Source organism: Pectobacterium polaris (genome assembly GCF_002307355.1).
GTDB classification, from domain to species: Bacteria; Pseudomonadota; Gammaproteobacteria; order Enterobacterales; family Enterobacteriaceae; genus Pectobacterium; species Pectobacterium polare.
The window spans coordinates 2,074,137-2,131,807 of the sequence record NZ_CP017481.1 but is presented as its reverse complement, the minus strand read 5'-3'; the positions used below and the strand labels follow the sequence as shown (position 1 = coordinate 2,131,807).

At 53.3% G+C, this 57,671-nt stretch carries 50 protein-coding genes and 1 riboswitch (1 of these 51 only partly in view); of the genes, 29 read left to right on the top strand and 21 right to left on the bottom strand.

Features of this window, described 5'->3' with window-relative positions:
- Positions 1-1,738: the 3' portion of an Svx/AvrXca family virulence/avirulence protein gene (locus BJJ97_RS09645; RefSeq protein WP_095993801.1), read on the top strand. It extends 128 nt beyond the left edge of the window; 1,738 of the gene's 1,866 nt are visible here — the last part of the coding sequence; its start codon lies off the left edge, out of view; its stop codon occupies positions 1,736-1,738.
- 117 nt (positions 1,739-1,855) lie between these two features.
- On the opposite strand, the gene azuC is transcribed toward BJJ97_RS09645, so the two are convergent.
- Positions 1,856-1,912: a stress response protein AzuC gene (gene azuC / locus BJJ97_RS22470; protein WP_125176151.1), complete on the bottom strand. Its 57-nt coding sequence runs from the start codon at positions 1,910-1,912 to the stop codon at positions 1,856-1,858.
- A gap of 422 nt (positions 1,913-2,334) precedes the next feature.
- Here azuC and BJJ97_RS09640 point away from each other — a divergent pair, with 422 nt between their 5' ends.
- The 7 genes from BJJ97_RS09640 to BJJ97_RS09610 all read left to right on the top strand — a co-directional run bounded on the left by BJJ97_RS09640 (position 2,335) and on the right by BJJ97_RS09610 (position 10,802).
- Complete coding sequence (locus BJJ97_RS09640) at positions 2,335-3,528, top strand: multidrug efflux MFS transporter (RefSeq protein WP_095701738.1); 1,194 nt, start codon at positions 2,335-2,337, stop codon at positions 3,526-3,528.
- 290 nt (positions 3,529-3,818) lie between these two features.
- Complete coding sequence (locus BJJ97_RS09635) at positions 3,819-4,223, top strand: ExbD/TolR family protein (protein ID WP_095993800.1); 405 nt, start codon at positions 3,819-3,821, stop codon at positions 4,221-4,223.
- A gap of 1 nt (position 4,224) precedes the next feature.
- Entirely contained in the window at positions 4,225-4,971 is a 747-nt protein-coding gene (locus BJJ97_RS09630) for an energy transducer TonB family protein (RefSeq protein WP_095993799.1), read from the top strand.
- 90 nt (positions 4,972-5,061) lie between these two features.
- Complete coding sequence (locus tag BJJ97_RS09625; RefSeq protein ID WP_095993798.1) at positions 5,062-7,302, top strand: TonB-dependent receptor family protein; 2,241 nt, start codon at positions 5,062-5,064, stop codon at positions 7,300-7,302.
- 85 nt (positions 7,303-7,387) lie between these two features.
- Positions 7,388-8,074 (top strand): MotA/TolQ/ExbB proton channel family protein, encoded by a 687-nt coding sequence (locus BJJ97_RS09620; protein WP_095993797.1) that lies wholly within the window; start codon positions 7,388-7,390, stop codon positions 8,072-8,074.
- Entirely contained in the window at positions 8,067-9,407 is a 1,341-nt protein-coding gene (locus tag BJJ97_RS09615) for a phospholipase D-like domain-containing protein (protein WP_095993796.1), read from the top strand. The genes BJJ97_RS09620 and BJJ97_RS09615 overlap by 8 nt, the downstream gene beginning before the upstream one ends.
- A 33-nt stretch (positions 9,408-9,440) precedes the next feature.
- A complete protein-coding gene (locus tag BJJ97_RS09610) occupies positions 9,441-10,802 on the top strand; it encodes an esterase-like activity of phytase family protein (protein ID WP_095993795.1) in 1,362 nt (453 codons plus the stop codon).
- Between the two features lie 66 nt (positions 10,803-10,868).
- Here BJJ97_RS09610 and BJJ97_RS09605 read toward each other — a convergent pair whose 3' ends face one another.
- From BJJ97_RS09605 to BJJ97_RS09580, 6 genes are all read right to left on the bottom strand, one after another.
- The gene (locus BJJ97_RS09605; protein WP_014914316.1) at positions 10,869-11,555 is read right to left on the bottom strand and encodes a GntR family transcriptional regulator; all 687 of its coding nucleotides are present in this window, start codon (positions 11,553-11,555) and stop codon (positions 10,869-10,871) included.
- A 197-nt stretch (positions 11,556-11,752) separates the two neighbouring features.
- Entirely contained in the window at positions 11,753-13,219 is a 1,467-nt protein-coding gene (locus tag BJJ97_RS09600) for a mannitol dehydrogenase family protein (protein WP_095993794.1), read from the bottom strand.
- Between the two features lie 273 nt (positions 13,220-13,492).
- Positions 13,493-14,863, bottom strand: a complete 1,371-nt coding sequence (locus BJJ97_RS09595) for an MFS transporter (RefSeq protein WP_039484935.1) — start codon at positions 14,861-14,863, stop codon at positions 13,493-13,495.
- A 211-nt stretch (positions 14,864-15,074) separates the two neighbouring features.
- Entirely contained in the window at positions 15,075-16,097 is a 1,023-nt protein-coding gene (locus BJJ97_RS09590; protein ID WP_095993793.1) for a Zn-dependent oxidoreductase, read from the bottom strand.
- Positions 16,098-16,126: 29 nt separating this feature from the next.
- Complete coding sequence (manD, locus tag BJJ97_RS09585; RefSeq protein WP_095993792.1) at positions 16,127-17,341, bottom strand: D-mannonate dehydratase ManD; 1,215 nt, start codon at positions 17,339-17,341, stop codon at positions 16,127-16,129.
- A 291-nt stretch (positions 17,342-17,632) separates the two neighbouring features.
- Positions 17,633-18,532, bottom strand: coding sequence for a LysR family transcriptional regulator (locus BJJ97_RS09580; protein ID WP_095701734.1), 900 nt, complete (start codon positions 18,530-18,532; stop codon positions 17,633-17,635).
- A gap of 402 nt (positions 18,533-18,934) precedes the next feature.
- On the opposite strand from BJJ97_RS09580, the gene BJJ97_RS09575 reads away from it, so the two are divergent.
- The 6 genes from BJJ97_RS09575 to BJJ97_RS09550 all read left to right on the top strand — a co-directional run bounded on the left by BJJ97_RS09575 (position 18,935) and on the right by BJJ97_RS09550 (position 25,490).
- On the top strand, positions 18,935-19,900 hold the full coding sequence (locus BJJ97_RS09575; protein WP_095993791.1) for an alpha/beta hydrolase: 966 nt from the start codon (positions 18,935-18,937) through the stop codon (positions 19,898-19,900).
- A gap of 530 nt (positions 19,901-20,430) precedes the next feature.
- Positions 20,431-21,129, top strand: a complete 699-nt coding sequence (locus BJJ97_RS09570; RefSeq protein WP_095993790.1) for a 4Fe-4S dicluster domain-containing protein — start codon at positions 20,431-20,433, stop codon at positions 21,127-21,129.
- Entirely contained in the window at positions 21,122-22,084 is a 963-nt protein-coding gene (gene nrfD / locus BJJ97_RS09565; RefSeq protein WP_095993789.1) for a cytochrome c nitrite reductase subunit NrfD, read from the top strand. Before BJJ97_RS09570 ends, nrfD begins: the two co-directional genes overlap by 8 nt.
- On the top strand, positions 22,085-23,461 hold the full coding sequence (locus BJJ97_RS09560) for an MFS transporter (RefSeq protein ID WP_095993788.1): 1,377 nt from the start codon (positions 22,085-22,087) through the stop codon (positions 23,459-23,461). It abuts the gene before it with no gap.
- 84 nt (positions 23,462-23,545) lie between these two features.
- The gene (locus tag BJJ97_RS09555; protein ID WP_095993787.1) at positions 23,546-23,893 is read left to right on the top strand and encodes an FMN-binding protein; all 348 of its coding nucleotides are present in this window, start codon (positions 23,546-23,548) and stop codon (positions 23,891-23,893) included.
- Between the two features lie 67 nt (positions 23,894-23,960).
- Positions 23,961-25,490, top strand: coding sequence for an FAD-dependent oxidoreductase (locus BJJ97_RS09550; RefSeq protein ID WP_095993786.1), 1,530 nt, complete (start codon positions 23,961-23,963; stop codon positions 25,488-25,490).
- Between the two features lie 79 nt (positions 25,491-25,569).
- On the opposite strand, the gene alkB is transcribed toward BJJ97_RS09550, so the two are convergent.
- Positions 25,570-26,226, bottom strand: a complete 657-nt coding sequence (gene alkB, locus BJJ97_RS09545; protein ID WP_095993785.1) for a DNA oxidative demethylase AlkB — start codon at positions 26,224-26,226, stop codon at positions 25,570-25,572.
- Positions 26,223-27,356 (bottom strand): bifunctional DNA-binding transcriptional regulator/O6-methylguanine-DNA methyltransferase Ada, encoded by a 1,134-nt coding sequence (gene ada / locus BJJ97_RS09540; RefSeq protein WP_405083407.1) that lies wholly within the window; start codon positions 27,354-27,356, stop codon positions 26,223-26,225. Before ada ends, alkB begins: the two co-directional genes overlap by 4 nt.
- Before the next feature lie 279 nt (positions 27,357-27,635).
- On the opposite strand from ada, the gene BJJ97_RS09535 reads away from it, so the two are divergent.
- Positions 27,636-28,415: an L-threonylcarbamoyladenylate synthase gene (locus BJJ97_RS09535; RefSeq protein WP_095993783.1), complete on the top strand. Its 780-nt coding sequence runs from the start codon at positions 27,636-27,638 to the stop codon at positions 28,413-28,415.
- Between the two features lie 183 nt (positions 28,416-28,598).
- Positions 28,599-29,261, top strand: coding sequence for a DNA-3-methyladenine glycosylase family protein (locus BJJ97_RS09530; protein WP_095993782.1), 663 nt, complete (start codon positions 28,599-28,601; stop codon positions 29,259-29,261).
- A 23-nt stretch (positions 29,262-29,284) separates the two neighbouring features.
- Here the strand turns inward: BJJ97_RS09530 and BJJ97_RS09525 are convergent, their stop codons facing one another.
- Positions 29,285-29,755 carry a multidrug/biocide efflux PACE transporter gene (locus BJJ97_RS09525; protein WP_039485099.1) on the bottom strand — a complete coding sequence of 157 codons (471 nt, stop codon included), beginning with the start codon at positions 29,753-29,755 and terminating at the stop codon, positions 29,285-29,287.
- A 229-nt stretch (positions 29,756-29,984) separates the two neighbouring features.
- Here BJJ97_RS09525 and BJJ97_RS09520 point away from each other — a divergent pair, with 229 nt between their 5' ends.
- A complete protein-coding gene (locus BJJ97_RS09520; RefSeq protein ID WP_095993781.1) occupies positions 29,985-30,863 on the top strand; it encodes a LysR family transcriptional regulator in 879 nt (292 codons plus the stop codon).
- Positions 30,864-31,352: 489 nt separating this feature from the next.
- Positions 31,353-32,996: a class I fumarate hydratase FumA gene (gene fumA, locus BJJ97_RS09515; protein WP_095993780.1), complete on the top strand. Its 1,644-nt coding sequence runs from the start codon at positions 31,353-31,355 to the stop codon at positions 32,994-32,996.
- A 257-nt stretch (positions 32,997-33,253) separates the two neighbouring features.
- On the opposite strand, the gene norR is transcribed toward fumA, so the two are convergent.
- Positions 33,254-34,792 carry a nitric oxide reductase transcriptional regulator NorR gene (norR, locus tag BJJ97_RS09510; RefSeq protein ID WP_095993779.1) on the bottom strand — a complete coding sequence of 513 codons (1,539 nt, stop codon included), beginning with the start codon at positions 34,790-34,792 and terminating at the stop codon, positions 33,254-33,256.
- Between the two features lie 165 nt (positions 34,793-34,957).
- On the opposite strand from norR, the gene norV reads away from it, so the two are divergent.
- The 3 genes from norV to tehB all read left to right on the top strand — a co-directional run bounded on the left by norV (position 34,958) and on the right by tehB (position 38,613).
- A complete protein-coding gene (gene norV, locus BJJ97_RS09505; protein WP_095993778.1) occupies positions 34,958-36,487 on the top strand; it encodes an anaerobic nitric oxide reductase flavorubredoxin in 1,530 nt (509 codons plus the stop codon).
- Positions 36,488-36,494: 7 nt separating this feature from the next.
- Entirely contained in the window at positions 36,495-37,646 is a 1,152-nt protein-coding gene (gene norW / locus BJJ97_RS09500) for an NADH:flavorubredoxin reductase NorW (RefSeq protein ID WP_227003583.1), read from the top strand.
- A 106-nt stretch (positions 37,647-37,752) separates the two neighbouring features.
- Positions 37,753-38,613, top strand: a complete 861-nt coding sequence (tehB, locus tag BJJ97_RS09495) for an SAM-dependent methyltransferase TehB (RefSeq protein ID WP_095993776.1) — start codon at positions 37,753-37,755, stop codon at positions 38,611-38,613.
- 103 nt (positions 38,614-38,716) lie between these two features.
- On the opposite strand, the gene ribB is transcribed toward tehB, so the two are convergent.
- Entirely contained in the window at positions 38,717-39,370 is a 654-nt protein-coding gene (ribB, locus tag BJJ97_RS09490; protein ID WP_039484980.1) for a 3,4-dihydroxy-2-butanone-4-phosphate synthase, read from the bottom strand.
- A 127-nt stretch (positions 39,371-39,497) separates the two neighbouring features.
- Positions 39,498-39,674: riboswitch (FMN riboswitch) on the bottom strand.
- 180 nt (positions 39,675-39,854) lie between these two features.
- Between ribB and ubiK the strand changes: the two genes are divergently transcribed.
- A complete protein-coding gene (ubiK, locus tag BJJ97_RS09485; protein WP_095993775.1) occupies positions 39,855-40,148 on the top strand; it encodes a ubiquinone biosynthesis accessory factor UbiK in 294 nt (97 codons plus the stop codon).
- A 133-nt stretch (positions 40,149-40,281) separates the two neighbouring features.
- On the opposite strand, the gene yjeH is transcribed toward ubiK, so the two are convergent.
- Both yjeH and zipA read right to left on the bottom strand, forming a co-directional pair.
- Positions 40,282-41,535, bottom strand: coding sequence for an L-methionine/branched-chain amino acid transporter (gene yjeH, locus BJJ97_RS09480; RefSeq protein ID WP_095993774.1), 1,254 nt, complete (start codon positions 41,533-41,535; stop codon positions 40,282-40,284).
- Positions 41,536-41,663: 128 nt separating this feature from the next.
- On the bottom strand, positions 41,664-42,689 hold the full coding sequence (zipA, locus tag BJJ97_RS09475) for a cell division protein ZipA (protein WP_193438357.1): 1,026 nt from the start codon (positions 42,687-42,689) through the stop codon (positions 41,664-41,666).
- Positions 42,690-42,913: 224 nt separating this feature from the next.
- Between zipA and cysZ the strand changes: the two genes are divergently transcribed.
- Together cysZ and cysK are read left to right on the top strand one after the other, a co-directional pair.
- Complete coding sequence (gene cysZ / locus BJJ97_RS09470) at positions 42,914-43,741, top strand: sulfate transporter CysZ (protein WP_193438356.1); 828 nt, start codon at positions 42,914-42,916, stop codon at positions 43,739-43,741.
- Between the two features lie 162 nt (positions 43,742-43,903).
- The gene (gene cysK, locus BJJ97_RS09465; protein ID WP_095701714.1) at positions 43,904-44,872 is read left to right on the top strand and encodes a cysteine synthase A; all 969 of its coding nucleotides are present in this window, start codon (positions 43,904-43,906) and stop codon (positions 44,870-44,872) included.
- A gap of 49 nt (positions 44,873-44,921) precedes the next feature.
- Here cysK and BJJ97_RS22080 read toward each other — a convergent pair whose 3' ends face one another.
- The gene (locus BJJ97_RS22080; protein ID WP_095993772.1) at positions 44,922-45,212 is read right to left on the bottom strand and encodes a hypothetical protein; all 291 of its coding nucleotides are present in this window, start codon (positions 45,210-45,212) and stop codon (positions 44,922-44,924) included.
- 115 nt (positions 45,213-45,327) lie between these two features.
- Between BJJ97_RS22080 and ptsH the strand changes: the two genes are divergently transcribed.
- The 3 genes from ptsH (at position 45,328) to crr (ending at position 48,016) form a co-directional block, all read left to right on the top strand.
- Positions 45,328-45,585, top strand: a complete 258-nt coding sequence (gene ptsH, locus BJJ97_RS09455) for a phosphocarrier protein Hpr (protein WP_005971891.1) — start codon at positions 45,328-45,330, stop codon at positions 45,583-45,585.
- A 45-nt stretch (positions 45,586-45,630) separates the two neighbouring features.
- Positions 45,631-47,358, top strand: coding sequence for a phosphoenolpyruvate-protein phosphotransferase PtsI (ptsI, locus tag BJJ97_RS09450; RefSeq protein WP_039513182.1), 1,728 nt, complete (start codon positions 45,631-45,633; stop codon positions 47,356-47,358).
- Positions 47,359-47,506: 148 nt separating this feature from the next.
- Positions 47,507-48,016: a PTS glucose transporter subunit IIA gene (crr, locus tag BJJ97_RS09445; protein WP_010301392.1), complete on the top strand. Its 510-nt coding sequence runs from the start codon at positions 47,507-47,509 to the stop codon at positions 48,014-48,016.
- A gap of 65 nt (positions 48,017-48,081) precedes the next feature.
- On the opposite strand, the gene BJJ97_RS09440 is transcribed toward crr, so the two are convergent.
- The gene (locus tag BJJ97_RS09440) at positions 48,082-49,449 is read right to left on the bottom strand and encodes an ATP-binding protein (RefSeq protein ID WP_095993771.1); all 1,368 of its coding nucleotides are present in this window, start codon (positions 49,447-49,449) and stop codon (positions 48,082-48,084) included.
- Positions 49,449-50,129 carry a response regulator transcription factor gene (locus tag BJJ97_RS09435; RefSeq protein WP_095993770.1) on the bottom strand — a complete coding sequence of 227 codons (681 nt, stop codon included), beginning with the start codon at positions 50,127-50,129 and terminating at the stop codon, positions 49,449-49,451. Before BJJ97_RS09435 ends, BJJ97_RS09440 begins: the two co-directional genes overlap by 1 nt.
- Positions 50,130-50,379: 250 nt before the next feature.
- Between BJJ97_RS09435 and BJJ97_RS09430 the strand changes: the two genes are divergently transcribed.
- Positions 50,380-51,579, top strand: a complete 1,200-nt coding sequence (locus tag BJJ97_RS09430) for an efflux RND transporter periplasmic adaptor subunit (RefSeq protein ID WP_095993769.1) — start codon at positions 50,380-50,382, stop codon at positions 51,577-51,579.
- 3 nt (positions 51,580-51,582) lie between these two features.
- Positions 51,583-53,535, top strand: a complete 1,953-nt coding sequence (locus BJJ97_RS09425; RefSeq protein ID WP_095993768.1) for a MacB family efflux pump subunit — start codon at positions 51,583-51,585, stop codon at positions 53,533-53,535.
- A gap of 24 nt (positions 53,536-53,559) precedes the next feature.
- Here BJJ97_RS09425 and cysM read toward each other — a convergent pair whose 3' ends face one another.
- The 4 genes from cysM to BJJ97_RS09405 all read right to left on the bottom strand — a co-directional run bounded on the left by cysM (position 53,560) and on the right by BJJ97_RS09405 (position 57,260).
- Positions 53,560-54,441, bottom strand: coding sequence for a cysteine synthase CysM (cysM, locus tag BJJ97_RS09420; RefSeq protein WP_095993767.1), 882 nt, complete (start codon positions 54,439-54,441; stop codon positions 53,560-53,562).
- A 70-nt stretch (positions 54,442-54,511) separates the two neighbouring features.
- Positions 54,512-55,378: a sulfate/thiosulfate ABC transporter permease CysW gene (cysW, locus tag BJJ97_RS09415; protein WP_095993766.1), complete on the bottom strand. Its 867-nt coding sequence runs from the start codon at positions 55,376-55,378 to the stop codon at positions 54,512-54,514.
- Positions 55,378-56,232, bottom strand: coding sequence for a sulfate/thiosulfate ABC transporter permease CysT (gene cysT, locus BJJ97_RS09410; protein WP_095993765.1), 855 nt, complete (start codon positions 56,230-56,232; stop codon positions 55,378-55,380). The genes cysW and cysT overlap by 1 nt, the downstream gene beginning before the upstream one ends.
- Entirely contained in the window at positions 56,232-57,260 is a 1,029-nt protein-coding gene (locus BJJ97_RS09405; protein WP_095701706.1) for a sulfate ABC transporter substrate-binding protein, read from the bottom strand. The genes cysT and BJJ97_RS09405 overlap by 1 nt, the downstream gene beginning before the upstream one ends.
- Positions 57,261-57,671: the final 411 nt, after the last annotated feature.

Below are 57,671 nucleotides of genomic sequence, written 5' to 3'. Positions count from 1 at the left end.
CACCGATATGCCTTCCGTGAAATACCAGACTGAGCACTTTGCCTTCCGCTGGAATAATAACGACGTTAACCGTAATGATGCGGTTGCCGCAGGGCAGAAACTGGAACAAATTTGGGATAAATTTATTAAACAAATTGAGTTCCCCGAGCCTTATTGCAAACAGACCGTGAAATATAAAGCCAATATTCACATCGATCCTACCTTTGGGCTCAGCGGGGGTATTGCAGGCGGTGGCAGCATGGGAATGTGGATCGGTCCTGCATCACTCAAGGATAACTGGGGACTGGCGCACGAATTTACCCATGCGCTGCAAGGGCAAACCGGCGGCTTCCAGAGTTCGGGCGATAACTACGTTGGCTGGATTTGGGAATCCCACGCGAACTGGATGACGCACCAGATGGATGAATTCCGCGGTACGTCGGCACACTGCTCGGAAATGCAGGTCAACTATTCGCATATTTATCTGGGTTCAACGCGTAACCGTTACTGCAACTGGCAGTTTATGGAATATGTGAAGAACCGCTTTGGCTATAGCGCCATCAACGATATGTGGGCAAAAGCGCCGAAATGGGGCGAAAGTGGCCAGTCTACCGCTGATCCGCTGTCCATTCTGCGTACCAACATGGGCTGGAGCCAGTCTGAATTCAACGACGTCTTTGGCGACTGGGCGATGCACAACGTTAACTGGGATTACGTCGATCCAGACGGTTTCGATCGTGGTCGTTTTTATCGTTCAACCTACGGCGGCTATGGCGCGGTACAGCCTAACCAGAATAACGCCGACCGTCTGCTGAGAACCACAGCGCTTGAGCCGGTTGTCGGTGCCAGCGCCAGCCTCCGTCGCTTCTCCGTACCGTTCGATCAGGCTCCGCAGCAGTTGGGCTACAACATTGTCCGGCTGATCCCGGAAAGTGGCGCGACGAAAATCACCGTCAAATTCCGCGGCATGGTGCAGAGTAAATCGGCCATTACCCGCTTCCCTGGGCTGAAAAACGATCCAGCAACCATGCCACAGCCTAATTCCGACTGGCGCTGGGGTATTGTCGCTGTCGGTTCGGACGGCGTTTCTCGCTACAGTGAATTGCAACGCGGCGCGTCTGCCACGGTGAAAAACTTCACGATTCGTCAGGACGATCGCGGCATTTACATGGTGGTCATGGGTACACCGTCGCAAATGCAGAAGATCAAGTGGGATCAGGCTTACTATTCCCTTTATCGCTATCCGTGGATGGCTGATTTCACCGGCGTCTGGCCGGAAGGCAGCCAACCTGGCGCACCGAACCCAACCGCTAACGGTTCTCGCCACGCCAACGGCGGCGGCTGGGTATCCAATTCAGCCAATGTTGCTCCTACCGCGTACGTCGGGCCTTACGCTCGTGTCATCGGCGGGACGGTGAGGGATAACGCCAGAATTGAAGATCGTGCAACGATTCTGAGCGGGACGGTGGAAGGACGTGCCGTTGTCGGCGGACTGACGGTGATGCAGGGCAATACCATCGTACGCGATAACGCACGGCTGCATACGGTCTTCATGGGACCGGGTGCGTTTGAGCGCGGCATTGTGCTGTCAGGCAATGCACAGATGCGTGGAGATGCGGAAATTCGCGGCACTTCCGCGTCACAGGGCGTGTTCTATGGCTTTATTGATGAAAATGAAGTCAGAAGCAGCGCAGCGGGTGCTTACCTGACCGAAGCCGTGCCAGAAGTGACGGCCGTTCCGGTCTACAGCACGAAGTAATATCACCACAAAAAGGAACCGACTCAGAGCCACGTTACGTTGACTCTCAAAATAAGTCGGGCCCATAAAAAACAGGCCGCCATATTGGCGGCCTGCTTCATTGCATAGCACAGATTCTTAGAACAGTGCGCCGGGCGGCACGTCTTTATAGGTATTCAGGTAAGCCGCCAGCATTTTTTTAAAGAAGTTACGCACTTTTTTCACCTTGGTTTGACTTAATTCGTTATTTTAATCACGCGATGGAATGACTTTTTAGCGATGACTTGTCTTAATGGCAGTGCCCCGCTTTATGGTGATGAATTGTACACTCTTGTTGAGCAAAAGCCCATTTTTTGTGACGTAAGTCACACAATAAAATTCACCGGCCCTCTCCCCTAATCCACCCTATACCCACGCTGATTTTCTTTTGTTGCGAATCATTACCATCAGTGACCAATACACTGCGAGCTATGCTATGCTCATGATGAAAGACGAAATTTTAGTCACTGCCCGTTATTAATTGAGCGCCATTCACTGTCGGTTAGCACACTTTTTCACGCGCAGTCACCACGGTTTCGCCATTGGTTATTCGCTGATGAAGGCCCGTTCCTACCCCCATGGAAACCTGGAAACTTAACCTCTTCTCTGCCTGGCTGGGATGTTTTTTCACCGGGCTGGCCATGAGCCAGATATTACCCTTCTTGCCGCTGTACATTGAGCAGCTTGGCGTTCACTCGCACGAGTCGCTGAGCCTGTGGTCCGGTTTGATCTTCAGTTCGTCTTTTCTCATCTCAGCCGCCGTTGCGCCGCTGTGGGGAAGCCTCGCCGACCGCAAAGGGCGAAAGCTCATGCTGCTGCGCGCCGCACTCGGTATGGCAATCGTGATGTCATTGCAAGGGTTGGCAACCAACGTATGGCAGTTGTTCATCCTGCGTTCGCTTATGGGGCTGACCTCTGGGTACATTCCCAACGCGATGGCGCTGATCGCCTCACAGGTTCCGCGTGAAAAAAGCGGCTGGGCGCTGGGGATGCTATCGACCGGACAAATCGCGGGCGTTATTCTCGGCCCCTTATTCGGCGGCTTTATGGCCGACTATATCGGGCTACGCATCGTCTTTTTCATCACTGGTGGCCTGCTGTTTACCAGCTTCCTGATTACGCTTTTCGCGATTAAAGAGAGCGTGGTTAAGGTCACCAAAGAGAATCGGCTCAGTGGAAAAGCCGTCTTCGCGTCGCTGCCTTATCCGGCGCTCATCATTTGCCTGTTCATTACGACAATGATGATCCAGATGGCGAACGGTTCCATCAGCCCCATCCTGACTCTGTTTATCCGCGATCTGGCTCCCGGCACCGACAATATTGCCTTTATCAGCGGCGTGATTGCGGCTATTCCCGGCGTGTCCGCCCTGCTATCCGCCCCGCGACTTGGCCGTTTAGGTGACCGAATCGGCGCACATCGCGTCCTGATCGCCGCACTGGCGATCAGCGTACTGCTGTTCCTGGTCATGGCAATGGTACAAAGCCCCACACAGCTCGGCATCCTGCGCTTTCTGCTGGGCTTTGCCGATGGCGCACTAATGCCAACCGTGCAGGCGCTGTTGGTCAAATACAGCAGCCAGCAGGTGACGGGCCGCATCTTCGGCTATAACCAGTCATTCATGTATATGGGCAACGTCCTGGGGCCGCTGGTGGGTTCCGGCGTATCCGCCTTGATGGGCTTCCGCTGGGTTTTCGTCATCACCGCCGTTCTGGTGCTGTGCAACACGATACAACTCTTTTTCGCCTTCAGGAAACCGCGCGGAAAGGGATAACGATCCGGCCAGCGACTCTGCTGGCCATTCATTTCTCTCGATGAACCCCCACCCTATGTACCTCTCCCTTTCTCAGGGTATTCACCCCTCTTGTTAAAAATGATGTAAAAACATCAAAAAACTTATTTTTTGACAAAAAATTACCATCAAAACGTATCAATATGAAAAATTAATCACATAAATGTAAAAAAAATTAAACAAACCCTACCTATATTGGCTGCTTTGTTTCGGCGCCACGCGAATTGCCCTGTTCAGAAATTCAGACATTCGCGCCTGTAGGGAAGTGAGTAATGAGAAACTGGAACGAACCAAAGAAGCAAAAAGCCCACATCGATTTGGTTCCCATGATCGATGTGATGATGTTCCTGCTGGTCTTTTTTGTGCTGATCAGCATGAACGTCATTCCCGCGCTAGGCCTGAAAACGCAGCTCCCCGCCGCAGGCAGCGCACAACAACTTAAGCCGCAGAAAAAAGCGATCATCACGCTTGGCGCACAGGATCATATTGAGCTGGACGGACAGCCGATGGCACTGAGCGATCTCGTTACGACGCTGCAACAGCAGCAGCAAGACCAGCAAACCACCATAATTATCAACAGCGATAAAAGCGTCGAGGTTGAGCGTCTGGTAGCCGTCATGGATACCCTGCGTCAGGGTGGGTTCTCGTCCATTTCTATCGCTACCCGGAAATTGTGACATGTATCTGCTCTATCGCTCACGCCACGCCATCAGCTGGTTACCGTTGCCGGTCTTTGCCACCTGCCTGTTCTTCGCCAGCCAACAGCCGCCGCTGAAAGTTCAGCAGCAATACGACGAAACAGTCATGGCGCTCACGCTGGCTGAACCGGAACCGATTCCCCAGCCGGAACCGATCCCTGAGCCAGAGCCAGAACCGGTGCCACAACCGGAACCCGAGCCTGAGCCGGTTCCGGTTAATGAGCCCGATCCGATCATAGAAGCCCCGCCGGTTACGCCGCCGAAACCGGAAGTGAAGCCGAAGCCTAAACCAGAGGTTAAGCCCAAGGCAGAAACCAAACCTAAACCGGTGGCCACGCCAGCCAAGCCGACGACGCCACGCCCGGAAGCCCCGGCCAAGCGCCCGGCACCGGCTGCCCCTTCCGCACCGGCGGTGAATGTTGCCGCGCTGGAAAATAGCTATGCGCAGGCGCTGCGTGCGCAGCTTGAACAAACCAAACGCTACCCGACCGGACGTCAGGCGTCACTCGAACGTCCCGAAGGTCGCGTTGAAGTCTGGCTGGAAGTCGATCGCACAGGACGCGTCATCGATTCAGGAATCAGCAGCAAAGCACGCAGCATGCTGCTGAACCGGGCGGCGCAAGCCAGCTTACAGGGCATCAAACAGGTTCGGGCCTTCCCCGCCGACGCCTTTGCAGGACAAAACACAAAACGCTTTTTAGCCACGTTCGATTATCAGGCGCAGTAGTGTTCCGCGCCTGAGTAAGAGAGTGAATCAGCAAGAATAACGTCAACAACATGTTGATTAATAAACCACTGATAATACTGGGATTGTTAAATGAAACCGTTCAAACTTTCTGGGGTATGTTTGTCCGTCGTCGGTGCATTACTGGCAGGCTCCGCGCTGGCGGAAGAAGCGACAAATGTCGGCACGATCAACGTACAAGGACAACCGCTCGGCGCAGGATTAATGGTTCAGGAAGACAGCGCTAAATCGCGCTCAACCGTGACAAAAGACGCATTGGATAAGATGCCTGCTGCGGGCAATGCCATCGATAAACTGAAATACACCGCAGGCCTGAACGTCAGCAGCAACGACGCCAGCGGCTTAAGCGGCGTCAGCTATACCATGCGCGGCATGAGTGCGGATCAGGTCGGCCTGTCATCAGACGGCATTCCCGTCAATGACTCCGGCGACTACGCCGTGTACCCTAACGGGATGGGCGATCCAGAAAACCTGGAGCAGATCTTCGTCACCCAAGGTTCGTCAGAAATGGACGGCCCGCACATCGGGGCCAGCGGCGGCAACATCGGGCTGGTTTCCCACCGTCCGGCGAAAGAGTTTGGCGGCTTCGTTAAGCAGACATTCGGCAGCAATAACCTCAGCAAGACCTTCGCGCGTCTGGAAAGCGGTCAACACAACGGCTTCAGCAGTTGGCTCTCCTACTCCTATACCGACTCCGACAAATGGCGCGGTTCAGGGTATTCCCGTGCCGATAAAGTCGAGTGGAACGGCCTGTATGAACATGAAAATGGCCACAGCAGCAGCCTGATTGTGAAATACAATCAGCAAGATACCATCAACTACTCAACGCTGAGCAAACGGCAGTTCGAGCAAAACGGGCGTAAGATGGATTACGCCACCACGCCGGTTTACAACAACCGTGGACAGATTTCCCAATACTACAAACTCAACCGCAATAACTTTGAAACGCTGAATGTCACGTTCACGCAAAAATTACAGCTGCGCGATAATCTGGCGCTAACGTTACAGCCCTACTATTTCTCGACGAACGGCGGCAGCTTCGGCAGCGGGAGTGCCAGCGTGTTGTCCGCGACGTCAGACCGCGCAGGTAACTACGATCTCAGCAATCTGACCTCCAACACCTACTACCGCCCGTCGTGGACGGAAACCTGGCGGCCAGGTATCACTACCAAGCTGAAATGGGATCTTAACGACGAGCATAGTCTGGATATCGGCTACTGGTTCGAGCGTGCTCGCCAGCGCCAGACGCAGCCGTTCATCCCGATCCAGAGCGACGGCAACCCGGTTAACGTTTCCGGTAAACCCGGCGATGCGAACCAGATTACCGACGCGAACGGGAAAGTGGTTCAAGGCCGTAACCAGTTTACCGTCACGCCTGCCCATAAAATCTGGATTCAGGACACCTGGTTCTTCTCCCCAGAATGGACGTTCACCGGCGGTCTGGCTTATCAGCACGTAGAGCGTGACGGGACTAACCTCGGCAGCTTGTATAACGTCGCAGAGAAAAAGAACAAGAAGTACCACGAATTCCTGCCCAGCTTTAATGCAGCCTACCGCATCAATACTGAAAATCAGGTGTTCTATAACATCACGCGCAACATGCGTACCCCGCCCAACTACGTCTTGTACAACGTTGGTGATTCCATCAATACCAAACCTGAGCTGAGCTGGAACCAGGAACTGGGCTGGCGCTTCCAGGATGAGGACATGCTGCTGAGCGCCTCGCTGTTCTTTATCCGCTTCACCGATCGCCAGATCTCCAGCCGTAACGCCGCTGGCGACTACGAAATGATCAACGCCGGGAAAGTGGAAAACAAAGGGCTGGAACTGGAGTGGAGCGGCAAGTTGCCTCATAACTTCAACTACTTTGCAGCTTACACCTATACCGACACCGAGCAGAAAAACAATCTAGCCACCGGCGGTAGCCAGCTCCCTACTACGGGCAAGCAGGTCGCCAACGCGCCGAAAAATATGCTCAACCTCGGGCTGGGCTATGACGATGGCCTCTACTATGCCGGCGTGAACAGCCGCTATGTCGGGTCGTTCTACGGCGACATGACCAATGACGAGAAGATCGGTGGACGTACCGTTTTCGATCTCAGCGCCGGCGTCTATCTGCCAGTGGATAAGAAGATCGTGAAAAGCGCCACCTTACGCTTTGGCGTCAACAACCTGTTCGATAAAGAGTATCTCGACTCCGCGCGCTCAGTGAGCTTCAACTCACGATCGTATAACGGCGTATCGGCAGGCACACCGTTTTACAACGTCGGGGAAGAGCGCACCTTCAGCGCCTCACTGGAAGCCACGTTCTAATCCAATAACGTAATACGCCAGCGCGGTTTCCCGCGCTGGCGCTCATCACAAACAACGCCCAACAAGGCAACAGAAGGATCAGGCCATGAACGCCGATATGCTGCACGAGATTATTTTCTACGTCATGTACGCCTCGCTGGTGATCGCCCTGATGATCATCATCGAACGCAGTCTCTACTTTTCCTACACACGTCGACAGGCCAAACGGCTGGAACGCGCGCTGACGGCGGATATTCGCCACGTTCACGATCTGCCGGACACGCTGACCCAGCGCCCCAGCCTACCCATCGCGACGGTGACACCCGTTCTGGCACAGTCACATCAGGTAGAAAACCGCGATGCGCTTAACGACCTGATCGACGCACAATATCTGCAAAGTAAGCCGCAACTGTCGCGCGGACTCTGGATTCTGGAAACGGTCGTCACCGCAGCACCGTTACTGGGGCTGCTCGGCACCATCATGGGGATTATCGAAACCTTCAAAGCGCTGTCCGCCGCAGGAATCTCCGACCCGAGCCAGGTTTCTGCTGGAATGGGCACCGCGCTGTACGCCACTGGGCTGGGCATCGCCATCGCGTTGGTCTGTCTGCTGGGGAACAATTTCCTGCAAAGCCGGATGGAACACATCAACGAAATGCTGAAAGTCCTGCTGATCCGTGCCGGAATGCCGCATACTCGCCAACAGAAAGCGGGCTCTGCTGTGACGCACAATTCCGTGACAGACAGCGCCGCAATGACAGAAAAAGCGATGGCGGAGAAGCGCTATGCTTAATCGTTGTGGTTTCATCAATCCGGGGCAACGCTGGAAGCATTGCATCAACACACTGCTGACAGGAGGCGTATTGTTTATTGTGAGTGCGTCAGCCTATGCCGATGCCAGCACTAGCGGCTATCGCATTCCCGGCTATGAATTAGTGTATGACGCCCCGGTGGAAACCACGCTGACCGCCCCCGATCTACGCCCCAGCGATGCGGTGTGGATATCGCTGTTTGATAATGCCCAACACACCATTGAGCTGGGTCAATTCTACGTCGCCAATCAGGCGGGAACACGCTTTGATACCGTCTTACAGCATCTGCGTGCCGCCGGAGAGCGCGGCGTACGAATCCGCCTGCTGCTTGAAGAAAAAGGGCTAAAAATTTCCACCCAGGACACGCTGGAACAGCTCAAAACGATTCCGAATCTGGAACTGCGCGTGATTCCTTTTAAACGCCTGAGCGGCGGTATTGTGCATGCCAAATATCTGCTGGTTGATGGCAAACAGGCTTACATGGGCAGCCAGAACCTTGACTGGCGGGCGCTGGAGCACATTCACGAAACGGGGTTGTTGATCGACGATCCCCGCGTGGTGACTCAGATTAGCGCTATTTTTGAACAAGACTGGCAGGCACAGGCGCGACTGGCCCACGGCGAAACCGTCCCGCAGCTGCCCGCCGCAACGCAACCCGCTGACCGCTCCGGCAACTATCTGGTTGCCAGCCCCAAAGCGTTTAATCCCGCTGGCGTGATAGATTCCGAAGAAGAACTCCCCCGCCTGTTGGCCGAAGCCCAGCAACTGGTCCGCATTCAGGTGATGGATTACGTCCCGCTCTCCTACGGCCCGGAGAAAACGCGCCCGTACTACGCGGTGATCGATAACGCGATTCGCACCGCTGCCGCACGCGGCGTCCAGATCGAGCTGATGGTGTCCGAATGGAGCACCAAAATGCCGAATATCGCCTACCTGAAAAGTCTGGCATTGCTACCCAACATCCAGATAAAAACGGTGTCGATCCCCCAAGCCAGCAGCGGCTTCATTCCTTTTGCCCGCGTGATCCACAGTAAGATCATGACCATCGACAGCAAGAAAGCCTGGATCGGCACCAGCAACTGGAGCGGCGGCTATCTGGATAACTCGCGCAATCTGGAGATGGTGATTCAGAACCCAGCGATGGCGCAGCGGGTAGACATGCTCTATACACAACTGTGGAACAGCGAGTACGCGCATCCTCTGCGCATTGATTATGATTACCCACGGCCCGATCCGGGTGGCATGAAAGAGAAAGATAAGGTGAAGGAAACCAGCCCTTCGTCCACGACAGGCGGCGCGGTCAACGCACCGTAGCCACCACCAGAATGACATTTGATGGGGAATAGCATGAAACACACGTTGTTAGCACTGCTGGTTGCCGGATTTCTGCCGTTCAGCGTTCAGGCCGCAGGAGAGAAAGTGACGCGCTATGTCGTCACCTTCCCTGACAGCGAGCGCGTTGCGTATCAGGGCAAATTCGCCCAGAGCTTCCCCAACGGTCTGCCTGTCGGTATTGGCTCCGGCCTCTATTTCACCGGTAAACAGGGCGACGATCTGATGTTCACCACCGTCACCGATCGCGGCCCGAATGCCGATGCGCCGCTGGTCGGTGAGAAAGAAGCCAAGATCTTCGCCAGCCCTGACTACGCACCGCTGATGATGGATATTCGGGTCAGCGCGAAAGCCGCCGAGGCGATCAACGCCCGTCCGCTGCACGATGCCGAGGGCAATATCACCGGCCTGCCGCTACCCGCGAACGTTATCGGCACCACCAACGAAGTGGCACTGAACGATGCGCTACAACCGCTCAGCACCAGCCAGCGCGGGCTGGACACCGAAGGGATTACGCCGGACGGCAAAGGCGGCTTCTGGCTGTGTGACGAATACGGCCCGTTCCTGATCCACGTTGATGCCAGCGGGAAGATCCTGCAAAAATTCGGGCCGACGCCTGCGGGCAGCGAGCATTCGGTCGCCAACGGTTTACCGAATATCATCAAGTGGCGTCAGCCAAATCGGGGTTTTGAAGGGCTGACCCGCCTGCCGGACGGCACGATCGTCATGGCCGTGCAAAGCACGCTGGATATCGACGGCAAAAGCAAAAACAAAGCGCAGTTTACGCGTCTGGTGATGTTTAACCCGGAAACCAAAACCAGCCGCATGCTGGGCTATCCGATCAATATCGACAGCTATAAGAAAGCGAAGGATGCCAAGATCGGCGATATCGTGGCGCTGGATAATCAGCGTATTTTGCTGGTCGAGCAAGGTGCGGATAAAGACAAGCAAATGCAGAACCGCATCTATCTGGTCGATCTCAGCAAGGCGAGCGACCTGACACCGTTCGATGCTGACGGTAAATCGCCGGAGTTTGACGATCTCGCCCAGTTGGAAAAACGTGGCATTACGCTGGCGAGCAAGCAGGAGCTGGTGGATCTGCGTAAGCTCGGCTGGCAGCAGGAGAAAGTGGAAGGTCTGGCGCTGGTCGATAAGCAAACGCTGGCCGTCATTAATGACAACGATTTTGGCCTGCAATCCGTGCTGCAATCCCCGGTGAAAGCGAAAGATAAGGCGGACGACTATCAGGTTACTGCCGATGGCAAACTGACGCGCGATGGCAAGGCGGTCGAGACGACGTTAGCCATCAAACCGTTGGAGAAGCCAGAAGCCGATAACGAACTGTGGGTGATTACCCTGCCACAACCGCTCAAGTAGTCTTCTGTGAAATGGCTTCCACCGGAGACGGGGAAGCCACTGTTCAACGCACTCAAGTCAACGCGATCAGGCGTGCTCGAACCAGTCGCTATTCTGTTGCGCAATCGGCGTGATCGAATAGATCATTTCCTGCAAATGCTCACGAATCGCTTTTTCGGCGGCATCAGGATCGCGCGCTTTCAGGGCGCTAAAAATCAGGTAGTGCTGCTGGATCAGGCTGGGCGGTGGTGAAACCTGGCTCAGGCTGAGAAAACGTACGCGGTCCATTGTCGCTTTAATCGATTCGATGGTTTCCCACGCCAGCGGACAGTTGGCAATCTGCGTCAGAAGCTGATGGAAGCTGTCATCAAGGCTGAGAAACTCGCGCACCTGATCGTTCTGCGCAGCCAGTTCCTGACGGCGTAAATTGTGTTCCAGCGTCAGCAGCTGTTCTTCCGTCACCATTTCTGCCGCCCGGCGCGCAATCGCGCATTCCAGAGCCTGACGGATAAAGCGGGCATCCGCTACGCGCTGTTCGGAGATCTTCATCACAAACGTGCCGCGCTGCGGCATGATCTGCACCAGTCCAGCCTCTGCCAGCTTGATAAAAGCCTCTCTGACCGGCTGGCGGGAAACGTCAAAACGCACAGAAATTTCTTTTTCAGACAACAGTTTACCCGGCGGAATATTGCATTCCACAATGTCTTTGCGCAGTACGCGATAAATTTGCTGGTTGACTGGTTCGTTGTTGTTGATCTGAAAAGAGGTGTCCATGCCGCTGTGCTTACCCGAGAAATTTACCGCTTATGATACACGCTTAGCGCGGTGAGTGTCAGTGTTACAACGCCTGTCGTGGTGAGTTCGGGGACACAGGGCAAGGCATCGTCGACACTCGCCTCATCCTGTGCTGCTTTATGATTCACAGCTATCGAATGCAGTTACGCGACGGCCGCCGCCGTCGCGCTTTCGTCCTACCAGTTGGTATCCTGCAATGTTCCCTTCACGCCTTTCGCTAATAGCGACAGGTAGTGCTGCGTCACCACATCGACAAAGACAGGGTTCTTCGGTAAGTCCTCACCAAAAATCGCCGTCAGCGTCAGCAGCGCCGTGACTCGGCTTTCGCCTTCCGGGCTGCGTTGCACCGTTTCAGCGATTAGCTCTTTCAACGGATCGCTGATTTCAATCGGTTTTCCTTGTTCATCCACGCCGCCGACATAGCGCATCCACCCCGCCACGCCGAGCGCCAGCGCATCAAAACGGCTGCCGCGTGCCAGATGCCAGCGGATCGAATCCAGCATCCGCTGTGGCAGTTTTTGCGAACCGTCCATCGCAATCTGCCAGGTGCGGTGTTTTAACGCCCGGTTGCGATAGCGATCCAGCAGTGCATCCGCATAGGCCGCGAGATCGACACCCTGTGTACGCAGCGTCGGAGCCTGCTCACGCAGCATCAGGTGATGCGCAGCCGCGACCAGTTCGCTGTCCTGCATGCATTCGCTGATATGCTGGTAGCCAGCAAGGTAGCCCAGATACGCCAGAAACGAGTGGCTGCCGTTCAGCATACGCAGCTTCATTTCCTCAAACGGCAGGACATCCTGTACCAGCTCCGCGCCCGCTTTTTCCCATGCAGGACGGCCGTTGACGAAGTTATCTTCAACCACCCACTGGAAGAACGGTTCACAGGCAATGCCCGCGGGATCGACGACGCCCAGCTGCCCCTGAATTGTCTCCAACGTTTCCTCGGTGATAGCCGGAACAATCCTGTCCACCATCGTGGACGGAAAGGTGACGTGCTGTTCAATCCAGCGCGCCAGTTCGATATCCTGCAGCTCGGCCAGTTGCACGATCACGTTGCGCGTGACGTGCCCGTTTTCTGGCATATTGTCGCAGGACATCACGCTGAATGCCGGTAGCTGGCGTTCCCGTCTGCGTTTAATCGCAGCCAGAATCACACCGGGCAGGGAGCGTGGTTCTGCGGGTAACCCCAGATCGTGGCAAATCAGCGGATGTTCACTATTTAACTGCCCCGTCGCCGGATGGTGGCAATAGCCTTTCTCCGTGACGGTAATCGACACGATGGAGATATCCGGCGCGCTCAGCGCTTCCAGCACTGCGTCGATACCTTCGACTTCCGCGTGCAGCGCGCTGGTTGCTACGCCGATGACCCGGCTATTCCAGCCGCTGTCCGCCATTTCGGAAACCGACCACAGCAAATCCTGCTGGCGAATGGCTTCAATCTGCTGCTCGCCGCCGATCAGGTTAATTTCGCAATAACCCCAGTCGCTACCGTGCTCCGCCGCCAGTTTATCGGCACAGACTGCCTGATGCGCCCGGTGGAATGCGCCAAAGCCAATATGCGCAATCCGTGTTTTTAGCAGGCTGCGGTTGTAACGCGGCACCACAACCTGCGGTTTAAGAGTAGAAAATTCACTGATACTCATCGTTATCCCTGATAGGTGATTCAAAAATACGTCAACTGCTGGAAACTTGAGAGGAACGGGGATAATGGGTAGATCGTAAAGACGCTGTGAATACATCCCTGTACGCTCGGATTGCGCGAATATGAATCTCATCCCTGAGATTCCCCCTTTCAGGGCCGTCGCTAGCGACGTTCAAAAACGTTCCTGACGTTTTTGTCCATGGCGCAAACGCTTTACTCTTCTATCCCATTACCCCCGTTTTCGCTCCGCAAACAAGAGCGCTGTGGTGTTCTGCTATACCGCGTCGTCTAATTCATCCAAGTCACGGTCTTTCACTTCTGGCATACAGATAGCCGCAAATAAACCGATCACAGAATAAACAATCATCATTACGACAATCGGCCACCAGGAACCGGTCATGTTGCAGAAAATACCCGCTAACACCGGACCAAAACCAACGGCAACCAGGCCACCGGTTTCTTTGGCAATCGCCATTTGCGTAAAGCGGCTGCGTCCACCGAATATTTCCGCCATCGTGATATTTTCCAGCGCAAATAATCCCAGTACCGCGAAGTTATGAATAATGATAATGCTGACGACAATCACGTTAACGCTATTCTCTTTATCGACGATAAGAGAGAGCATTGGGTAGGCTAATAATATCGCCGAGATATTCAGAATAATATACGGTACGCGGCGACCAATTTTATCCGAGAGCCATCCTAATAATGGAATCGTGATGAAACCAATAATGGAGCTGATCATCAATGCATCGGTCGGAATAGATTTATTAAACAAGAGCGTTTGGACTAAATATCCCGCGAGGAAGGTCTGAATTAACCCTGAATTTCCTGCCTGTCCGAAACGTAATCCCGTTGCCAGCCAAAACGCCTTGCTTTTAAACATGGACAGTACTGATTTTTGCTCGCTTTGCTCAACCACCAGAGCAGGTGACGGCTCTTCAGTACCAGAGACATCATTACTCACTTTTTCAAAAACTGGGCTTTCTTTCAGGTTCATACGCAGCCAGATCGCGAAGATCATCACGACTACGCTGGCCAGGAACGGCACACGCCAGCCCCACGCCAGTAATTCTTCTCTTGAGAGGGCAAAAAACATGACGGCCCAGATAGCCGTAGCACTGAGCGTGCCACAGTTGGTGCCCATTGCAACCAGTGAGGAAATAATCCCGCGTTTCCCTTTCGGCGCGTACTCAGCCAGCATGGTACCGGCACCGGAAATCTCAGCGCCCGCCCCTAACCCCTGCACAATACGCAAGGTCACCAGCAAGATGGGCGCGAAAATACCGATCTGTGCGTAGGTTGGTAGCACGCCAATTAACGTGGTACAGATCCCCATCATGGTAATAGTGATAAAGAGCACGCGCTTTCTGCCGATGGAGTCCCCCATACGGCCGAAAATAAAGGCACCGACGATACGTGCGACATAGCCTGCACCGTAGGTTCCCATTGCCAGAATCAGCGCCATTGCCGCCGATTGTTCAGGGAAGAATATTTCATGGAAGACCAATGCCGCACCGAGTGAATACAGTTGGAAATCCATAAATTCTAATGCGGTGCCCAGCCAGCCGGACACCGCCGCCTTGACTAAATCAGAGGTACTTCTTACAGGCTTATCTTGTCCAGATGCGATTTGCGTATTCATATATATACTCTCGACGATTTGTAATTATGGTAGAGCACAGTAAGTAAAATTACCGTTCATCATGGTGTCGCAATCCACTCCAGCCCGTTATTGATGGTCTGGAGTGATTAAGAGAGAAATAATTACTTCAAAGGAATCATTATATTATTATGTAGTCGATATAGTTTTTCCTTTTATATATCCCTGTTGTTAATAAAAATATTTATACTCGTCATTCATCATTAAACGTCAGCAGGACTTTACAGCAGCGTTTTTGATCTTTTTCAAAGACCTCAATCGCCTGTACCACCTGCTGATAATCAAACCGATGGGTAATCAGTTTGGCCGGATCGATACGTTTCGCTTTCAGCCACTCAATCACGATAGGGAATTTGTTGGCATTCAAGCGCGATGAGAAAATGGCGATCTCTTTGCTGGTGATTCCCTGTTGGCTGACCTGACAAGGCTCGCTGGAAAAGCCCATGATGGCGATGCGTGCCGCAGGAGAAGCTATCGTAATCGCTTCCTGCAAAATAGACGGATGGCAGGCGGCATCAACAATCAGCGTAGGCTTGATATTCAGCGCGTCCAGCTCGTCTTTTAATGACAGCGAGGCGTTGTTGATGACCCTGTCCGCTCCGCTGCGTAATGCCATATCCAGACGTTCAGGAATACGATCGACGACGATCACTTCCTTCACGTTGAACACGCCTTTCAGTACCTGAACCGAGGTCAACCCCATCGGGCCCGCACCATAAATCAGGGCGATATCCTGCTCCGTCGGCTTCACCTGTGCAGTCACGTTGGCGGAAATCGTGAAGGGCTCGACCATCACGGCGAACTCATCAGGGATCTCATCCGGGATGATGTGCGCGTTCTTCGCCGGTACGGCAGCGTACTCGCTGAACCCGCCGTCACGATGCACACCCAGCACCACCAGCGAGGTACAGACGTTCGGCTTGCCGATTGAGCAAGGGTAGCAGTGGCCGCAGCTCACTACCGGGTCGACCGAGACGCGCTCGCCCAGACGGGATGCCTCCACGCCCTCACCCACCGCTTCAATCACGCCGAAGAATTCATGCCCGATCACGCGCGGGTATTTGGCAAAAGGGTTATGCCCGCGGTAGATGTGGCTGTCCGAGCCACAGATGCCGGCCAGCTTTACCTTCACCCGAACTTCACCTGCCGCTGGCTGCGGAATAGGACGTTCTTCAATCACCAGCGAATTCGGCTGCTGTATCACAATGCTTTTCATATTTTGGCCTCTGATTACCTATTCCACTCTTACCAGTTCCACAATGTGCCGTCTTCCAGACGGGCAACTGGGAGATAAGCGGGGTCATAGGGGTATTTGGCCGCCAGCTTTTCATCGAACTCAATGCCTAACCCCGGTTTTTCGCCTGGGTGCATGTAGCCGTTATCGAATGTCCAGTTATGCGGGAATACTTCCAGCATTTGCTCCGAGTAACCCATGTATTCCTGTACGCCGAAGTTTGGTACCCAGAGGTCAAAATGCAGCGCCGCCGCCATGCAGATAGGCGATAAGTCCGACGGCCCGTGTGAACCGGTGCGCACCTGATAGAGCGAGGCAAAGTCGGCGATGCGACGCATGCCAGTAATCCCGCCCGCGTGGGTAATCGTGGTGCGGATGTAGTCGATGAGCTGTTCTTCGATCAGCTGTTTGCAATCCCAGATGCTGTTAAATACTTCACCCACCGCAATCGGCGTAACGGTGTGCTGACGGATTAAACGGAAGCACTCCTGATTTTCCGCAGGCGTTGGGTCTTCCATCCAGAACAGACGATAGTCTTCAACACTTTTACCAAAGCGCGCCGCTTCAATCGGCGTCAGGCGGTGGTGCATGTCGTGCAGCATGTGCTCGTTGAAGCCAAACTTATCGCGCACCGCTTCAAACAGCTTAGGCGTGAAATCGAGGTATTTTTCCGTCGACCACAGCTGCTCTTCTGGCAAGTTACCTTTCGTCGCTGGCTCATACGCCAGCCCTTTGCCTTTCGCCATGCCGTAGGTGGTTTTCATACCCGGCACGCCGCACTGTACGCGAATCGCCTTGAAGCCCTCATCACGATGCTTGGCGTAATCATCCAGCACTTCATCAATCGAGTGACCCGTGGTGTGGCAATACACCATCACGCCCGTGCGCGATGCGCCGCCCAGCAGTTGGTAGAGCGGCATGTTGGCGGCTTTGGCCTTGATGTCCCACAGCGCGGTGTCGACTGCCGAAATGGCAGACATCGTCACCGGGCCACGACGCCAGTACGCGCCTTTGTAGAAATACTGCCAAATATCTTCGATCTGGTGCGCATCGCGGCCAATCAGCTGCGGACACACATGATCTTTGAGGTAAGAGGCGACCGGCAGCTCACGCCCGTTGAGCGTCGCATCGCCGAGGCCGGTTAATCCGCTATCTGTCGTAATTTTCAGGGTGACAAAGTTTCGCCCAGGGCAGGTGACAAACACTTCAGCGCTGACAATCTTCACGTTACTTATCCTTCTGTGCATGTAGCCATTCGTTTATGCTGACTACCATACAAGTATATTAATCGAGATAATTTGAATCACCTCACATTTATTCACATTTGCAACATTTATCTAAAACCCATGAAGATCGGGAAGAGCAACCGAGGTGCGTTGAGGGGATAAAACGTAGGGAAATAAAAGGCAGGCGGCAGCTTGTGCGGTCAATGCATCAGGGATTGGACGCACACGGAGCACGTTCTCCGTTACGGTACACGCGCTGGATATCCGCACCTTCATAACAAGGGAAATGCCCTACCGGACGGACTCGCTGTAATCTTGCAGGAAATCCAGAAACAGGCGCACCATGGGAATGTTCGTACTGCGCTTTAGATAGCTAATGGCGAAAGTCCTTTTCAGTTGCTCTTCCAGTGGAATAACCGCGACGTCGTAAGCAGTCAGGCTTTTGGCGACAGACGAACAGAGGAAGACCACGCCGGACAGGTTGATCACCAGATCCATAATGATGTCCATATTGCTGCATTCGCGGAAGTAGCTGGGATTGATGCCCTGTTGAGTGAAGGATTTGGAAACCGCGGCATGCTCCCCCGTCCCTTTCTGCGGCACGATCAGCTTTTCTTTGACCATCTGCGGCAAGCTGAGCGTCTTGCTGTCAGCAAGCGGGTGCGACCTTGCCATCACCGCAACAATGTCATCGATCTGACAAATGGTGTGATGAAACAACGGATCGTTCAGGTACTCATCAAAAGGCGTCGAGAAAGACAGGTGGATCTCACCATTGCGCACCCTTTCGAGTAAATCGGTGCTGACGCCGTCAATGAAAGAGATATCGATATTGGGATAGGCTTTCTGAAACAGGTTAAACATATTGTAGTGAGCCAGACGATTAAAAATCGGGATCACGCCAACCAGCAGCGCGCCATCCGTGCTTTCCTCATAGCTGCTGACGAACTGCTCCAGCTCATAATGTTCTTTAATCATCCCCTGAATTTTGTCAGCAAAGATCTTCCCGAAGGGCGTCAGAGAAAACTGCCGGGTGGTTCGGTTAATCAGTTTTCTTTCCGTTTCAAGTTCCAGCCGTGCGATCTCCTGCGACAAGAAAGCCTGAGAGATATTCAGCGCCTTCGCTGCTTTAGTGAAACTCCCGACCCGGATGAGTTCCTGATAATAAATCACACGCTTTATACTGAACATTGTTTTATATTACTCATCAACTGTCTCGTTTATATACTCTAAATAATTCGAGTTTCAGGTAGGCGGCAAGTGAAGGAATCCCGATGAGCTTACTCAAGTAAGTGATTCGGGTGACTAAGCGCAGCCAACGCACATGCAACTTGAAGTATGACGAGTATAACCACCTATAATAACAATTATAGGGACCTGTAAATAATCAAATGTGATTAGATGCACATTTAATTCATGAGAAATAGCGTTAATGGTAGATATAGTCAACTTATTATCAAGGAGGAAATAATTCATTAGCTTAAGACAGCCCACCCCATATTATTAAAGATTTTTTAATATTGTTTTTACAAACACAACATCGTTCTTCACAAACCTCTCTGATTTACATGCTTCTAACAAAGGACTGAAAGTATGCACTATCCGAAAACAGCCAAAATAGTATTAGCCTCACTCACGATGATGAGTTCCAGCGCAATCAATGCGGCACAGAACCAACATGAAATCACCGTAAAGCAAGAAACCACCTCGGTGAAATTAATCTCTGACGTCGTTTATTCTCAGGTATCGGTGCGCGGCTATCCTAACGTCGCATTAAAAATGGATATCCTTCAGCCTGAAGCGAAAACCGCACTTCCCGTCGTATTATTCATTACCGGCGGCGGATTCGTTAATGCCAATAAAGATAATTACCTGCAACAACGCCTCAACATTGCCGAAGCGGGCTATGTGGTTGCCAGTATGGAATACCGTGTCGCGCCTACCGTGCTTTTCCCCTCGCCGCTGGAAGATGTAAAATCTGCCATTCGTTATCTGCGCGCCAATGCGAAAAAATTTGGTATCGACGGCCAACACGCTGCGGTTTTCGGCGCCTCTGCCGGGGGCTATCTGGCCGCCTTTGCCGGGACGACAAATGTCTCAAAAAACTATGACAAAGGCGATAACCTCGATCAAAGCAGTGATGTCCAGGCCGTCATTGATTTTTATGGCTTATCCGACCTGACGCTCGTCGGCGAAGGCTTCCCTGACGATGTCGTTCAGAAACACGCATCACCTTCCGCGACAGAAGCTATCTGGGTCAACGGCACCGCAGTATTTGATGAAGGGGGCGCGATTACTCGCTATCCCGACAAAGCAGCAGCGGCCAACCCGATTAACTTTATCAGCAGCGCCACACCTCCGTTCCTGATTATGCACGGCACAAACGATACCTCGGTTTCTCCACGCCAGACCGAGAGACTGCATCAGGCTCTGACGGCGAAAAATATTGAATCCACCTACTACAGCGTCAAAGGTGCTGAGCACGGTGGGCCGCATTGGCTGCAACCGGAAATCATGCAGATTACCGTCCGCTTTCTTGATAAGCACCTAAAACCCTGATGTCGATTTAAAATTTATAGAATAGATTTTTTATTATGCATGTTGCATAAACGTTAGTGTGAAATAAACACTAACGTTTTTTATTTGTTGCAAAAAAGAGAACTATCCATTCCCTCGCCCATTTATCCTCACATAAAAAAATACGTAATCTGATACACATCAATTATTCACACTTATCGCTCTCTGAAAAATAACCGGATAAAAAACCATAGCAGAAATGCATTCCCCTAAAAGGAGAAATTTATAAAAATCACATTCTAAATAACTAGCACAATAAAATGGCATTTATAACAAATCGACATTTGTTATATACGGATATACAAAAAAATAAACGTGACCAAACGCACACTTAACCTTTAATTCCCATGTTCCAATAAAACCACAATAACAACGTGGCCTACTTATTGTTTTCATCGTAATAATGAAGCATTACTCCCTATTAGCGCCACACTGCGAAATATTAACGCTATTGCTGGATTACTACTATCTAGCGTTCGCGCGGCTATCACCCCAATGTGAAGATTTATAATATGGAAGACTTATCTCGCCGTCGTTTTATTGCCTATATGGGAGGTACGATTGCCATTAGTGGGCATATCGGTCTCGCACAAGCGCAAAATGAGCCCGAAAAAACGCAGGGTAAATTAGCCGTTAAATATGGCTTATTGCATAACGAAATGCGCTGTATCGGTTGCAAAGCCTGTATCAAGGCCTGTAAAGAGACCAATAACGTGCCCGATGGCGTAACTCGGCTGGATATACTGCAAACCGTCAATATTCCTGCCGTCGAGAAGACGCGCGCCATTAAGCAATTTTTCCGTAAATCCTGTCAGCACTGTGAGAATCCGCCCTGCGTTGCCGTCTGCCCAACGGGAGCCTCCTTCAAAGACGCGCTCACCGGTATCGTCGACGTCAACGATAAACGCTGCGTGGGCTGTCGCTACTGCATTGCCGCGTGTCCTTACCATGTGCGTTTCATCAACCCCATAACGAAGACGGCAGACAAATGTAACTTTTGTCGGCAAACCAATCTGGCCGCCGGGAAGCAGCCCGCCTGCGTCGAAATCTGCCCCACTAAAGCCTTGGTATTTGGCGATCTCAACGATCCTGAAAGCAACATTGCCAAGATGATCGCGAGCAACGCGACCTACCGTTCCAAGGTCTATCTGGGCACCGAACCCCAGCTCTACCGTATGCCGGGGAAACGAGGAGAAATCGACAATGCATAACGCCTTCACGTTCGACACGCTGGTATGGGATTGGCCCATCGCCGTTTATCTGCTTCTGGTCGGCATTTCGGCGGGAATGGTGTCGCTCTCCATGCTCCTCAGGCACTACGTTCCCAGCGAATATCACGGCAGTAACCTTGTCATCAAAGCCACGGCTATCGTGGCACCGCTAGCTGTCATTCTCGGACTGGTGATTCTGATTTTTCACCTGACCCGACCGCTGACCTTTTGGTATTTGATGGTTTTTTACAACCCGACCTCCATCATGTCGCTTGGTGTGATGCTCTTTCAGGTGTATTTCGTCGTGATGCTGTTATGGATCATCACGCTTTATCATGACGGATGGCTGACGCAGCTTGAGACTGTTTGGCACCGGCCCGCTCTGGCTGCGCGAGCGCATAAGTTAACGGCGATGATCGTCAGAAAAGCGGCGGTGATTGAAAACCTGCTGCTGGTGCTGGCGATCCTGCTCGGCTGCTATACCGGCTTCCTGCTGTCTGCGCTGAAATCATTCCCGCTGTTGAATAACCCCGTTCTACCTGTCCTGTTTCTGGTATCCGGCACCACTTCCGGCATTGCTGTCATGCTGCTGGCCAGTGCATGGAGCCGCAATACGTCGGGGCATTCACGCTCCCTGCATTTTATCCACCGCGTGGAAACGCCAGTGGTGTACGCCGAACTGTTCCTGCTGTTCGCGTTCTTTATCGGGCTGCTGCTTGGCGGCGGGCAAAAGGTTGTCGCCGCACAGACCGCACTGTCGGGTTTCTGGGGCGGTGTATTCTGGATTGGCATTATCGGCATCGGCATTGTGATCCCATTCATTGCCAATCAGGTGCGCAAGCCTTCCGCGCATTCCGGCAAAGGCCAGCTGATTACGTTAGCAGCCATGAGCCTGTTCGGCGTGTTCCTGCTACGACTGTTCGTGCTTTATGCCGGACAAATGACGGTGGCCTGAATGAACACGTCATGGGTCTTATTCTGGATTGCATCGGCTACCTTTTTCATGCAATCCCTGGATACCACCATGGTGTATGTCGCCATTCCTGCCATCGCGCAGTCGCTACACCAGCCGGTGTTGCATATGGAAGCGATTGTGATCGCCTACATTGTCACGGTCGTCGCGTTTACGCCGGCCAATAGCTGGCTGGCGGAGCGGCTAGGGGAACGGAAAACCTACCAGATCGCGATTGCCATTTTCACGCTCGGATCACTACTGTGCATGACGGCAACCACACTCGGCAGCTTAAGCGTTTTCCGCTTTATTCAGGGCATCGGCGGTGCGCTCATGCTGCCCATCATCAGAACTGTCATCTTGCGCACCACGCCGCAGAAGCTGAAATTACGCTTCCTGAATCGGGTGACCTTATTGGGATTACTCGGCACCCTGATCGGCCCCGTTTTCGGCAATATTCTGGTTAGCTTTCTCTCATGGCAGGCTATTTTCCTCGTTAATATCCCGCTGGCTTTACTCTGCTTTTTTCTGGCAACCCGATATATCCCTGTTGCTGCCATAAAAGAGACAACCCGCACAGGTGCCTATGAAGTCGTCTTTCCCATTTTGATGTTATTTCTCGTGGCCTTCATGTTAACCACCGCCACGAAAAATATATTGCCAACGTTCGTCATGCTATTTCTGTCTTGTAGCACGCTGGGTTTGGTATTTATTTATTATCGGCAGCATCTCATTGCAGAGACGGCATTATTCCCTCGCGCCCTGTTTGGCATCAGAACTTTTTCTATCGGCGTTATTGGCGGCATCGCAACGCGCACGCTACTGGCATCGACGCCCGTCGTGTTGTCGTTAATGCTGCAAACGACGCTGGCCTGTAAACCCGCTGAAACCAGCCTGATCTTACTGCTCTTTTCCAGCGGCGCACTGCTGTCAAAAATGCTGTTCGAACCGATGGTCAAGCGTATTGGCTACCGTCGGCTGTTGATGCTGACAACCAGCGTCACGTCGCTGTGTATCCTCGCCCTGAGTGTTGCCGTGCAAGAGAAATCGATGCTACTTATCGGCATTATCGCCATGCTGTTAGGCGTGTTGATTTCAACCTTATATTCAGCAGCAAGCACGCTGGCCTTTAGCAACCTGAATAACAGCACGTATCACAGCGGTAATAATCTGCTGACCATTAGCCAATTACTTTCCGTCATGCTCAGTATGACGCTGACGTTTCCGATATTACGTTTTCTTTCTCAGTTTGAAATTCTCTTCAACCTTAACGCTTTCAGCCTGTTGTTTTTATTACTCGGCATTGGCTTACCCATTTGCTGCCTGATATTCAAGCCCCTCAATAACGACGACGGCTATCACTTTATTCATGGGAGATAGCGTTATTTATGGGAGATAACGTGATTTATGGGAAATAGATTTGTGACTCACCGTATTCATTCAAAAACTACTGGAACTATTGATATGAAAATCTGCTCAGGAATCCTTCCACTCTGCCTGTTATTCGCAATGGGAACGGCAGCCGCGCAAGAAGGGACTTTTAAAGCTGGCACCTATTCCGCCGCGAGACAGGGTATCGGCGGGGACGTCACCGTTACGCTCGATATCGATGCGCAGGGGAAAGTCCTTAAATCGACGATTGATGCCCCAGAAGAAACGCCAGAAGTCGGCGGGGAAGCCGCCATCGAACTCGCGAAAACCATGACCGAAAAACAGAGTATTGAGGTTGATGGGGTGTCCGGCGCCACGATGACCAGCGAAGCGGTGAAAGAAGCGTCGGAAGACGCGTACTCACAGGCTAAAACGAATTAATCCCGTTGGTTCTCCACACGCAGCACGACTGCATTGTAAGAATACGAATAACATTAAGGAAAACATCATGAAACGCTTCAGAAAAAGTGTACTCGCGACGCTCTGTCTCTCGATGATGAGCTGGTCTACCGCGCAGGCAGCGGACGCGGCAAAGCCGGAAATCCCAAAAAGCGCGGATATCGTTATTATCGGCGCGGGTGCGGCGGGCACATCGGCAACGATGGCCGCCGCAGAGAAAGGGGCGAAGATCGTCTTACTGGAAAAACAACCGATCGTCGGTGGCACGGGTAACTTTGCCGAAGGCATCTTCGCCGCCAACAGCAGCCTGCAGAAACGTCAGGGAATTGTGGTCACACCTGATATGGCCTTTAAGACCATCATGGATTACAGCCACTGGATGGCCAATCCTTTCGTGGTTCGCGCTTTCGTCAACCGTTCTGCGGATACGATTGAATGGGTGAAATCGAAAGGCATCAAGTTTGAATATATCGGCCCCGGCGGCCCTGGCGGCATGCTGACCTGGCATGTGATCGACGGCCCCGGCCACGGACGCCACCTGATCAAAACATTCCACGAGCAGTTTAAAAGCATGGATGTCACCACGCTGGTGAAAATGGCGGGTAAAGATCTGGTCGTGAAAGACGGCAAAGTCACCGGCGTTATCGCGCAAGATAGCGAGGGCAACACCGTACAGATAGACGCCAAAGCTGTCATCATCGCAACCGGCGGCTATGCCAACAATAAAGAGATGCTGCAAAAATACGCCGCTTTCCCCGATACCATCATGGTCGGTAACGTCGGTAAAGATGGCGACGGAATTAATATGGCCTGGAAAGCGGGCGCCAAACCGGACGGTCTGGGCCTGCTGCAAGCCTATCGCCCCGGCCTGCCAGACTACGCCCCGAACTCTCACCTGCTGGCCGCCGCGCGTCAGCCCTATCTGTGGGTTGACCAACACGGCCGACGCTTTACCGATGAATCCAACGTCATCATCTGGCCACACTCCGGCAACGCGCTGTCAAAAGCGGGCGGCATCATGTACTCCATTTTTGACGAGACATCCCGTAAGCATTACGTCGAAGACGGCATTGATGTGCCGATTGGTGAATGGGTGATCGCCAATACCAAGCTGACTAAATTTGATAGCGAATTTACGAAGGAAAGTCAGAAAAATCGCGGCTTCGTCTTCAAATCAGCCACCATCGACGGGCTGGCAAAAGAGATGGGCGTTGATGCGAGCGTGCTAAAGAATACGCTGGAAGAAAACAACAAATTTGCGACGCAAAAGCGGGATGAGGTGTTTAACAAAAACATGGATTACCTGCGTCCGGTCAAAACAGGTCCGTTCTATGCGGTGAGAATGCAACCGGCCGCGCTGGGCACATTAGGCGGCGTGAAGATCGACGAGAAAATGCAGGCGATAGATAAATCCGGCGAAGTCATTCCGGGTCTGTACGTCACGGGTAATGATGCTGCTGGCATGTATGGCGACACCTATGACCTGCTGTTAGGCGGCGGCACGTTTGGCTTTGCGCTCAACTCCGGTCGTATCGCGGCAGAAAGTGCCCTCGATTACATGAAGTTCAGCAAGAAATAAGCGCTAGCGCTTAAGCCTAAAATCGTTTGAATATCGAGATACACGGGGTGACCACAGGGGAATCATCCCTGTGGTTCCCCTATCCAGCTTTACGAAACGTCAGGTTAAAACGGCATTCGTCGGACATCCCTTCCGGCACGTTGCCACTTTTCAACGGCAGAATGCCGTGGAAGTAGAGCCGCGATTCACCGCCCCAGACCACCACATCGCCATGTGTTAACGGCACACGCTGCGCTTTATCACTACGCGCCATGCCGCCAAACAGGAACATCGCGCTGAGCCCCAGTGAAACGGACACGATAGGCTGGTGAAAATCCCGTTCGTTTTTATCCTGATGCAAAGACATGCGCGTGCCGACATCATAGCGATTTATCAAACAAGCATCCGGTTCAAAATCGACAAAACCCGCTTCGCTCGCCGCCTGCTTCGCCAGCCGGGAAAAAATCTCTGGCATCGCGGGCCACGCCTCTCCGCTCAGCGGATCCTGTGCAGTGTAACGATAGCCGCGTTCATCCGTCACCCAACCGAGCGGCCCGCAGTTGCTCATCGCCACCGACATCACAAAGCCGCCCGGCGTGACCATATTTCGCAGCGGTGCATGTGCAGTGACGGCTTTCAGCGCCGCAAGCAACGCCGGAGCATCGTCATGGGCGCGTCCACGCAGGATGACCGCACCCGGTGCCAGCGTTTCCGTCCAGCGACGCGGCGCTTCATCGGCAAATAAATCAAAATTCACGATAACGATTCCCCTTGTGGATGTACGGCCTGTTCTTTCTCCAGCAGTTCTTTGTCCAACTGCTCTTTATCCACCAATTCTTTCTCCAACAGTGCGCGTTTACGCACGACGCCCCAGCGATAGCCTGACAGTGCACCGTCATGCCGAACCACGCGATGGCAGGGAATCGCAACCGCCAGCCGGTTCGCGGCACAGGCACCCGCGACAGCGCGCACGGCGGCCGGCGATCCAATGCGCTCAGCGACGTCACGATAGCTCAGCGTTTCTCCAGCCGGAATCGCCCGTAGCGCCTTCCAGACTCGCTGTTGAAATGCCGTGCCACGAATATCCAGCGGCAGCGTGAACCCGATTGCAGGATCGTCGACAAACCCGACAACCTGCGACATCCGTTGCTCAAACGCCACATCGCCACCGACCAACTGTGCGTTGGCAAACATCTCCTGAAGCGCGTTGAGCAGAGATTCAGGATCGTCTCCCAGTAGAATCGCGCAGATCCCTTTCTCACTTTCTGCCACCAGCACCTCGCCGAGTGAGCAGCGGCCAACGCCAAAGTGGATCGTCATCCCTTTTCCTTTGTTCTGAAACGCCGTCGGCGTCATCCCTAAATGCGCACCCGCTTCGGCATAAAAGCGCCCGCTGGCATCATAGCCCGCTGCCGTAATCGCGGCAGTCACCGTGCCGCTATCTGCCAACTGTTCACGTAGCTGCCGATGGCGATGGGCGCTGGCATACTGTTTTGGCGTCAGACCGGTTATGGTTTTGAACACGCGATGAAAATGGAACGCACTTATCCCCACCGCCTGAGCCAACACCGCCAGCGTCGGCTGATGCTCCGACTGCTCAATCATCCGGCAGGCGTGGGCAATCTGCTGCGCCTGCTGCTCCTGCCGCGAAAGAGTTCCCTGACGGCAGCGTTTACAGGGGCGGAAGCCCGCCGCCTGCGCCTCATCGGCCGTCGCGAAGAACACCACATTTTCACGCAGGGGCTGACGTGATGCACAGGAGGGTGCACAGTAAATCCCTGTGGTTTTCACCGCATAGATAAAGCAGCCGTCAGCCGCTTGATTACGCGTCACCACCGCCTGCCAGCGCGAGTCGGCATCCTGAAACGGTGTATCGTTACGCATCATAGGCACCTCAACCTCATTCCAATCTCAGTCTGACTGCCAGCCTTAATATTACTGTCAGTCTTAATACTACTGCCCGTCTTGATACGGCTAAAAGTCTCGCCATGCGCTAACGCTAAACCAGAGCGACCTTACGCACACGTTCAACTCTTGCTTTTTCATTCGGATCGTCCCGATGTTGATATTTCCGCCGACATTGTCGGTTACTTTTTGAACAAATCTGTGATGCGAATAAATGGTACACGGTGAGACTCAGCTTTTTCTCAGCAATCAGGAGGCAACATGAGTGGAAGTAAAGTTCACTGGAATGGCGGTTTGCATGACGATGCGGTGCAGATTATGTCACGCGGTGGGGGAATCATCGTTTCGCCCACCAAGGTGGGTTACATCATCATGGCTTCAGATAAGGCCGGGCTGGAGCGCAAATTTGATGCCAAACAGCGCAGCCGAAGCAAGCCGGGTGTCGTGCTGTGTGGATCCATCGCGCAGTTGAAAGCGCTGGCACAGCTAAACCCAGAAATCGAACAGTTATATCAACGCCATTGGGATGCCGACGTGCTGCTGGGCTGCATCCTTCCCTGGCACGACAGCGCATTAGTGCGTATCCCCAAAGACGGCTCGAAAGCGCTGATGATGGACGATCGCAAAACCAGTTGTTTCGTAATTAAGTTCGGTAAACCGAGCGAAATCCTCACGCAGGAGCTGTGGGAAAAGTACGGTAAATTAACCTTTGCCAGTTCAGCTAACCCGTCAGGCAAAGGCAATCGGGGCGAAGTGGAGGGGATCGGTGAACGGATCAGTGCCTTTGCCGATCTGATTATCGAAGCCGACGATTACGTGAAATCTATCCAGCCGAATAAGTCCCATGACACACGCTACGAGCAAGGCGTGATGGTGTCGATGGTGGATACGGAAGGTCAGCTGATACCGGAACAGAAAGGGAGGCGGAGCGTATATCCGTGCCCGGCGCTGATACGTAAAGGGCTGGATGTGGATAAGGTGATGTCGCTACTGTCTGATACCTTCACCACCTGGGACTATCGCCACGGCGAGTATTATTAATCGCATAACAGCGGCATAGCCTGCCGCTGAAATATCCCCTCCTCCGGCAGTTCCCACTACTACGTATCATCACCATCGGCACGGCTTGCTTTTTCATTCGAATCGTCTTCCCACATGGCGCGCTGTGCGGCAATCTCCTATGCTCGTTTTCTGTCCTTTGCGTTCTCATCACGGAAGTCGTTTATGCCATCCCACTCGCCGTCGGATTTCACGCAGCATGCCAAAAACCATCTCAGCGCCATCAATACACGCTGGGCCAGCCTGATCGAACAGATTGGCGACTGTCGCCATCAGACCGCGCCACATCGGGAACCTTATGAAGCGCTGATGCGTGCGGTTGCCTATCAGCAGCTAACGACGCGTGCCGGGGATGCGATGGTCGCGAAACTCCTACGAGTACATGACGATGTCTTTCCCACCCCGGAACAGATACTGGCCTGTTCCACCGACACGCTACGGCAGTGCGGTTTTTCCGCCCGTAAAGCGGATACGCTGCATGGCATCGCCCAAGGTGCGCTGAGCGGTTTGGTGCCCAGCCTCGAACAGGCCGCAGAGAGGGATGATGACACGCTCATTCAGCAGTTGACGTCGCTCAAGGGGATCGGGCGCTGGACGGTCGAAATGTTTTTGATTTACTCGCTGGAACGCACCGACATCATGCCGCTCGACGATCTCGGTATTCGGCAGGGGTTGCGCTACGTCTACGATTTGCAGGACATGCCGAAACCGCGCGAGTTACAGGCACTGAGCCTGCACTGTCAGCCTTATCGCACGGTGGCATCCTGGTATTTATGGCGTTCGCTTGAACTACCGGCGTATCAGAGCTTTAAGCTGACACACCGGTAACGCGCGGAATTAACACAGACAAATTAGCGCAGACGAGAACTGGCTGAAACCTGCTGAGCGTGATGGCGGCGGTTCATAATGCGTTCCCGCAGCGTATCGTAAGCCCAGTTGTACACCACGGTGTACGGCAGGAAGAACAGGAAGAAGCCGATCTCCACCATCAGCGCCTGCCACAGCGTGACGTTCAGCATCCACGCCGCCAGCGGCAGACCGATCAGGATAAAGCCGCCTTCAAACCCCAGCGCGTGAGCGATACGAATCGGCAGCCGACGCTTAACGCGATCCGCTGGCCATAGGCGATCGAATATCGAGTTGTAGATCATATTCCAGATCATCGCGACGCTGGACAGCATGATTGCCAGTGCGCCCATATCGAACAGCGGCTTATTCAGCAGCCAGGCACCCGCTGGCGCACAGATCGTCAACGCGATTAGCTCAAAGCCCACCGCATGGTACACACGTTCACGTAACGTTTTGTTGGTTTTGTTTTGCATAGCACATTCACTTTTATTCATTGTTTGGTTCTGACTGCGGCTATTTTCATCGCATAAGGTGGTAGAGTACAGTTAGATTCCATCGATAAAAACGATATACTCGTCATACTTCAAGTTGCATGTGCGTTGGCTTTCCTCGCTCACCCCAGTCACTTACTGAAGTAAGCTCCTGGGGATTCACTGCGTCGCCGCCTTCCTGAAACTCGAATTATTTAGGGTATAGATAAAAATGCGATATTCACCGGAATCCTTGTTGGCTTTTGTGACCACCGTTGATGCGGGCTCGTTTTCCGCCGCCGCACGGCGATTGCATAAAAGCCAGTCCACGATCAGCGCGGCCATCGCCAATCTGGAAGCCGATCTGGGGCTGACGCTGTTTGATCGATCCGGTCACCAGCCGGTGCTCACGCTGGCAGGCAGAAAAGTGCTTTCCCACGTACAGGCGATCTTATCCGCCAGCGAAGAACTGGATGGGCTGGCGATCCGTTTAGCCGACCATATCGAACCCCGCCTGACGTTTGTGCTGTCCGATATCTGGCAAGCGCCCCACTACGAACCCGTGCTTCAGCGTTTCGCCCATCATTTTCCTGATATTGAATTTGAATGCCTGATTGCAGAAGGCGATGACGTGATCGATCTGCTGCAAACAAACCGTGCGCATGTCGGGCTAGTGCGCACTCAGGCGGATTACCCGACCGACATTGCCGCCGCGCGTTTGCAGGTCAAAACCGACATGGCCATCTTTGTGTCGGCAGCGCACCCGCTCGCAACGGAAAAAACCGTAACGCGCAGTCAGTTGGCGACAATCCGCCAGCTCTATCTCAATACCTATAAACGCAGCGATCGGCTGCAACCGGAAGGGATCGTCTGGTCTGCGCCGTCCTACCTGATGCTATTGGAAATGGCGCAGCAGGGGCACGGCTGGAGCATTCTGCCACGCTGGCTGGTGGCGCAATACGACCAGCGAAAACTGGTGGAGCTGCCTGTCACGGGCTGGCCACAGTGGATTGACGTGGACGTTGTCTGGTCCAAACCCCATCCACCCGGCCCAGCAGGACTATGGATGATCGACAATCTCCTTGCCCAACAAGAGACTACGCCGCCATAACGCCGTCACTGTATTGGCAACATCACATCCGTCATCACCTCTGTCACCGCGCAGTGGCTTTGGTGATCTGCCTGTTTTTCCATGAAGCGATAAAAAACCAATAACAGTTTCTTTATATCGCCAACGAATAACATTAAAGATGAAATGGTTATTGTTTTTAATTTCACCATTTACTTTACTTAATTAAGCCAATTAAAAGAGAAATATTTTCACGCTAAACCATACGCATTTTCCTGAGTTGCCTGTCCGCGGAAACCCGAGCCGTGCGGCGGTTTCGCTCATCAGTCACAGAGAAAATAATGCACGACATCATTATTATTGTGATGTACCAAAGTAGTACTTCCCGACAAAAAACCATACTATTATGGTGATTACTACTTTTGTATTCGAGACATCCCTGTAGTGCTGCAGTAATACGCCTTAATAATAAGATGCTGAATCCTATAAGGTGAAAATTTACTAATTGATGCAATTGCAAGTGAGAAAAAAATGTCGAATAAACCCTTCTATTACCAAGATCCGTTTCCACTCAGTAAAGATGACACCGAATATCGCCTGTTGAGCACCGACTTTGTCTCTGTCGCGCAATTTGAAGGTCAGGACATCCTGAAGATCGATCCAGCCGCGTTGACCCTTCTGGCGCAGCAAGCCTTCCACGATGCCTCTTTCATGCTCCGCCCCGCTCACCAGCAGCAAGTTGCCGATATTCTTCACGACCCAGAAGCCAGCGAAAACGATAAATACGTTGCTCTGCAATTCCTGCGCAACTCAGAAATTTCCGCCAAAGGCATCCTGCCGACCTGTCAGGATACCGGTACGGCAATTATTGTCGGTAAAAAAGGCCAGAACGTCTGGACGGGCGGTAATGATGCCGAAGCGCTGTCCAAAGGTGTGTACAACACGTTCATTGAAGACAACCTGCGCTACTCGCAGAACGCCGCGCTGGATATGTATAACGAAGTTAACACCGGCACCAACCTGCCCGCGCAGATTGATCTCTACAGCACCGAAGGCAAAGACTATAAATTCCTGTTCGTCACCAAAGGTGGCGGTTCAGCCAACAAAACCTACCTGTATCAGGAAACCAAAGCGCTGCTGACGCCGGGTAAACTGAAAAGCTTCCTGATCGAGAAAATGCGCTCGCTGGGCACCGCGGCTTGCCCGCCGTACCATATCGCATTTGTCATTGGCGGCACCTCAGCAGAAACTACGCTGAAAACCGTTAAGCTGGCGTCAACCAAGTACTACGACGAGCTGCCGACCGAAGGCAACGAGCACGGTCAGGCATTCCGCGATGTCGCGCTGGAACAAGAGATTCTGGAAGCTGCACGCGACCTGGGTCTGGGCGCACAGTTTGGCGGTAAATACTTTGCGCACGACGTGCGGATTATCCGCCTGCCGCGCCACGGCGCATCTTGTCCGGTCGGTATGGGCGTGTCCTGTTCCGCTGACCGTAACATCAAAGGCAAGATCAACCGCATGGGCGTCTGGCTGGAGCAGTTAGAGCAGAATCCGGGTAAATATATTCCTGAACATCTGCGTGAAACGGGTGAAGGCGATGCGGTTAAAATCGACCTGAACCGTCCGATGGCTGAGATCCTGAAAACGCTGTCACAGTATCCGGTATCCACCCGTCTTTCGCTGACCGGCACCATCATCGTGGGTCGTGACATTGCTCACGCCAAGCTGAAGGAACGTCTGGATAACGGCGAAGGCCTGCCGCAGTACATCAAAGATCACCCGATTTACTATGCGGGCCCGGCGAAAACGCCAGAAGGCTACCCGTCCGGCTCGTTAGGCCCAACCACCGCTGGCCGCATGGATTCCTATGTTGATTTACTGCAAGCCAACGGCGGCAGCATGATCATGCTGGCGAAAGGCAACCGCAGTCAGCAGGTAACCGACGCGTGTCATAAACACGGCGGTTTTTACCTCGGCAGCATCGGCGGCCCGGCCGCGATTCTGGCGCAGAACAGCATCAAGAGCCTGACCTGCGTGGAATACCCGGAACTGGGAATGGAAGCCATCTGGAAAATCGAAGTCGAAGATTTCCCTGCCTTTATTCTGGTCGATGATAAAGGCAATGATTTCTTCCAGGTGATCCAGAGCGCCAAGTGCGTGAAATGCGGTTAACTCAGTCCTGTAGTAATTAGAGGTTAGGCGATATTTCGTGTGCCAACGCCCCGATTTTCGGGGCGCGTTCAGACCGTTCACAAACCTATTTGCCGAATGAAAACGGGAGTAACGGAATAGAAGAGTAAAGCGTTTGCGCCAGGGATGGCGCAATCCGAGCTTACAGGGACGTACTTGCAGCGTCTTTACGATCTATCCGTTACCCCGCTCTGCGGGCTTTGTCAGCAACCTCAACGCCCCGATTTTCGGGGCGTTTTTTATTTGATGCCTAACCGCTTTGCCAAACGGTGCAGGTTGCCGCTGTCCATTTCCAGTTCTCTTGCGCAGGATGACCAGTTACCTTCATGGCGTGCAAGCGTTTGTTGGATGATCCGACGCTGATAGTCGTCCGTTGCCTCTCGCAGGCCGCCGCTGATGAAATACGCCGGCGCGGTGTCGATAGCGCTCGATGAGCCGGGGGTCGCATGAACGGGCTGGGAAGGAAGTTCGAGATTGAAATGCTCAGGGCCTAACAGCACCTCGCCCGATTCCTGCCCTGCTCTCGCCAGCACGGTGGCGCGGTAAATAGCGTGTTCCAGCTCGCGCACGTTCCCCGGCCAGTCGTACTGTTCCAACAGCGCCCCCGCGTCTGCCGTCAACGCCAGTCGTGCCAGCCCCAGCTGCGCACGGCTACGTTCACAGAAGAATCCAGCCAACAGCGCCACATCCTGACGACGCTCGCGCAATGGTGGTACAGACAGCGGGAACACGCTCAGACGGTGAAACAAATCAGCACGGAAAGCGCCATCCAGCACCGCCTGTCGCAAATCGCGGTTAGTTGCCGCCAGCACGCGCACGTTCACTTTCAGGCTACTGTCATCACCTACGCGCTGGAGATCGCCATACTGCAATACGCGCAGCAGCTTAGCCTGTAGCGTCAGCGACAGTTCGCCAATCTCATCCAGAAACAGCGTGCCATTATCCGCCATTTCAAACTTGCCGGTTCGATGGTGGATTGCTCCGGTAAACGCGCCCTTCACATGACCAAACAGCTCGCTCTCCGCGACCGACTCCGGCAGCGCGGCACAGTTCAGGTACACCAGAGGATGACTTGCCCGGCTGGAACCGCGATGAATCGCCCGCGCCACCAGCTCTTTACCAACGCCGGTTTCCCCCATAATCAATACGTTAAGGTCGGAACCTGCGACGATATCGACCTCTTTCTTCAACCGCTGCATCGGTTCCGACAGCCCAACCATTTCCTCGACGCTTTCCGCTGCCGGGCTTTCAGCACGAACCGGTGCGGGCAACTGTCGCTCAAGACGCTCCATCAGCAGCGCGTTGCTCAGCGCCGCCGCCGCCATTGCCCCCACCAGCCGCAGTTCTTCATCGCTAAAATGGTCGAACTGGCAAGGATCCATGCCGTCCACGGTCAGCGCCCCGATCAGGTTCTGATTGGCAAACAGCGGCAGGCCGACGCAGGCATGCACCTTAAGATCTTCCTGACTGGGGATCAGACCGTCATAGGGATCAGGAAGCTGGCTGTCCGCCGGAAAGCGCACTACGTCACCCGCGCGAGCAATCGCCTCCAGACGGGGATGATCGGACAGGCGAAAACGTCGCCCCAGCACGTCCGGTGCCAGACCGTCGATCGCCAACGGACGGAACAGCTGATTCTCGTAACGCAGCAGCGCCGAGGCATCACAGCGCAACAGCTGGCGCAGGCTGTTGATTAAACGCTGGAAACGATCCTGATTCGATAGCCCCATTTGCAGCTCGATGGCAATGCGGGCAAGGGCGTTAATAGAGAGTGTCATGGTGTGTCCTAATGACAGAGCCTGTGTCATTAAGACAATAGATAAAGCATGTCATTTTGACAATCACTATTTATTAAAGCGTTATAAATCAATACATTAAAAATTGGCACACTTCCTGCAATCTCTACAGCATATTCCCGACTATGACTACTGAGGTTTCAGAACATGACAATTCACGTTAAGAACAATATCCACTGGGTTGGACAACGCGACTGGGAAGTTCGTGATTTTCACGGCACCGAATACAAGACGCTGCAAGGCAGTAGCTACAACAGCTACCTGATCCGCGAAGAGAAAACCGTGCTGATCGATACCGTCGATCACAAATTCAGCCGTGAGTTTGTGCAGAATCTGATGGCAGAAGTGGATCTGAACACGATTGACTACATCGTGATCAACCACGCCGAAGAGGATCACGCCGGGGCACTGAGCGAACTGATGGCGCGTATTCCCAACACGCCAATTTATTGTACCTACAATGCGATCGATTCCATTACTGGGCACCACCACCACCCTGAGTGGAATTTCCACACGGTCAAAACTGGCGACACGCTGGATATCGGCAACGGCAAGCAGCTGATCTTTATCGAAACACCAATGCTGCACTGGCCGGACAGCATGATGACCTACATGACCGAAGATGCCGTGCTGTTCAGTAACGATGCGTTCGGTCAGCACTACTGCGATGAGCACCTGTTCAATGACGAAGTGGATCAAACTGAACTGTTCGAGCAGTGCCAGCGCTATTTCGCCAATATTCTGACGCCGTTCAGCCGCTTGGTGACCGCCAAGATCCACGAAGTGCTGGGCTTTAACCTGCCGCTGTCGATGGTGGCAACCTCACACGGCGTGGTATGGCGTGACGATCCGGCCCAGATCATCCACCTGTATCTGAAGTGGGCGGACAGCTATCAGGAAGATCGCATCACGCTGTTTTACGACACCATGTCCAATAACACCCGCATGATGGCTGACGCCATTGCGCAAGGCATCAATGATGTCGATCCCGGCGTAGCGGTAAAAATTTATAACGTCGCCCGTCACGACAAGAACGAAATCCTGACACAGGTGTTCCGCTCGAAAGGCGTGTTAGTCGGTTCATCCACCATGAATAACGTGATGATGCCGAAGGTCGCTGCCATGCTGGAAGAGATCACCGGGCTGCGTTTCCAAAACAAGAAAGCCTCGGCGTTCGGTAGCTACGGCTGGAACGGCGGTGCGGTAGACCGCGTTCAAACCCGTCTGATGGATGCCGGTTTTGAAACCACGCTGGCGCTGAAAACCAAATGGCGTCCTGATGGTTCCGCGCTGGAAATTTGCCGCAATCACGGTCGCGAAATCGCCCGTCAGTGGGCATTACATCCGCTGGATGACACGCCTGCCCGTCGCGTCATCTCGCCCGTAAAACAGACTGCTGCGGCACCGCAAACCACCACCGCCCCGCAGAATGTGAGCGCCCCAGCCGAGAGCGCCTGCGGATGCAATGAAGTCGCTGCGCCACAGTCAACCGCACAGCCAGCGGCACAGTCAGAAAACGGTTGTATGGTGTGCAGCGTCTGCCAGTGGATCTACGATCCGGCACTCGGCGAACCGATGCAGGATGTCACCCCAGGCACCATGTGGTCGGACGTACCAGACAGCTTCCTCTGCCCGGAATGTGGGCTGGGCAAAGACGTTTTCAATCCGATTCGCTAAGGAGAGGATGATGAAAGATATCGTGATTATTGGCGCGGGCTTTGCCGCCCGCCAGCTCATCCGACAGCTGCGCAAGCTGGATGCGCACTGCCCTATCCGCCTGATTACTGCCGATAGCGGCGATGAGTACAACAAGCCGGATCTAAGCCATGTGATGGGTCTGCAACAGCACGCCGACGATCTGACCAAGATGTCGGCAACCGCGTTTGCTGAAGAAAACCGCATTGCGCTGCTGGCAAATACGCGCGTCACCGCCATTGACCGCCAGGCGCAACAGGTCATCTGCGGCACGGATCGTTACGATTACCACAAGCTGGTGTTCGCAACGGGTGCCAGTGCGATGGTGCCGCCGATTCCGGGACGCGAACATATGCTGACGCTCAATAGCCAGCAGGAATATCGTACCCACGAAAGTCGGCTCTGGCAGGCCGAACGCCTACTGGTGCTCGGTGCCGGACTCATCGGGACTGAGCTGGCGATGGATTTGGGTCGCGCTGGAAAACGGGTCACGCTGGTTGACTGTGCCAGCAGCATTCTGCCCGCGTTGATGCCGCCCGAAGTCAGCGCGCGCCTACAGTTCACGCTAACGCAGCAGGGCGTTTCGCTGTTGCTGAACACGACTCTGCAACAGTTGGAGAAAACCGAAACTGGCATACAAGCCACATTTACCGATGGTCGTTCTGTCGAGGTGGACGAAGTCCTCTCCGCTATCGGTTTACAGGCCAACACGCAGTTAGCGAAAGCAGCAGGTTTGGCGGTGCAAAAAGGCATTCAAACCAATGCGCAGTTGCAGACCACCGATCCACTGATTTATGCGCTGGGCGACTGCGCGGAGATTGGTGGTAAGCTCCTGCCTTTCCTGCAGCCGATTCAGCTCAGCGCGATTACGCTGGCGAAAAACCTGCTGGGTGCCAGTGAGACGCTAACGCTGCCGCCGATGCTGGTAAAAATCAAGACGCCGCTGTTTCCCTTACAGATGGCAGGCGATACCACCGGCGGTGATTTGCACTGGCAGCAGGAATGGAACGAACAGGGGATGGTAGCAAAAGCGCTGGATGGTCAGCAGGTGCTACGCGCTTTTGTGGTCGGCGGTGAGCGGATGAAAGAGGCATTTCCGCTGCTGCGACAGCTTTCCACAGTGCGTTCAGCCACGGCCTGAGCCAGCAAAATAAATAATGCATTTAAAATACATATTTTCTGGTCAGCCTGCGTGCGGATTAATAGAATACGGCTATCGCTTTTAGAATTTACAGACCGAGGTAAAGATGCAAGATCTCATTTGTTATAAGAAGATGCCGCAGTGGAACAGCCAGACGCTGCCTGCCGCGTTTCAGGAAAAGCACAACACGCAGGAAGGCACCTGGGCAAAACTGACCGTGTTGAAAGGGGAAATGACCTTCTCCATGCTGACCGAAGACGGCGAGACGCTGGAGACATTCCAGTTCTCCGAGCAGAACCAGCCGCCGTTTGTTGAGCCGCAGGCGTGGCATCGCATCGTCTCGTTTTCTGACAATCTGGAATGTCAGCTCAGCTTTTTCTGCTCAGCGGAAGATTTTTACCATAAAAAATACGGTCTGACGCGTACCCATTCCGAAGTGATCAACGCCGTGCAGCACATCAAGCCGGGCAAAACGCTCGATTTAGGCTGCGGCGGCGGGCGCAACTCGCTGTACCTGAACCTGCGCGGGTTTGACGTCACGGCCTGTGATAAGCACGAGCAAAGCATTGATTCGCTGAATAACATCATCAAGAGCGAAGCGCTGGAAAACATTCGTGCGGGCGTTTACAACATCAATCTGGCGGAAATCAAAGAACAGTACGACTTCATCCTGTCGACCGTCGTGCTGATGTTCCTGGAACGCGATCGTATTCCGCACATCATCAGCAATATGCAGGACAGCACCGTTAACGGCGGCTACAACCTGATTATCGCGGCGATGTCGACGGAAGATTGCCCGTGCCCAATGCCTTTCTCGTTCACCTTTAAAGAAAACGAGCTGAAGGACTATTACGCCGATTGGGAGATCCTCAAATACAACGAGGATATGGGTGAGCTACACAAGACCGATGCGCAGGGTAACCGCATCAAGCTGCGCTTCGCCACGCTACTGGCAAGAAAGCCGTAAGCACTGGTTAGCCGCTAAAAAACCTAACTAATAAAAAAATAATACATAAAATACAAAAGGGCCGATTAATCGGCCCTTTTTATTTCGCTATACGCTGCGAGAATCAGCTGGCTTTGCGCGCTGCCGCGATGCGGTAAGCCACCAGATCTTCAATCGTCAGTACCGGCATATCGTGCTGTTTGGCAAACGTGATCACTTCCGGCGCGTGCGCCATTGAACCATCATCGTTCGTCAGTTCACACAGAACACCAGACGGCTTCAGGCCCGCCAGCTTCATCAGATCAACCGTCGCTTCAGTATGACCACCGCGCGTTAACACGCCACCCGGTTGGGCGCGCAGCGGGAATACGTGACCAGGACGATTCAGATCGCTCGGCTTGGCGTTATCCGCAATCGCGGCACGAATGGTGGTCAGGCGGTCGGTAGCAGAAACGCCCGTCGTCACGCCTTCGGCGGCTTCGATCGTCACGGTGAATGCCGTTTGGTAATGGCTGGAGTTCTTCTCCACCATCATCGGCAATTCCAACTGCTGGCGACGCTCTTCCGTCAGGCACAGGCACACGATGCCACTGCCGTGACGAATCGTCAGCGCCATTTGTTCAACGGTCATATTTTCAGCGGAAAAGATCATGTCACCTTCGTTTTCACGATCTTCATCATCCAACACCAGCACGCCGCGGCCGTGACGCAATGCATCAAGTGCGCGTTCTACGCGTTCGGTAGGATTGCCAAATTCAGAAAGTAATGTCTGATTCATGGTAAAAAACCTCAATGTTATTATGGATTACCAGAATCAGGGCGAGCTTGAGGAGTAACCATTACGACTGGTTGCATAGTAATAGTTAACAAAAATAACGCGAGCGGGCATATAGCCCGACAGATACCGTTACTCTCTCCCATCCGGACTTTAACCGTCGGCTCCGGAATTACACCGGATCTGCTGACCCCACGCTGCGAAATCGATAATTAAATCGGAAAACACAGCGAGAGCGCTCGCGGGCTTCCAGTATGTGTACTGGTTTACCGCCGGTGGGGAATTACACCCCGCCCTGAGAATAAGCGGGTTTACTATAACGCTAATACCTCGATAGGGCAATTGATCCGCCACAGGAAATAGGGCAAAACGTATGCTGGATTACAGTAAAATTATGCTGAATATGTGCAAAGCAGATGTCAGATTTTATTTATACCCATTACACTTGCTATAGTAATAACTTACATAACCTAATCAGGAAAGCGACATGATTGACCCAAAGAAGATTGAGCAAATCGCCCGTCAAGTGCATGAATCCATGCCAAAAGGTATCCGGGAATTGGGTGATGATGTGGAGAAAAAGATTCGTCAGGTCTTGCAGGCACAGCTGACCCGATTGGATTTGGTGAACCGTGAAGAGTTCGATATTCAGACGCAGGTTCTGCTCCGCACGCGCGAGAAGATTGCCCGTCTGGAACAGCGTATGACCGAGCTGGAAGCGAAACTGTCTACGGAAGAAAAGCCCGCCGCAGCGCCGGAAAACGACGAGTCATCACAATAACTCGTCTCATCACAACAACGCGTTATCATCGCAATGCAGCGCCCTAGTCAGGGCGTTGCTCGATTCCCTACCCCGCACCAGCGACAGCCTTAAGAAACACAGATTTCACGTCACGGAATTCAGAATAAACGACTCAGTGGGAAACCAGTTCGACCTGCTTGCGCGGCAGGAACAGCCATAGCGCGGCCAGCATGATTAACGCATACAGCGATTTCCAGCCGATCATCAGCAACAGCGCACAGCAAAGCATTCCGCCTATTGCCGCCATCACTTTGGCGCGCCCTTTCAGCAGACGCCACCCCGCCAACATGCACAGCAGATAAATCAGCACAAAGATACCGTTCGCATACACAATCAGCATATCCAGCGGTAGTCTGAGCCAGTAAATCAACAGGCAACACACCAGACAGCACGCCACCACAACCGACAGCGCATTCACTGGAGTCTGCCCTGCAGACAGCTTCGCTAATGCACTTCCTTTCGATGTCTGCGACCAGACTAAACGGGCGAAGCCCTGCGTGTAGATATTCACGCTGGCAAAGCAGGCCAGATACCCAACAAAGCAGGCAATCCACAGCGCGTGTTCGCCAAACAGTTGCACGACGATACCCGGCAATGAGGCCGTTGCGGCAATCCCTTCACCGTAGGCTTTAAAATGCAGCACGGCCACCGTACATCCCCAGTAAACCGCGCCGGCAACCAGCATACCGATCAGTAAAGCCCGTGGAAAATCACGTTCCGGCACCCGAAACTCCGTCGCCATATGGGCAAAAGCCTCAAGGCCAACGAAGCACCAGAACATCACAGCCAGCGCGCCGAAAGTGTTAGACCATGACAGTTCACTCACTGACGGCCAGGGAATATGCGCGGGCGTGATATCGCCCTGCCACCAGATTGCGGCAACCAGCCCCACCACTAGCATTGCAATGACGATCTGAATGTTGGCGCTGGATCCCGCACTGCGCAGGCCAAGCAGCCAGATACCACCGAGCGTCAGCAGCTGTACGCAGAGCAGCCCCAGATCGCTCCAGCCAAACGCCGCCTGCCAGAATCCGGCAGCAATCTGCAAAGCAGCGGGCAGACCCAACGGAATAACGGACAGGAATAGCCAGCCAGTCACCCGTGCCATACGCGGCCCAAAGGCGAGGTTAACAAAGTGCGCTGCCCCGCCCGCATTAGGAAAATGTTGCCCTAGCGCGGCAAAGCCAATGGCGATAGGAAAAACAAGCAGGATCAAGATCGGCCACGCCCATAGACTGTCTTGCTGTGCCAGCTGTGCGGCCAGCGCGGGAACGGCAAACACCCCAGTCCCCAGCAGAGAAGTAGACAGCAACCCCACGCCCTGAATCAGCCCAAGCTCTTGTTTTAATCCTTTTGCTTCACTCACTACGTTTCACCTTTTCTTGCTTTTTTACACCACAGCGCTACCGGATCGAAGAATAAAAAAAGCCTCCACTAACGGAGGCTTCTCTCACCCACTGCATTCGCAAACTTATGTTTTCACATAAATGTCTATCAGGCGTTGGCTTTCAGCACATCGCGAATGCGGGCTTTGTAGGATTCAACCTTCTGCGGCGTCATCATACGACGTTCGTCATCCTGCACCACACCGCCAACATCATCAGCAATACGCTGTGCAGACTGTAACATCAGTTTAAAGTTTTGGCTGGCATCGCCATAAGACGGCACCATCATGAAAATGGACACGCCGGGCGTCGAGAACTCGGACATGGCATCGACATTAAACGAACCGGGTTTAACCATATTCGCCAGGCTGAACAACACCGGGCCTGCGCCAGCGGGGTTCACATGGCGATGGAAAATGTTCATTTCACCAAACTGGAAACCGGCCTGAAGCAGACTTTGCAACAGCACTTCGCCGCCAATGACACCGCCCTGATGCGCCACAACGTGCAGCACCAGAACCGCTTCTTTTGCCGCTGCAGGTTCAACTGGCTCAGCAGGCGCGGGCTGAACTTTCTCATGCAGCGAATGTGCAACAGGCTGCTGTGGAGCAGATTCCGGTGCATCATACGCAAACGGCTCACGCGGAGCGTTAATGCTCGGTTCAGAAATCGGGTTTTCTCTAGGGGCGACAACCTGCGGGTTAGTCTCACCACGTACCTGCGCACGCGGAGAATCTACCGGCGTGGCTTCATCCAGTAGAGGGTCGTAAGAAGAGACGGGAGACAGATGCTCGAACGGCGATTTCGCCTCTGAACGAACGTCTTCACGTGCACTGTTGTTATTAAGTGAAGAATGATCAAATGACGCGTTATCAAATGATGAGTTATCGAGTGAAGCGCTGCCAAATGAAGGTTCACTCTGCTGCGGCCGAGCGCCCTTCACGCGAACTTCGCCAACGCCTTCATCCAGATCGTCAAGCGGCGTTTCATCACGCGCTTTCTTTACACGTTTAGCTGGGCGGTCACGAAAAAGGGACGAGCGTTCTTTACGGCTAGTCCACAAGCCGTGCAGTAAAAGCGCTATTATAGCGATCGCGCCAACAACGATTAATATCAGACGCAAGTCCTGCATCATTGCTATCCCAATTGTTCCAAAAAAACATTGCCACCACGGCAAATACCTATACTACTAACTCTATTTGCCTGAGTACACAAGTGCAAGCCTGCACGGTACTTTATGACAATAAAGATAGATACAACGCACTTTTTTGCTGTTTTTTCATCCAAATGCGGGCTAGTCAGCATAAGATCATCCCGATATGATGCCTCAACAAACAAATGACTGAGTCTATCGGCACTATGTCTTCAGAAAAACAATCGTCTTCAGAAAAACCATCATCTTCCGAAAAATCGTCTTACGGTAATACCATAGGCCAGGTTCGCAGCGGCATACACTATTTTCTTGCTGGATGGCGCCTGATCTCACTGCCGGGCATCCGACGTTTCGTTATTCTGCCCTTACTGATGAACATCGTACTGATGGGCGGGGCTTTTTGGTGGCTTTTTACCCAGCTGAATGACTGGATTCCGCAGATCATGAGCCACATTCCGAGCTGGCTGCAATGGCTCAGCTACCTCATTTGGCCACTTGCCGTGATCTCCATTTTGCTGGTATTCAGCTACCTATTTAGCACGATCGCCAATTTCATCGCCGCACCGTTTAACGGCTTGTTAGCCGAGCAGCTGGAAGCAAAACTAACCGGCCAAACGTTGCCGGACAGCGGCATACTTGGCATCGCTAAAGACGTCCCACGCATCATGAAGCGTGAAATCCAAAAGCTGGCGTATTACCTGCCACGCGCCATTGTGCTATTTCTTCTCTATTTCATCCCCGGCATTGGGCAAACTGTCGCTCCGGTACTGTGGTTCCTGTTCAGCGCGTGGATGCTGGCGATTCAATATTGTGATTATCCTTTTGATAACCACAAAGTGGGATTTGCCACGATGCGTCAGGCATTACGCCGCCATAAAGTCGCCAATATGCAGTTTGGCGCGTTGGTCAGCCTGTTTACGCTGGTGCCTTTTTTGAATCTGGTCATCATGCCCGTTGCGGTATGCGGTGCAACGCAGCTGTGGGTGGATCGTTATCGCGATCTATCAGCAACCCTGCCGAAAAAAGCGCCATAAAAAGACCGCAAGCACTGGCTGATAACAGCCGGTGCTTTCTATTGTAATGAAAAGATATTTCTTAAGAACATAACGATATAGCAATTCTTTACTTCACTGAAAAGTGTGAACGGGTATTCTCTCTACGTTCGCAAAAATTTCATACAGTTATAAGGACAGGCTATGAGCAAGATCTACGAAGACAATTCTTTCACAATCGGCCATACGCCGCTGGTTCGCCTGAACCGTATCGGCAACGGACGCATTCTGGTTAAAGTGGAATCCCGCAACCCGAGCTTCAGCGTAAAATGCCGTATCGGCTCCAACCTGATTTGGGATGCAGAAAAACGCGGCGTTCTCAAACCAGGTATTGAGTTGGTTGAACCTACCAGCGGAAACACAGGGATTGCCCTGGCCTATGTCGCCGCAGCTCGCGGTTACAAACTCACGCTCACCATGCCGGAAACCATGAGCATCGAGCGCCGCAAGCTGCTGAAAGCGCTAGGTGCTAATCTGGTGCTGACCGAAGGCGCGAAAGGCATGAAAGGTGCCATCGCCAAGGCAGAAGAGATTGTCGCCAGCGATCCACAGCGTTATCTGCTGCTACAGCAGTTCAGCAACCCTGCTAACCCAGAAATTCACGAGAAAACCACCGGCCCTGAAATCTGGGAAGATACCGATGGTCAGGTTGATGTCTTTATCTCTGGCGTCGGTACTGGCGGTACGCTGACGGGTGTCAGCCGCTACATCAAGAACACCAAAGGAAAAGCCATCATCAGCGTGGCGGTTGAACCTACCGACTCACCGGTGATCACTCAGGCGCTGGCTGGCGAAGAGCTGAAGCCAGGCCCGCACAAGATTCAGGGCATCGGCGCGGGTTTCATTCCGGGTAACCTGGATTTGAAACTGATTGACCGCGTAGAGAAAGTGACGAACGAAGAAGCGATCGGTACCGCGCGCCGTTTGATGGAAGAAGAAGGCATTCTGGCTGGTATTTCTTCCGGTGCAGCCGTTGCCGCAGCGCTGAACTTGCTCAAAGAAAAAGAATTTGAAGATAAAACTATCGTCGTTATTCTGCCTTCTTCCGGCGAACGTTACCTCAGCACAGCACTCTTTGCCGACCTGTTCACCGAGCAGGAACTGCAACAATAACCTCCCGGTCACACTCGAACAACAAGTGACCAATGTGTTAAAAAAGCACCTATTTAGGTGCTTTTTTGTGGCACAGTTCAAACTTTCCACCACATGTGGATTGCTTTTCTACATCAGGTTTAGTATTTAACCGAACAATTATTTTGATGCGTGAAATTAATATCCGGCAAGTACCACGCCTCATCACATTATGTTTTTCCTGCGCATGACCGTTTTTTTTCCTGCGCACGATAGCCCACATCGCCGTTTTGCGACTGAGGTTAAGATAATGGGTGACGGAATCCGCGGTATTTGATGGTATTTTATTCAGGAAATACGTTTGACGGTTTTCTTGTCGCATCGTGGCCTGCCCCTGTAACATAAATCAGGAGCTAACCAAACAGGCTAAAGTTCAGTGAATCAACTAAACTTTAGTTCCACAACATTAATCTAATCCATAAGTTGGGGAAAAAAGCATGTTCCAGCAAGAAGTGACTATCACCGCACCGAATGGCCTGCACACTCGTCCTGCTGCTCAGTTCGTCAAAGAAGCCAAAGGCTTCACCTCTGAAATCACAGTGACGTCTAACGGCAAGAGCGCTAGCGCTAAGAGCCTGTTCAAATTACAAACACTCGGCTTAACACAAGGAACTGTGGTTACTATCGCTGCGGAAGGCGAAGACGAACAAAAAGCGGTTGAACACCTGGTCAAGCTGATGGCTGAGCTCGAGTAAACAACGAGTTTTTTAGTGAACACCAGAATCGAGTAAGGTAGGGTTATGATTTCAGGCATATTAGTATCACCGGGTATTGCTTTTGGTAAGGCACTGTTACTGAAAGAAGATGAAATTCTCATCAACCGGAAAAAAATCTCTGCGGATCAGGTGGAGCAGGAAATTGAACGTTTTCTGACTGGCCGTTCCAAAGCATCCGTACAGTTGGAAGCTATCAAGAAGAAAGCGGGCGAGACGCTGGGCGCAGAGAAAGAAGCCATCTTCGAAGGCCACATCATGTTGCTGGAAGATGAAGAGTTCGAGCAGGAAATCATAGCCCTGATTAAAGATGAGCATGCTTCCGCCGACGCTGCTGCATTTTCCGTCATCGAAAACCAGGCTAAAGCACTGGAAGAGCTTGATGATGAATATCTGAAAGAACGCGCTGCGGACATGCGTGATATCGGGAAGCGTTTGCTACGCAACATTCTCAATATGACCATCGTCGATCTGGGCGATATTCAGGATGAAGCCATTCTGGTTGCCACGGACCTGACACCGTCAGAAACCGCGCAGTTGAATCTGGACAAAGTGCTGGGCTTCATCACCGACCTTGGTGGCCGCACGTCTCACACGTCCATTATGGCCCGTTCGCTGGAACTGCCTGCGATCGTCGGCACGACAAATGTGACCCAGCAGGTTAAAAACGGCGACTATCTGATTCTGGATGCCGTAAACAACCAGATCTATCAGAATCCGACCGCGGATAAAATTGAAGAATTAAAAGCCGTTCAGCAGCAATACCACGCTGAAAAGTATGAGCTGGCCAAGCTGAAAGATCTGCCGGCCATCACGCTGGACGGTCATCAGGTTGAAGTCTGTGCCAACATCGGTACCGTGCGTGATGTCGCCGGTGCAGAGCGTAACGGCGCAGAAGGTGTCGGCCTGTATCGTACCGAATTCCTGTTCATGGATCGTGACTCACTACCTACCGAAGAAGAGCAGTTCCAGGCGTATAAGGCGGTTGCCGAAGCCGTTGGCGCTCAGGCCGTGATCGTCCGTACCATGGATATCGGTGGCGACAAAGATCTGCCATACATGAACCTGCCGAAGGAAGAGAACCCGTTCCTTGGCTGGCGTGCTATCCGTATCTGTCTGGATCGTAAAGAAATCCTGCATGCCCAACTGCGTGCCATTCTGCGCGCATCAAAATTTGGCAAGCTGCGCATCATGTTCCCGATGATTATTTCCGTGGAAGAAGTACGTGAGCTGAAAGCCGAACTGGAGATGCTGAAAGCACAGCTGAGAGAAGAAGGTAAAGCCTTCGACGAAAGCATTGAAGTCGGCGTGATGGTTGAAACACCTGCCGCCGCCGCCATCGCGTCACATTTAGCCAAAGAAGTCGACTTCTTTAGTATTGGGACAAATGACTTAACCCAGTATACTCTGGCAGTTGATCGCGGTAATGAGCTGATTTCTCATCTCTATAATCCGATGTCCCCCGCCGTCCTGACCCTGATTAAACAGGTTATTGACGCGTCTCATGCCGAAGGCAAATGGACAGGGATGTGTGGTGAGCTCGCCGGTGACGAACGTGCTACACTACTGTTATTGGGAATGGGTCTGGACGAATTCAGCATGAGTGCGATCTCTATCCCGAGCATCAAGAAAATCATCCGTAATGCGAATTACGAAGATGCGAAGGCGCTGGCGGAGCAAGCACTCGCTCAACCGACAGCACAAGAGTTAAGCAATCTGGTGAGCCGCTTTATTAAAGAAAAAACGCTCTGCTGATTCTGCTTTACCTAATAGGTTTCAAGGTGGCAATCAGCACCCCGACAGGCGATAGATTCGCAGTCGGGGTAGCGAAGAAAACCAATGCCACACCAACTTGAAAGATTAGGGTATACGCTGGCCCAATATTAATGCTTAGGAGAGAATCATGGGTTTGTTCGATAAATTGAAGTCTCTGGTTTCTGACGACAAAAAAGACACTGGCAGCATCGAAATCATTGCCCCGCTGTCCGGTGAAATCGTCAATATTGAAGACGTTCCTGATGTCGTATTTGCAGAGAAAATCGTCGGTGACGGTATTGCCATCAAGCCAACTGGCAACAAGATTGTCGCACCGGTAGACGGCACCATCGGTAAGATTTTTGAAACCAACCATGCGTTTTCCATCGAGTCTGACAGCGGCATTGAGCTGTTTGTGCACTTTGGTATTGATACCGTTGAATTGAAAGGCGAAGGCTTCAAGCGCATCGCCGAAGAAGGCCAGCGCGTGAAGAAAGGCGATCTCATTATCGAGTTTGACCTGGCTCTGCTGGAAGAAAAAGCGAAGTCTACTCTGACACCAGTGGTTATTTCCAACATGGATGAAATCAAGGAATTGACCAAACTGAGTGGTACGGTTGTTGTCGGTGAAACGCCGGTTATCCGTATCAAAAAGTAAGCCGCCTTCTACGGATGGTTTACTACGTTTGCACGAAACGGCACCCGGATGGTGCCGTTTTCGTTTCAGGCTTTCCAGCGCGGCACGCATAGGCGAATCACTAACCCGCACTGCTCACCATTCTCCGCCTCAATATGCCCACCGTGCGCCAGCACGACTTTACGAGTAATCGCCAGCCCCAGCCCATAGCCTTTGCCAGACAGCGGCGAATCAACACGAATGAAAGGATCGAAGATGCTGGAGAGCTTACTTTTCTCCACGCCGGGGCCCTGATCGGCAACCTGAATCGTCCACTCATGTTCAGTGCCAATGAGCGACACGGAAACCTGCTGCGTGGGAGCAGAAAAACGTAGCGCGTTGCGCATCACATTATCGACCGCCCTGCGCATCAGCTCCGCGTTGCCTTTAATCGTATAGTCTTCGTCTTCATCCGCCGCCAGCAGGATTTCAACATCGGTAACCTGCGCTTCATAGCGAGTATCGTTAACCACAGCCGTCACCAGCCCCAGCAAATCGAAATAGGCTTCCTCAATGCCGGAATGCTCCGTGCGCGATAGCGTCAACAGCTCGCCAATCATCTTATCCATCAGCAGCGCCTCGCGCTCAATACGCTGCAAGGAACTCTCTATATTGTCGGGGTTCTGTCTTATCAACCCGATAGCGAGCTGCAAACGCGCCAGTGGCGAGCGCAGCTCATGCGAGACATCATGGAGCAGCTGTTCACGCGCGCTGGCCAGACTGTCCAGCCGTTCGACCATCGAATCGAAATCCCGCGCGACATCGCTGATTTCATCATGACGTTTATGCATCACTGGCAGCAGCCGCACGTTCAGATCTCCCTGCGCAACTTGATCAAACCCGGCGCGGATCTGACTTAGCGGACGTGCCAGACTCCATGCTAATACCGAGCTGAACAGCAGGCCCCCCAATCCCGCAATCACAGCAAACGGTGCAGGCACATTGAGAAACTCAATCGGGCGAGGAGGACGGAATTCGCTGCGTAGTAGCTCGGCGTCATAACGAATCTGATACCATTTTCCGGCAGGGCCGCTGACCTGCTTGATAATATGCGTGGCACGCGACATGCCACGTTTATCCGGCGCAAAAGCCTCATCGAGCAACGTATTCTGCGAGCCGGAAACCAATTCTTGATCGGACAGCGGCAGCGGCGATTCCGTGACGGAAATGTATTGCTGCTCTTGTTGCGGCAGCAGCGACATCACATCGTTCAGTTCGCCCAAGCCGCCATGTTGCAGCGCCGCAGCCACCATCTCCGTTTGCATTGTCGCAATGCGCGACACCACGATTTCTTCCAGCGGCTTATGGCGCTCGCCGTAAAAAGAAAAAGCCAGCCACAGCAGTTGAGACATGACGAGGAACGTCAGCCAGAACCCGAGCAGTATCTTCCAGAAAAGTCGTCCACGAATCATCATCAGCGAATCCGGTATCCCACGCTGCGCACGGTTTCAATCGTCATGGTGTTGCCCGGCAAGGCACCGAGCTTCTGACGAATATTGCTGATGTGCACATCCACGCTGCGGTCATACGCTTCACGCCGACGCCCCAGGCATTTTTCGGACAGCTCATCCTTTGACACCACTCGTTCCGGAGAACGTAACAGCAGTTCCAGCAAATTAAACTCAGACGCCGTCAGGTCAAACGCCTTCCCACGCCATTCGCTGATACGCGTTGCGGGGTTCAATACCAGATCGCCGCTGGCGGCCAAGCTCTCGTCGCGCTTTGTGCTCGGCTGCTCGTCATAGCGGCGTAGCACCGCCCGCAGTCTTGCCACCAGCTCACGCGGATAGCACGGTTTGGGCATATAATCATCTGCGCCCATTTCCAGACCGATGACCCTGTCGATGTTGTCGCCTCTCGCTGTCAGCATAATGACGGGCAACTGCTGGGTTTTTCTGATCTGGCGCAGCACGTCAATCCCGCTCATATCGGGCAGCATGACATCCAGAATCATCGCGGTGTAATCCCCCGATATCGCGCCATCAACGCCCTCTTTTCCCGTCAGCACCCGAGAGGTCGAAAAACCTTCCGCATTCAGGTACTCACAGAGCATATCGCCCAGCTCTACGTCGTCATCGACCAGTAAAATATTCATATCCTGTCCTCATTAATCGGGTATACCCTACGTATTCGAGCTGCGGGAAGGAAACGCACAGGCAGCCTAAAGTATGATGGGTATAGATGATGTATTCTCAGGCCTGGCGTGAATATTCGCAGCCAGATTTACTTAATCCTTACCATTTCTTTCAGCAAAGATTACCGCTACCTTTACGGACTCGGGGTAAATTACTCACCTGCGTTATTTATTCCCGTTCAGATGCATGAATTAAGGACGACTTCCCCTGATGCAATCACGATTTTTTACACGACGCCGCACGACGATCGCGCTTGGCCTTATCGCTGCTGCTGTCGTTCTTCATCTGTTTTTCAATAAGCCATCACCCGCGCCCAATGCGCTTACCGCCGCCGCCGAGATTGCGGATCTTGAACAGACGGTACTCGCTGACGGCAAAATTGAGGCACAGAAGCAGGTCAGCGTCGGTGCACAGGCCTCGGGGCAAATCAAAGCGCTGCACGTCGAACTTGGCGATAAGGTGAAAAAAGGGCAATTGATCGCCGAGATTGATGACCTCACCCAGCAGGACACGCTAAAAAACGGTGAAGCCGCGTTAAAAAACATTCAGGCACAGCGAGCGGCCAAACTGGCGGAATTGCGTAATAACGAATTAAGCTGGCAGCGTCAGCAAATGTTGATGAAACGTGGCGTTGGCGCACAGGCTGATTACGATAGTGCAAAAGCGACGCTAGATGCCACCAAAGCCAACATCGACGCGCTGGACGCCCAAATCATTCAGGCACAGATTACCGTCAACACCGCCAAGGTTAATCTGGGATACACCCAAATTCGCTCACCGATGGATGGTACCGTGGTCGCCATTCCGGTTGAAGCTGGGCAAACGGTCAACGCGATTCAGACGACGCCGACCATCGCCAAAGTCGCCAATCTGGACACCATGACCATCAAGGTGAAAATCTCAGAAGCCGACGTCGTTAAAGTGAAAACCGGCATGCCCGTGTGGTTCAGTATTCTCGGCGAACCGAATAACCGTTACGAAGCCACGCTGAGCTCGATTGAACCTGCGCCAGACTCCATCAATACGGACTCGACCACAACCTCATCCAGTTCGAGCAGCAGTTCCAGTTCATCATCCAGCACCGCGATCTATTACAACGGTCTGTTCGATGTGAAAAACCCTGACGGCGTATTGCGCATTTCCATGACGGCACAGGTGTATATTCTGCTGTCTTCAGTGAAAAACGCCATTGTCGTTCCCGCGACGGCATTAACCTCGCGCGATGGCATGTGGTACGTGCAGGTCGTGAATGCGAACAAGAAGGTTGAATCGCGTCTGGTGACGCTCGGCCTCAATGATAATGTGCGCACCCAGATTCGTTCGGGGCTCAGCGTGGGGGAACAGGTCGTTGTCAGCCCATCATCCGGCGATGTCGCGTCTACGCATCCCGGCCCACCGATGGGGATGTAACGCATGTCCACATCTTTACTTAAGCTAACCGGAATTACCCGCCGCTTTTCCAACGGCGAACAGGACGTCACCGTCCTCAAGAACATCAATCTAACCATCAATCAGGGAGAAATGGTGGCGATTGTCGGGGCGTCCGGGTCGGGAAAATCCACGCTGATGAACATTCTCGGCTGTCTGGATAAACCGTCCGCCGGTGATTATCAGGTGGCAGGACGCGCCGTTGGTGACCTGAACAACGACCAGCTCGCGGAACTGCGCCGCGAGCATTTCGGCTTTATTTTCCAGCGCTATCACCTGCTCGGCGACCTCAGCGCGCTGGGTAACGTTGAAGTGCCCGCCATTTATGCCGGAAAAAGTCGGCTGGCGCGCCGTCAACGGGCGGCAGAGCTGCTCACTCGGCTAGGACTGGAAAGCCGTCTCCACTATCGGCCCAGCCAGCTTTCCGGCGGCCAGCAGCAGCGCGTGAGTATCGCGCGGGCGCTGATGAACGGCGGCGGCATTATTCTGGCGGATGAACCCACTGGTGCGCTCGACACCCACAGCGGCAACGAGGTTCTGAGCATACTTCGCGATCTGCACAGACAGGGCAATACCGTTGTGATCGTTACCCACGATATGACGATTGCCGAACACGCGCAGCGCATCATCGAACTGCGCGATGGTGAAGTGATTGCCGACCGACAAACGCGCCCCGAAGAGGCTGCCGTACCGTCACCGGAAGCCACCAGCTCTCCGGCGACGTCCGCCTTGAATCAGTTAAAAGATCGCTTTATTGACGCGTTTAAAATGGCGCTGCTGGCGATGAACGCCCAGCGGATGCGCACCTTTCTGACCATGCTCGGCATCATCATCGGCATTGCATCTGTCGTCTCGGTCGTCGCGCTGGGAAAAGGCTCACAGGAACAGGTGCTGGCCGACATCAACTCGATGGGCACCAGCACGTTGGAAATCTTCCCCGGTAAAGGCTTCGGCGACATGGATGCCAGCGCCATCCAGACGTTACGCGCCAGCGATATTCAGCCGCTGACGCAGCAGCCTTACGTGCATAGCGTGACGCCGTCCGTCTCCACCAGCGTAACGATGCGCTACGGCAACATTGCCGTTTCCGCCAGCATTTCCGGGGTTGGTGAGCAGTTCTTCACCGTACGTGGCTACACCCTGCAACGCGGCGTGCTTTTCCCTCGCAGCAGCGTCGATGAACTGAAACAGGACGCGGTGATTGATAAAAACACGCGCGATAAGCTCTTTCCCCACGGCGAAGATCCCATTGGACAAGTGATTTTGCTGGGCTCGCTGCCCGTACGGATTATCGGCGTCGTCAGCAAGAATCAGAGCGGCTTCGGCAGCGATGAAAACCTGAACGTTTGGGTGCCGTACACCACGGTGATGAAGCGCATGGTCGGGCAGTCCTACCTGAAAAGTATCACGGTGCGGGTGAAAGACAATATTGATATGAACGTCGCCGAGAAAAGCATTACCACACTGCTGACGCAGCGGCATGGTACGAAAGATTTCTTTATCATGAACACCGACAGCATCCGTCAGATGATCGAGAAAACCACCACCACGCTCACGCTGCTGGTGTCGATGATCGCGCTGATCTCACTGCTAGTCGGCGGTATCGGCGTGATGAACATCATGCTGGTTTCCGTCACGGAACGAACCCGAGAGATCGGCGTTCGTATGGCGGTTGGCGCACGCACCAGCGATATCATGCAGCAGTTTCTTATCGAAGCGGTGCTGGTTTGCCTGTTCGGCGGCATCATCGGCGTGGCGCTGTCGCTGGCTATCGGCGTGCTATTCGCCCAGTTCAGCAGCAATTTCGCGATGATCTATTCCAGCTCCTCGATTATTGCCGCGTTCCTGTGCTCCAGCCTAATCGGCATTATCTTCGGCTTCTTCCCCGCCCGTCGTGCCGCACGGATGGAACCGATCCACGCGCTGGAGCGAGAATAGCGACTCTAAATAATTCGAGTCACGTTAATCAAATACCCCGGTGGACAGATACCGATCGCCACGATCGCAGGCGATTGCCACAATCACGCTGCCGGGGTTTTCTGCCGCAATCCGCAGTGCGCCAGCCACCGCGCCACCGGAGCTAACGCCGCAGAAGATACCTTCCTGACGCGCCAACTGCCGCAGCGTATTCTCGGCATCGATCTGCGTCATATCCAGAATACGATCGACCAGATCGGCGCGGAAAATGCCCGGCATATAGTCCGGCGTCCAGCGGCGAATTCCGGGAATGTGGCTCCCTTCCGCAGGCTGTAGTCCCACCGTGCAAATCGCTGAGTTCTGCTGCTTCAGATAGCGGCTGACGCCAGAAATCGTGCCAGTCGTTCCCATGCTGGAAATAAAGTGAGTCACCTTACCCGCCGTCTGCTGCCAGATTTCCGGGCCGGTGGTGAGGAAATGCGCCAGAGAATTGTCTGGGTTATTGAACTGATCGAGCGTTTTCCCTTCTCCCGCCAGCACCATCTGTTTTGCGCGATCCCGCGCCCCTTCCATCCCTAATTTGCGACTAACCAACACCAGCTCTGCGCCATACGCGCGCATCGCGGTCTGGCGTTCATAGCTCATGTTGTCCGGCATCAGCAGACGCAGCCGATAGCCTTTTACCGCCGCAATCATCGCCAGCGCAATGCCGGTATTCCCGCTGGTCGCCTCAATGAGCCGGTCACCGGGGGCGATGTCGCCGCGATTCTCCGCCTGCTGGATCATAGAGAGCGCAGCCCGATCTTTTACCGATCCGGCGGGGTTATTTCCTTCCAGCTTCAGCCAGATTTCACTGTTTAACCCCTGCGTCAGGCGCCGCAATTTCACCAGCGGGGTATTGCCAATACAATGCTCAAGCGTTGTCACAAGTTGAGTCCTAAAAAACCCCACGCGTGCAGCGTGAGTGATAGAAAAGATAAAAGATAGAAGATAAAAGTCAGTGTTTATTCATTTGACGCTTCACACGCCACTGCAAGGCGCTTTTGATGAACAGCGTCAGTATCGCCATCACGGTTAACAGCGCCGCCGCGGTAAACGCCCCCACGCTGTTATAATCCTGATGCAGCAATTCAACCTGTAGCGGCAGCGTGTAGGTTTCACCACGAATCGAGCCCGACACCACAGACACTGCGCCAAACTCGCCAATCGCTCGGGCATTGGTCAGCACCACGCCATACAGCAGCGCCCAGCGAATATTCGGGAGCGTCACCCGATAGAACACCTGCCAGCCTGACGCACCGAGCAGCACCGCCGCTTCTTCTTCCTGACTGCCCTGACTCATCATCACCGGAACCAGCTCCCTGACCATAAACGGGCAGGTCACGAATATCGTTACCAGCACAATGCCCGGCCAGGCAAACATCAGCTGTATCCCCTGCTCATCCAGCCAGCCGCCAACCGGGCCGTTGGTGCTGTAAAAGAGCAGATACAGCAAACCCGCGACCACCGGAGAAACAGCAAAAGGAATGTCGATCAGCGCGAGCAGCAGTTGCCGCCCCGGAAACTGAAAGCGTGTGACCAGCCACGCCAGCAGCGTGCCAAACACCAGATTCACCGGTACGACGATCGCAACCACCAGCAGCGTGAGGCCAATGGCATGCAGCATGTCAGGATCGCTCAGATTACGCCAGACGCCTCCCAACCCGTGCGACAGTGCAGCGGCAAAAATTGACACTAAGGGGATGACCAGCATGATGAGCGACAATATCACGCCCAACGCAATTAACGCCGCTCTCGCCCAGTTACGTTCCTGCCGAACCGGATGAGATTGACGCCGTGGCGTCACAGTCGGTATCTCAGCCATTACACGCTCCGGGTCCGTTGACCAAAACGGCTTTGCAGCACATTAACGGCAAACAGTATCAATAAGGACGCGGCTAATACCACGGAGGCAATCGCACTGGCGGCAGGGAAATCGAACTCCTGCAAGCGGATAAAAATCATCAGCGAAACGACTTCCGTCTGCCAGGCAATGTTCCCCGCAATAAAGATAACTGCGCCAAACTCGCCCAGACTGCGGGCAAACGACAGCGCGGTGCCCGTTAAGAGCGCCGGGGTTAACTCCGGTAAGACGACGTAGCGAAAACACTGCCAGCGATTCGCCCCCAGCGTTTGCGCCGCCTCTTCGTATTCCGGCCCCAGATCTTCCAACACCGGTTGAACGGTGCGCACCACAAAAGGAATACTGGTAAATGCCATCGCAACCGTAATCCCCAGCCAGGTATAGGACACCTTGATGCCATACTCTGCCAGCCATGCGCCGTACCAGCCAGTCGTTGAAAACAGCGCGGCCAGCGTCAGCCCCGCTACGGCGGTGGGAAGCGCAAAGGGTAAGTCCATCAGCCCATCCAGCAGGGTTCGCCCGGGAAAGCGATAACGCGTCAAAATCCACGCCATTAACAAGCCGAATCCCGCATTAAATACCGTCGCCAGCCCCGCAGCCAACAGCGTGACTTTGTAGGCGGCCACTACCTGCGGATTAGAAATCACCGCCCAGTACTGCGCCAGACTCATTTCTGAGAGCTGCATGACCAGCGCACTTAAGGGCAGCAACAGAATCAGGCAGACGAACAGCAGGCTGCTGCCCAGACTCAGCGCGAATCCCGGCAGTACCCGTTTACCTGAACCAGAAAAGAAATTACCCGACCCCAAAGACATTACTGACGACCAGCCGCCAGCAATTTATCCAGTTCACCACCCGTATCGAAGTGGGTTTTCATCACCTGCGGCCACGCCCCAAACTGATCTTCCACTCGGAATAAGGTCGTCTCTGGGAAGCGGGACTTCAGCGTTTGCGTCAATTCAGGGTTATTCACTCGATAGTAAAAATCGGTGATGACCTTCTGTGCTTCCGGGCTATACAGATAATTCAGATAGGCTTTTGCCGCCTGCTCAGTGCCGTTCTTCTCGACATTCTTATCGATCCACGCCACAGGGAATTCTGCCAGCACGTTGACCTTCGGAACGATCACCTCGTAGTTCTCGGCACCGTACTGATTGCGGATGTTATTCACCTCGGATTCAAAGCTGATCAGCACATCGCCCAACTGGCGTTCCACAAACGTGGTGGTTGCGCCACGGCCGCCGGTATCAAAGACTTCGACGTTCGCCAGAAAACGCGTTATCCATGCACGCGTTTTGGCCTCGTCGCCACCGTTGGCTTTGCTAGTCGCGCCCCAGGCTGCAAGGTAGGTATAACGGGCATTGCCGGAGGTTTTCGGATTCGGGAAAATCAACTTAACGTCATCACGCACCAGATCGTTCCAGTCGTGGATTCCTTTAGGATTGCCTTTGCGAACCAGGAAAGCCATGGTGGAGTAAAACGGAGAGCTGTTATTCGGTAAACGCGCCTGCCAATCAGCCGGAATCAGCTGACCACGATCGTGCAGGATCTGAACGTCCGTCACCTGATTATAGGTCACGACATCGGCCTTAAGGCCTTGCAGAATAGCCAACGCCTGTTTAGACGAGCCGGCATGCGATTGTTTGATCGTCAGCGGATCGTTAGGGTGCTGTGACAGCCACTGCTTTTCAAAGCCGGGATTGAGCGCAACAAAGAGCTCACGCGACACATCATAAGAGCTGTTCAGCAGCTCGGTAGCAGAGACAGCGCTCTGCCCGCCCAGCAGCAATGACAGCGCCAGAGAACCTTTCACCAGCCAGCCTTTCACCTGTACTTGATTCATCTTATGTCCTGCCAGAGTTAGAGCCTATTCGGTAGGCCTTGTTATAGGAGCCGTTTCATAGCCGTTTTTGTATATACCCTAAATAATTCGAGTTGCGTGACAAAACGTTAGCGTTTTGAACAACGCTCTGCGTTGACCCTTTAGGGCAAGGCCCATTTATGGCCTTGTAACGCGGCAACCGAGCGAATCCCCAGGAGCTTACTCAGGTAAGTGACTGGGGTGAGTAAGGGCAGCCAACGCACAAGCAGCTTGAAGTATGACGGGTACAGCGTAAATCAGTGTAGGGGGAAGTGGCGGTTAACATATAACCTTTATATATAACATTTCGGGCTTTTTAAGCGCTAAAGGACATAAACCCGAAACGAGCAAGACGAGAAGAAAAAGCATGCTGAAAAAGCAAAGGCGCGCCAG

Bases quoted from the DNA above. Each gene is read 5' to 3' on its own strand.
- BJJ97_RS09640 (WP_095701738.1), top strand. From the start codon at position 2,335: ATGGAAACCTGGAAACTTAACCTCTTCTCTGCCTGGCTGGGATGTTTT.
- BJJ97_RS09635 (WP_095993800.1), top strand. From the start codon at position 3,819: ATGAGAAACTGGAACGAACCAAAGAAGCAAAAAGCCCACATCGATTTG.
- BJJ97_RS09630 (WP_095993799.1), top strand. From the start codon at position 4,225: ATGTATCTGCTCTATCGCTCACGCCACGCCATCAGCTGGTTACCGTTG.
- BJJ97_RS09625 (WP_095993798.1), top strand. From the start codon at position 5,062: ATGAAACCGTTCAAACTTTCTGGGGTATGTTTGTCCGTCGTCGGTGCA.
- BJJ97_RS09620 (WP_095993797.1), top strand. From the start codon at position 7,388: ATGAACGCCGATATGCTGCACGAGATTATTTTCTACGTCATGTACGCC.
- BJJ97_RS09615 (WP_095993796.1), top strand. From the start codon at position 8,067: ATGCTTAATCGTTGTGGTTTCATCAATCCGGGGCAACGCTGGAAGCAT.
- BJJ97_RS09610 (WP_095993795.1), top strand. From the start codon at position 9,441: ATGAAACACACGTTGTTAGCACTGCTGGTTGCCGGATTTCTGCCGTTC.
- BJJ97_RS09605 (WP_014914316.1), bottom strand. From the start codon at position 11,555: ATGGACACCTCTTTTCAGATCAACAACAACGAACCAGTCAACCAGCAA.
- BJJ97_RS09600 (WP_095993794.1), bottom strand. From the start codon at position 13,219: ATGAGTATCAGTGAATTTTCTACTCTTAAACCGCAGGTTGTGGTGCCG.
- BJJ97_RS09595 (WP_039484935.1), bottom strand. From the start codon at position 14,863: ATGAATACGCAAATCGCATCTGGACAAGATAAGCCTGTAAGAAGTACC.
- BJJ97_RS09590 (WP_095993793.1), bottom strand. From the start codon at position 16,097: ATGAAAAGCATTGTGATACAGCAGCCGAATTCGCTGGTGATTGAAGAA.
- BJJ97_RS09580 (WP_095701734.1), bottom strand. From the start codon at position 18,532: ATGTTCAGTATAAAGCGTGTGATTTATTATCAGGAACTCATCCGGGTC.
- BJJ97_RS09575 (WP_095993791.1), top strand. From the start codon at position 18,935: ATGCACTATCCGAAAACAGCCAAAATAGTATTAGCCTCACTCACGATG.
- BJJ97_RS09570 (WP_095993790.1), top strand. From the start codon at position 20,431: ATGGAAGACTTATCTCGCCGTCGTTTTATTGCCTATATGGGAGGTACG.
- nrfD (WP_095993789.1), top strand. From the start codon at position 21,122: ATGCATAACGCCTTCACGTTCGACACGCTGGTATGGGATTGGCCCATC.
- BJJ97_RS09560 (WP_095993788.1), top strand. From the start codon at position 22,085: ATGAACACGTCATGGGTCTTATTCTGGATTGCATCGGCTACCTTTTTC.
- BJJ97_RS09555 (WP_095993787.1), top strand. From the start codon at position 23,546: ATGAAAATCTGCTCAGGAATCCTTCCACTCTGCCTGTTATTCGCAATG.
- BJJ97_RS09550 (WP_095993786.1), top strand. From the start codon at position 23,961: ATGAAACGCTTCAGAAAAAGTGTACTCGCGACGCTCTGTCTCTCGATG.
- ada (WP_405083407.1), bottom strand. From the start codon at position 27,356: ATGATGCGTAACGATACACCGTTTCAGGATGCCGACTCGCGCTGGCAG.
- BJJ97_RS09535 (WP_095993783.1), top strand. From the start codon at position 27,636: ATGAGTGGAAGTAAAGTTCACTGGAATGGCGGTTTGCATGACGATGCG.
- BJJ97_RS09530 (WP_095993782.1), top strand. From the start codon at position 28,599: ATGCCATCCCACTCGCCGTCGGATTTCACGCAGCATGCCAAAAACCAT.
- BJJ97_RS09525 (WP_039485099.1), bottom strand. From the start codon at position 29,755: ATGCAAAACAAAACCAACAAAACGTTACGTGAACGTGTGTACCATGCG.
- BJJ97_RS09520 (WP_095993781.1), top strand. From the start codon at position 29,985: ATGCGATATTCACCGGAATCCTTGTTGGCTTTTGTGACCACCGTTGAT.
- fumA (WP_095993780.1), top strand. From the start codon at position 31,353: ATGTCGAATAAACCCTTCTATTACCAAGATCCGTTTCCACTCAGTAAA.
- norR (WP_095993779.1), bottom strand. From the start codon at position 34,792: ATGACACTCTCTATTAACGCCCTTGCCCGCATTGCCATCGAGCTGCAA.
- norV (WP_095993778.1), top strand. From the start codon at position 34,958: ATGACAATTCACGTTAAGAACAATATCCACTGGGTTGGACAACGCGAC.
- norW (WP_227003583.1), top strand. From the start codon at position 36,495: ATGATGAAAGATATCGTGATTATTGGCGCGGGCTTTGCCGCCCGCCAG.
- tehB (WP_095993776.1), top strand. From the start codon at position 37,753: ATGCAAGATCTCATTTGTTATAAGAAGATGCCGCAGTGGAACAGCCAG.
- ribB (WP_039484980.1), bottom strand. From the start codon at position 39,370: ATGAATCAGACATTACTTTCTGAATTTGGCAATCCTACCGAACGCGTA.
- ubiK (WP_095993775.1), top strand. From the start codon at position 39,855: ATGATTGACCCAAAGAAGATTGAGCAAATCGCCCGTCAAGTGCATGAA.
- zipA (WP_193438357.1), bottom strand. From the start codon at position 42,689: ATGATGCAGGACTTGCGTCTGATATTAATCGTTGTTGGCGCGATCGCT.
- cysZ (WP_193438356.1), top strand. From the start codon at position 42,914: ATGTCTTCAGAAAAACAATCGTCTTCAGAAAAACCATCATCTTCCGAA.
- cysK (WP_095701714.1), top strand. From the start codon at position 43,904: ATGAGCAAGATCTACGAAGACAATTCTTTCACAATCGGCCATACGCCG.
- BJJ97_RS22080 (WP_095993772.1), bottom strand. From the start codon at position 45,212: ATGCGACAAGAAAACCGTCAAACGTATTTCCTGAATAAAATACCATCA.
- ptsH (WP_005971891.1), top strand. From the start codon at position 45,328: ATGTTCCAGCAAGAAGTGACTATCACCGCACCGAATGGCCTGCACACT.
- ptsI (WP_039513182.1), top strand. From the start codon at position 45,631: ATGATTTCAGGCATATTAGTATCACCGGGTATTGCTTTTGGTAAGGCA.
- crr (WP_010301392.1), top strand. From the start codon at position 47,507: ATGGGTTTGTTCGATAAATTGAAGTCTCTGGTTTCTGACGACAAAAAA.
- BJJ97_RS09440 (WP_095993771.1), bottom strand. From the start codon at position 49,449: ATGATGATTCGTGGACGACTTTTCTGGAAGATACTGCTCGGGTTCTGG.
- BJJ97_RS09435 (WP_095993770.1), bottom strand. From the start codon at position 50,129: ATGAATATTTTACTGGTCGATGACGACGTAGAGCTGGGCGATATGCTC.
- BJJ97_RS09430 (WP_095993769.1), top strand. From the start codon at position 50,380: ATGCAATCACGATTTTTTACACGACGCCGCACGACGATCGCGCTTGGC.
- BJJ97_RS09425 (WP_095993768.1), top strand. From the start codon at position 51,583: ATGTCCACATCTTTACTTAAGCTAACCGGAATTACCCGCCGCTTTTCC.
- cysW (WP_095993766.1), bottom strand. From the start codon at position 55,378: ATGGCTGAGATACCGACTGTGACGCCACGGCGTCAATCTCATCCGGTT.
- cysT (WP_095993765.1), bottom strand. From the start codon at position 56,232: ATGTCTTTGGGGTCGGGTAATTTCTTTTCTGGTTCAGGTAAACGGGTA.
- BJJ97_RS09405 (WP_095701706.1), bottom strand. From the start codon at position 57,260: ATGAATCAAGTACAGGTGAAAGGCTGGCTGGTGAAAGGTTCTCTGGCG.